The sequence below is a fragment of the Stenotrophomonas sp. GW821-FHT09E08 genome (assembly GCF_059416125.1).
This window is the reverse complement of the sequence record NZ_JBWKOO010000015.1, coordinates 1-55,037: the sequence shown is the minus strand read 5'-3', so window position 1 is coordinate 55,037 and position 55,037 is coordinate 1. Positions and strand designations below refer to the sequence as shown.

The 55,037-nt window shown below is 66.5% G+C and carries 58 protein-coding genes and 2 tRNA genes (1 of these 60 running past the window's edge); 25 read left to right on the top strand and 35 right to left on the bottom strand.

Features of this window, described 5'->3' with window-relative positions; genetic code table 11:
- Window positions 1-529, top strand: partial view of a hypothetical protein gene (locus AC07M7_RS16990; protein WP_495207894.1) — the 3' portion only. 56 nt of this gene lie to the left of the window's left edge; only the last 529 of its 585 coding nucleotides appear in the window; its start codon lies beyond the left edge, outside the window; its stop codon occupies window positions 527-529.
- Window positions 530-548: 19 nt separating this feature from the next.
- Here the strand turns inward: AC07M7_RS16990 and AC07M7_RS16985 are convergent, their stop codons facing one another.
- The 4 genes from AC07M7_RS16985 to AC07M7_RS16970 are packed head-to-tail and all read right to left on the bottom strand — an operon-like array spanning window position 549 to window position 6,164.
- A complete protein-coding gene (locus AC07M7_RS16985) occupies window positions 549-1,160 on the bottom strand; it encodes an inorganic diphosphatase (RefSeq protein WP_495207893.1) in 612 nt (203 codons plus the stop codon).
- An 11-nt stretch (window positions 1,161-1,171) separates the two neighbouring features.
- Window positions 1,172-2,521, bottom strand: a complete 1,350-nt coding sequence (locus AC07M7_RS16980) for a purple acid phosphatase family protein (protein WP_495207909.1) — start codon at window positions 2,519-2,521, stop codon at window positions 1,172-1,174.
- Window positions 2,522-2,535: 14 nt separating this feature from the next.
- A complete protein-coding gene (locus AC07M7_RS16975) occupies window positions 2,536-3,651 on the bottom strand; it encodes a phytase (protein WP_337301912.1) in 1,116 nt (371 codons plus the stop codon).
- Window positions 3,651-6,164: a TonB-dependent receptor gene (locus AC07M7_RS16970; protein WP_495207908.1), complete on the bottom strand. Its 2,514-nt coding sequence runs from the start codon at window positions 6,162-6,164 to the stop codon at window positions 3,651-3,653. The genes AC07M7_RS16975 and AC07M7_RS16970 overlap by 1 nt, the downstream gene beginning before the upstream one ends.
- A gap of 216 nt (window positions 6,165-6,380) precedes the next feature.
- Between AC07M7_RS16970 and upp the strand changes: the two genes are divergently transcribed.
- Together upp and AC07M7_RS16960 are read left to right on the top strand one after the other, a co-directional pair.
- Window positions 6,381-7,013 (top strand): uracil phosphoribosyltransferase, encoded by a 633-nt coding sequence (upp, locus tag AC07M7_RS16965; protein ID WP_004153184.1) that lies wholly within the window; start codon window positions 6,381-6,383, stop codon window positions 7,011-7,013.
- Between the two features lie 143 nt (window positions 7,014-7,156).
- Window positions 7,157-7,450 carry a PsiF family protein gene (locus tag AC07M7_RS16960; protein ID WP_004153183.1) on the top strand — a complete coding sequence of 98 codons (294 nt, stop codon included), beginning with the start codon at window positions 7,157-7,159 and terminating at the stop codon, window positions 7,448-7,450.
- A 117-nt stretch (window positions 7,451-7,567) separates the two neighbouring features.
- Here AC07M7_RS16960 and AC07M7_RS16955 read toward each other — a convergent pair whose 3' ends face one another.
- From AC07M7_RS16955 to rsmD, 6 genes are all read right to left on the bottom strand, one after another.
- Complete coding sequence (locus tag AC07M7_RS16955) at window positions 7,568-8,455, bottom strand: MBL fold metallo-hydrolase (RefSeq protein WP_004153182.1); 888 nt, start codon at window positions 8,453-8,455, stop codon at window positions 7,568-7,570.
- A gap of 119 nt (window positions 8,456-8,574) precedes the next feature.
- Window positions 8,575-10,305: a gamma-glutamyltransferase gene (ggt, locus tag AC07M7_RS16950; protein WP_428710369.1), complete on the bottom strand. Its 1,731-nt coding sequence runs from the start codon at window positions 10,303-10,305 to the stop codon at window positions 8,575-8,577.
- Window positions 10,302-10,583, bottom strand: a complete 282-nt coding sequence (locus AC07M7_RS16945) for a YfhL family 4Fe-4S dicluster ferredoxin (RefSeq protein ID WP_004153175.1) — start codon at window positions 10,581-10,583, stop codon at window positions 10,302-10,304. Before AC07M7_RS16945 ends, ggt begins: the two co-directional genes overlap by 4 nt.
- A gap of 132 nt (window positions 10,584-10,715) precedes the next feature.
- Window positions 10,716-11,207: a hypothetical protein gene (locus tag AC07M7_RS16940; RefSeq protein ID WP_005409092.1), complete on the bottom strand. Its 492-nt coding sequence runs from the start codon at window positions 11,205-11,207 to the stop codon at window positions 10,716-10,718.
- 62 nt (window positions 11,208-11,269) lie between these two features.
- On the bottom strand, window positions 11,270-11,779 hold the full coding sequence (coaD, locus tag AC07M7_RS16935) for a pantetheine-phosphate adenylyltransferase (RefSeq protein WP_008267036.1): 510 nt from the start codon (window positions 11,777-11,779) through the stop codon (window positions 11,270-11,272).
- Window positions 11,780-11,805: 26 nt separating this feature from the next.
- Complete coding sequence (gene rsmD, locus AC07M7_RS16930) at window positions 11,806-12,414, bottom strand: 16S rRNA (guanine(966)-N(2))-methyltransferase RsmD (protein WP_482998677.1); 609 nt, start codon at window positions 12,412-12,414, stop codon at window positions 11,806-11,808.
- A 639-nt stretch (window positions 12,415-13,053) separates the two neighbouring features.
- On the opposite strand from rsmD, the gene htpG reads away from it, so the two are divergent.
- Complete coding sequence (gene htpG / locus AC07M7_RS16925) at window positions 13,054-14,946, top strand: molecular chaperone HtpG (RefSeq protein ID WP_495207892.1); 1,893 nt, start codon at window positions 13,054-13,056, stop codon at window positions 14,944-14,946.
- A 202-nt stretch (window positions 14,947-15,148) separates the two neighbouring features.
- Here the strand turns inward: htpG and AC07M7_RS16920 are convergent, their stop codons facing one another.
- Window positions 15,149-15,448 (bottom strand): hypothetical protein, encoded by a 300-nt coding sequence (locus AC07M7_RS16920; protein WP_136638815.1) that lies wholly within the window; start codon window positions 15,446-15,448, stop codon window positions 15,149-15,151.
- A 129-nt stretch (window positions 15,449-15,577) separates the two neighbouring features.
- Between AC07M7_RS16920 and ftsY the strand changes: the two genes are divergently transcribed.
- From ftsY to AC07M7_RS16905, 3 genes are all read left to right on the top strand, one after another.
- The gene (gene ftsY / locus AC07M7_RS16915) at window positions 15,578-16,915 is read left to right on the top strand and encodes a signal recognition particle-docking protein FtsY (RefSeq protein ID WP_295377962.1); all 1,338 of its coding nucleotides are present in this window, start codon (window positions 15,578-15,580) and stop codon (window positions 16,913-16,915) included.
- Window positions 16,916-16,998: 83 nt separating this feature from the next.
- On the top strand, window positions 16,999-18,123 hold the full coding sequence (gene mutY / locus AC07M7_RS16910; protein ID WP_428710376.1) for an A/G-specific adenine glycosylase: 1,125 nt from the start codon (window positions 16,999-17,001) through the stop codon (window positions 18,121-18,123).
- Between the two features lie 5 nt (window positions 18,124-18,128).
- Window positions 18,129-18,398: an oxidative damage protection protein gene (locus AC07M7_RS16905; protein WP_014036808.1), complete on the top strand. Its 270-nt coding sequence runs from the start codon at window positions 18,129-18,131 to the stop codon at window positions 18,396-18,398.
- A 74-nt stretch (window positions 18,399-18,472) separates the two neighbouring features.
- On the opposite strand, the gene AC07M7_RS16900 is transcribed toward AC07M7_RS16905, so the two are convergent.
- The 10 genes from AC07M7_RS16900 to AC07M7_RS16855 all read right to left on the bottom strand — a co-directional run bounded on the left by AC07M7_RS16900 (window position 18,473) and on the right by AC07M7_RS16855 (window position 25,521).
- Complete coding sequence (locus tag AC07M7_RS16900) at window positions 18,473-18,922, bottom strand: DUF6491 family protein (RefSeq protein WP_295377967.1); 450 nt, start codon at window positions 18,920-18,922, stop codon at window positions 18,473-18,475.
- Between the two features lie 204 nt (window positions 18,923-19,126).
- Entirely contained in the window at window positions 19,127-19,840 is a 714-nt protein-coding gene (gene lolD, locus AC07M7_RS16895; RefSeq protein ID WP_004153158.1) for a lipoprotein-releasing ABC transporter ATP-binding protein LolD, read from the bottom strand.
- Complete coding sequence (locus AC07M7_RS16890; RefSeq protein WP_046987012.1) at window positions 19,833-21,074, bottom strand: lipoprotein-releasing ABC transporter permease subunit; 1,242 nt, start codon at window positions 21,072-21,074, stop codon at window positions 19,833-19,835. The genes lolD and AC07M7_RS16890 overlap by 8 nt, the downstream gene beginning before the upstream one ends.
- A 23-nt stretch (window positions 21,075-21,097) precedes the next feature.
- Window positions 21,098-21,547: a hypothetical protein gene (locus AC07M7_RS16885; RefSeq protein ID WP_337301907.1), complete on the bottom strand. Its 450-nt coding sequence runs from the start codon at window positions 21,545-21,547 to the stop codon at window positions 21,098-21,100.
- Window positions 21,498-21,746 (bottom strand): FAD assembly factor SdhE, encoded by a 249-nt coding sequence (locus tag AC07M7_RS16880; RefSeq protein ID WP_005409080.1) that lies wholly within the window; start codon window positions 21,744-21,746, stop codon window positions 21,498-21,500. The genes AC07M7_RS16885 and AC07M7_RS16880 overlap by 50 nt, the downstream gene beginning before the upstream one ends.
- Window positions 21,747-21,844: 98 nt before the next feature.
- Complete coding sequence (locus AC07M7_RS16875; protein WP_005409079.1) at window positions 21,845-22,630, bottom strand: succinate dehydrogenase iron-sulfur subunit; 786 nt, start codon at window positions 22,628-22,630, stop codon at window positions 21,845-21,847.
- Between the two features lie 66 nt (window positions 22,631-22,696).
- On the bottom strand, window positions 22,697-24,487 hold the full coding sequence (gene sdhA, locus AC07M7_RS16870) for a succinate dehydrogenase flavoprotein subunit (protein WP_004153153.1): 1,791 nt from the start codon (window positions 24,485-24,487) through the stop codon (window positions 22,697-22,699).
- Window positions 24,488-24,518: 31 nt separating this feature from the next.
- Complete coding sequence (gene sdhD / locus AC07M7_RS16865) at window positions 24,519-24,905, bottom strand: succinate dehydrogenase, hydrophobic membrane anchor protein (protein WP_004153152.1); 387 nt, start codon at window positions 24,903-24,905, stop codon at window positions 24,519-24,521.
- Entirely contained in the window at window positions 24,902-25,294 is a 393-nt protein-coding gene (sdhC, locus tag AC07M7_RS16860; protein WP_136638819.1) for a succinate dehydrogenase, cytochrome b556 subunit, read from the bottom strand. The genes sdhD and sdhC overlap by 4 nt, the downstream gene beginning before the upstream one ends.
- A gap of 56 nt (window positions 25,295-25,350) precedes the next feature.
- Window positions 25,351-25,521 carry a DUF1674 domain-containing protein gene (locus AC07M7_RS16855; protein WP_005409075.1) on the bottom strand — a complete coding sequence of 57 codons (171 nt, stop codon included), beginning with the start codon at window positions 25,519-25,521 and terminating at the stop codon, window positions 25,351-25,353.
- Between the two features lie 39 nt (window positions 25,522-25,560).
- Here AC07M7_RS16855 and ygfZ point away from each other — a divergent pair, with 39 nt between their 5' ends.
- On the top strand, window positions 25,561-26,436 hold the full coding sequence (gene ygfZ / locus AC07M7_RS16850; protein WP_480983103.1) for a CAF17-like 4Fe-4S cluster assembly/insertion protein YgfZ: 876 nt from the start codon (window positions 25,561-25,563) through the stop codon (window positions 26,434-26,436).
- A gap of 86 nt (window positions 26,437-26,522) precedes the next feature.
- Here ygfZ and AC07M7_RS16845 read toward each other — a convergent pair whose 3' ends face one another.
- Window positions 26,523-27,605: an ABC transporter ATP-binding protein gene (locus tag AC07M7_RS16845; protein ID WP_136638821.1), complete on the bottom strand. Its 1,083-nt coding sequence runs from the start codon at window positions 27,603-27,605 to the stop codon at window positions 26,523-26,525.
- A gap of 352 nt (window positions 27,606-27,957) precedes the next feature.
- On the opposite strand from AC07M7_RS16845, the gene zwf reads away from it, so the two are divergent.
- The 5 genes from zwf to eda all read left to right on the top strand — a co-directional run bounded on the left by zwf (window position 27,958) and on the right by eda (window position 33,957).
- Window positions 27,958-29,394 (top strand): glucose-6-phosphate dehydrogenase, encoded by a 1,437-nt coding sequence (zwf, locus tag AC07M7_RS16840; protein ID WP_136638822.1) that lies wholly within the window; start codon window positions 27,958-27,960, stop codon window positions 29,392-29,394.
- Window positions 29,391-30,398, top strand: a complete 1,008-nt coding sequence (gene glk / locus AC07M7_RS16835) for a glucokinase (RefSeq protein ID WP_049447609.1) — start codon at window positions 29,391-29,393, stop codon at window positions 30,396-30,398. Before zwf ends, glk begins: the two co-directional genes overlap by 4 nt.
- Window positions 30,395-31,117: a 6-phosphogluconolactonase gene (gene pgl / locus AC07M7_RS16830; protein ID WP_136638824.1), complete on the top strand. Its 723-nt coding sequence runs from the start codon at window positions 30,395-30,397 to the stop codon at window positions 31,115-31,117. The genes glk and pgl overlap by 4 nt, the downstream gene beginning before the upstream one ends.
- Before the next feature lie 58 nt (window positions 31,118-31,175).
- Entirely contained in the window at window positions 31,176-33,092 is a 1,917-nt protein-coding gene (gene edd, locus AC07M7_RS16825) for a phosphogluconate dehydratase (RefSeq protein ID WP_253078905.1), read from the top strand.
- A gap of 205 nt (window positions 33,093-33,297) precedes the next feature.
- On the top strand, window positions 33,298-33,957 hold the full coding sequence (eda, locus tag AC07M7_RS16820) for a bifunctional 4-hydroxy-2-oxoglutarate aldolase/2-dehydro-3-deoxy-phosphogluconate aldolase (protein WP_430766424.1): 660 nt from the start codon (window positions 33,298-33,300) through the stop codon (window positions 33,955-33,957).
- A 331-nt stretch (window positions 33,958-34,288) separates the two neighbouring features.
- Here eda and AC07M7_RS16815 read toward each other — a convergent pair whose 3' ends face one another.
- The 3 genes from AC07M7_RS16815 to ispG form a co-directional block, all read right to left on the bottom strand.
- Entirely contained in the window at window positions 34,289-34,936 is a 648-nt protein-coding gene (locus AC07M7_RS16815; RefSeq protein ID WP_136638826.1) for a response regulator, read from the bottom strand.
- 200 nt (window positions 34,937-35,136) lie between these two features.
- Window positions 35,137-35,886, bottom strand: coding sequence for a phosphatase PAP2 family protein (locus AC07M7_RS16810; protein ID WP_004153111.1), 750 nt, complete (start codon window positions 35,884-35,886; stop codon window positions 35,137-35,139).
- Window positions 35,867-37,132, bottom strand: coding sequence for a flavodoxin-dependent (E)-4-hydroxy-3-methylbut-2-enyl-diphosphate synthase (gene ispG, locus AC07M7_RS16805; protein WP_495207891.1), 1,266 nt, complete (start codon window positions 37,130-37,132; stop codon window positions 35,867-35,869). The genes AC07M7_RS16810 and ispG overlap by 20 nt, the downstream gene beginning before the upstream one ends.
- 114 nt (window positions 37,133-37,246) lie before the next feature.
- Here ispG and AC07M7_RS16800 point away from each other — a divergent pair, with 114 nt between their 5' ends.
- Both AC07M7_RS16800 and AC07M7_RS16795 read left to right on the top strand, forming a co-directional pair.
- Window positions 37,247-38,473 (top strand): ATP-binding protein, encoded by a 1,227-nt coding sequence (locus AC07M7_RS16800; protein ID WP_295377985.1) that lies wholly within the window; start codon window positions 37,247-37,249, stop codon window positions 38,471-38,473.
- A complete protein-coding gene (locus AC07M7_RS16795; protein ID WP_253078907.1) occupies window positions 38,470-39,039 on the top strand; it encodes a response regulator transcription factor in 570 nt (189 codons plus the stop codon). Before AC07M7_RS16800 ends, AC07M7_RS16795 begins: the two co-directional genes overlap by 4 nt.
- Before the next feature lie 49 nt (window positions 39,040-39,088).
- Here the strand turns inward: AC07M7_RS16795 and pgi are convergent, their stop codons facing one another.
- The 7 genes from pgi to pcnB all read right to left on the bottom strand — a co-directional run bounded on the left by pgi (window position 39,089) and on the right by pcnB (window position 45,197).
- On the bottom strand, window positions 39,089-40,603 hold the full coding sequence (pgi, locus tag AC07M7_RS16790) for a glucose-6-phosphate isomerase (protein WP_046986021.1): 1,515 nt from the start codon (window positions 40,601-40,603) through the stop codon (window positions 39,089-39,091).
- Entirely contained in the window at window positions 40,600-40,980 is a 381-nt protein-coding gene (gene panD, locus AC07M7_RS16785) for an aspartate 1-decarboxylase (protein ID WP_004153087.1), read from the bottom strand. The genes pgi and panD overlap by 4 nt, the downstream gene beginning before the upstream one ends.
- A gap of 87 nt (window positions 40,981-41,067) precedes the next feature.
- Complete coding sequence (locus AC07M7_RS16780; RefSeq protein ID WP_495207890.1) at window positions 41,068-41,571, bottom strand: hypothetical protein; 504 nt, start codon at window positions 41,569-41,571, stop codon at window positions 41,068-41,070.
- Between the two features lie 71 nt (window positions 41,572-41,642).
- Window positions 41,643-42,482, bottom strand: a complete 840-nt coding sequence (gene panC / locus AC07M7_RS16775) for a pantoate--beta-alanine ligase (RefSeq protein ID WP_295377992.1) — start codon at window positions 42,480-42,482, stop codon at window positions 41,643-41,645.
- Window positions 42,479-43,294, bottom strand: a complete 816-nt coding sequence (gene panB, locus AC07M7_RS16770; RefSeq protein WP_482998564.1) for a 3-methyl-2-oxobutanoate hydroxymethyltransferase — start codon at window positions 43,292-43,294, stop codon at window positions 42,479-42,481. Before panB ends, panC begins: the two co-directional genes overlap by 4 nt.
- Before the next feature lie 34 nt (window positions 43,295-43,328).
- Window positions 43,329-43,814: a 2-amino-4-hydroxy-6-hydroxymethyldihydropteridine diphosphokinase gene (folK, locus tag AC07M7_RS16765; protein WP_447781127.1), complete on the bottom strand. Its 486-nt coding sequence runs from the start codon at window positions 43,812-43,814 to the stop codon at window positions 43,329-43,331.
- A gap of 3 nt (window positions 43,815-43,817) precedes the next feature.
- Window positions 43,818-45,197 carry a polynucleotide adenylyltransferase PcnB gene (gene pcnB / locus AC07M7_RS16760; protein WP_046986017.1) on the bottom strand — a complete coding sequence of 460 codons (1,380 nt, stop codon included), beginning with the start codon at window positions 45,195-45,197 and terminating at the stop codon, window positions 43,818-43,820.
- Between the two features lie 49 nt (window positions 45,198-45,246).
- Here pcnB and AC07M7_RS16755 point away from each other — a divergent pair.
- A tRNA-Glu gene (locus AC07M7_RS16755) sits at window positions 45,247-45,321 on the top strand.
- A gap of 331 nt (window positions 45,322-45,652) precedes the next feature.
- On the opposite strand, the gene AC07M7_RS16750 is transcribed toward AC07M7_RS16755, so the two are convergent.
- Window positions 45,653-47,077 carry a sugar porter family MFS transporter gene (locus AC07M7_RS16750; RefSeq protein ID WP_253078912.1) on the bottom strand — a complete coding sequence of 475 codons (1,425 nt, stop codon included), beginning with the start codon at window positions 47,075-47,077 and terminating at the stop codon, window positions 45,653-45,655.
- 191 nt (window positions 47,078-47,268) lie between these two features.
- On the opposite strand from AC07M7_RS16750, the gene fdxA reads away from it, so the two are divergent.
- Window positions 47,269-47,592 carry a ferredoxin FdxA gene (fdxA, locus tag AC07M7_RS16745; RefSeq protein ID WP_005409054.1) on the top strand — a complete coding sequence of 108 codons (324 nt, stop codon included), beginning with the start codon at window positions 47,269-47,271 and terminating at the stop codon, window positions 47,590-47,592.
- Between the two features lie 187 nt (window positions 47,593-47,779).
- Here fdxA and AC07M7_RS16740 read toward each other — a convergent pair whose 3' ends face one another.
- On the bottom strand, window positions 47,780-48,295 hold the full coding sequence (locus AC07M7_RS16740; RefSeq protein ID WP_046986015.1) for a hypothetical protein: 516 nt from the start codon (window positions 48,293-48,295) through the stop codon (window positions 47,780-47,782).
- A 32-nt stretch (window positions 48,296-48,327) separates the two neighbouring features.
- Window positions 48,328-49,221, bottom strand: a complete 894-nt coding sequence (gene dapA, locus AC07M7_RS16735) for a 4-hydroxy-tetrahydrodipicolinate synthase (RefSeq protein ID WP_046986014.1) — start codon at window positions 49,219-49,221, stop codon at window positions 48,328-48,330.
- A gap of 164 nt (window positions 49,222-49,385) precedes the next feature.
- Between dapA and AC07M7_RS16730 the strand changes: the two genes are divergently transcribed.
- From AC07M7_RS16730 to AC07M7_RS16695, 8 genes are all read left to right on the top strand, one after another.
- On the top strand, window positions 49,386-49,946 hold the full coding sequence (locus AC07M7_RS16730) for a glycine cleavage system transcriptional repressor (protein ID WP_012510695.1): 561 nt from the start codon (window positions 49,386-49,388) through the stop codon (window positions 49,944-49,946).
- A 78-nt stretch (window positions 49,947-50,024) separates the two neighbouring features.
- A complete protein-coding gene (locus AC07M7_RS16725) occupies window positions 50,025-50,504 on the top strand; it encodes a peroxiredoxin (RefSeq protein ID WP_046986013.1) in 480 nt (159 codons plus the stop codon).
- Between the two features lie 84 nt (window positions 50,505-50,588).
- Window positions 50,589-51,989: a PhoH family protein gene (locus AC07M7_RS16720; protein ID WP_012510694.1), complete on the top strand. Its 1,401-nt coding sequence runs from the start codon at window positions 50,589-50,591 to the stop codon at window positions 51,987-51,989.
- Entirely contained in the window at window positions 51,986-52,492 is a 507-nt protein-coding gene (locus tag AC07M7_RS16715) for a hypothetical protein (RefSeq protein ID WP_253078913.1), read from the top strand. Before AC07M7_RS16720 ends, AC07M7_RS16715 begins: the two co-directional genes overlap by 4 nt.
- A 13-nt stretch (window positions 52,493-52,505) precedes the next feature.
- Window positions 52,506-53,174, top strand: coding sequence for a YoaK family protein (locus AC07M7_RS16710; protein ID WP_495207889.1), 669 nt, complete (start codon window positions 52,506-52,508; stop codon window positions 53,172-53,174).
- A gap of 64 nt (window positions 53,175-53,238) precedes the next feature.
- Window positions 53,239-54,048 carry a bifunctional hydroxymethylpyrimidine kinase/phosphomethylpyrimidine kinase gene (gene thiD / locus AC07M7_RS16705; RefSeq protein ID WP_295378007.1) on the top strand — a complete coding sequence of 270 codons (810 nt, stop codon included), beginning with the start codon at window positions 53,239-53,241 and terminating at the stop codon, window positions 54,046-54,048.
- Window positions 54,045-54,971, top strand: coding sequence for an alpha/beta hydrolase family protein (locus tag AC07M7_RS16700; RefSeq protein WP_136638833.1), 927 nt, complete (start codon window positions 54,045-54,047; stop codon window positions 54,969-54,971). Before thiD ends, AC07M7_RS16700 begins: the two co-directional genes overlap by 4 nt.
- Window positions 54,962-55,035: transfer RNA gene (locus AC07M7_RS16695), tRNA-Arg, on the top strand. The genes AC07M7_RS16700 and AC07M7_RS16695 overlap by 10 nt, the downstream gene beginning before the upstream one ends.
- The last annotated feature ends 2 nt before the right edge of the window (window positions 55,036-55,037 follow it).

The window sequence follows — 55,037 nt, the reverse complement described above, 5'->3', positions numbered from 1 at the left end:
AGGTGACTGGCAGGGCCCATTCCCGTTACCCCCAGTGCTGGCGCGCTTCTACGCGCAGGTCGGACCGCTGGGCGATGAGATCAGTGCCAAGGTGGGTGCAGCCGGCATCACCATCCCTGGCCTTGATGTCTGGATACCGCCGCTGCAGCGCCTGTGGAGCCACCAGGCCGGCTATCGCTGGCACGGCATCAGTGGCGAGCCCATCGACGATTGGCCATCGAACTGGCTGGTGATTGCCGACCGCGGCGCCGATCCCTTCATCCTCGACCTGGACGACGGCCACGTGCTGTTCAGTCATCACGGTGCCGGTCTGCTGGATGCCGGCGAGATTGTTGCCGACGTCCCCACTCTGATGGCGGCTCTGGCGGCGGCCGGCACCGTGTATCTGGAGGCCGGCGACGACCTCTACGACGATGATGACGATGGGGGCATCCGTGCCGTGCACGAGGAAGCCGCGGTGCAGGCGGTTGCGCAGGTGCTTGGCAACCGCCTGGATGCCGAGTGCCTGCTGGAGACACTGCGAGGCTGAATCCACGCATGGCGTGGATCTACCTCTCGAAACGCTGCATCGCCTCGCTGATCAGCACACGGGCCTCGGCGGCATCGCCCCAGCCGTTGAGCTGCACCGGATTGCGGCCTGCCGGCAGGTCCTTGTAGACCCGGAAGAACGCCTCGATGCGCTGCCGCTCGACTTCCGGCAGATGCTTCAGGTCGCGGATGTTGGCGTAGGTCGGGTCGACCTTGTCGGTGGGCACGCCGATGATCTTCTCGTCATGCTCGCCGCCGTCGATCATCTTCAGGTAGCCGATCGGCCGGAAGCGCACGATCACGCCCGGATGCAGTGGTTCACGGGTCAACACCAGCGCATCCAGGGGATCGTTGTCACCGGCCAGCGTGCGCGGCATCGAGCCGTAGTTGGCCGGATAGGCCACCGGCATCGACTGGAAGCGGTCCACATGCACCAGACCGTCTTCCATGATCTCGTACTTGGTGAAGCTGCCAGCGGGGATCTCCACCGCCAGGTTCACCTCCAGCGGGGCCTGCTTCGGCTGCGCGACCAGGAACGGATGCAGCACCGCGTCGGCAGCAGCAACCGCACCGGCCAGAATCAGCAGTGCACCGCCGATGGCGGCCATCGGGACGATACGACGTGTCGTCATGGCGTTTCCTCTCACTCCCAACAACGGTCTGCACGACCTTTGGCAGTCTGCGCACGGGGGCATTCACGCGAAGTGATGCGGCCCTCGCGCTGCTCCAGCCGCTGCTTGCCGCCCTTGGCATCACGACGCAGTTCAAACGCGTCGTACAGGCGACCGGTCACCGTGCGCGCCTCGTAACGCAGTTGCTGCGGATCGATGCGCAGCACCTGGAACAGCTGGGTGTCTTCAGCCACCGGATCCATCGTCCTGCGTGCTTCGCCGGAAAGGCGGTACTGCTTGGGCCCGGCCACGGTCACCACGTACTGAGGCGTGGCGCCCTGCCCTTCACCGCGACGGCCGTAGGTGTGATCGTGGCCCTGCAGCACCAGGTCCACGTTGTGGCGGCGCACCACCGGCAACAGCACATCACGCAGCGCGGCGTTCTCGCGGCCTTCGCGCGGCGAATAGAACGGCTGGTGCAGCAGCACGATGGTCCATGGCTGCGGATTGCCGGTCAGCACCTTGTCCAGCCACTGCGCCTGCGCCTTGGCCGTGCCAAGGTCGAGTGCCGAAGTACCATCAACCACGGCCACTCGCACGCCCTGTGCATCGAACCAGTAGCTGGTCTGCTGCGCGGCGGTGGCGCCATTGCCCGGCAGCGCGAACGTCACCGGCCAATGCTTGCCCAGCACGCGGCGTTCCTGCGGGGTGTCCTCGAATTCCTCGAAGTACTCGTGGTTGCCTATCGCCGGCGCCACCAGAGTTTCCTGCGCCAGCCAGCCGGCGGCAGCGAACCACTCGCCCCACTCGCTGTCATCCATGTTGTCGCCGCCGCTGACCAGGTCACCGGCGAACAGGCTCATGCGTGCCTCCGGTGCGGCCTTCTGTGCGGCACGGATCACGCGGCTGACATGGCTGACGTTCTTGTTCTGGGTATCGCCGAAGTACAGCAGCGTCAACGGCTGGTCGGCGGCGGCCAGCGTACGCAGCTGGTTCCAGGCGCTCCAGCTGCCATTGCCCTGCACGCGGTAGACGTACTGGGTATCCGGCTGCAGGCCGCTGATGTCCGCGCGATGATGATGCGACAGCCCGTTCTCGGTCTGCAGTGCGCGGGTCGTCGCACGCACCTGGCGGATCCCCTCGATGGCCGGTGAGTCACCGGCCACGGCAATCTCCAGCAGCGGCGCCTGCACGCTGCCATCAGTACGCCAGGCCACGGCAAAGCCATGGCCGGGATCGGCCGCGGGCGATGCCACGATGCGATCCGGCACCGTGGATGCTGCGTAGTAGCGGCTGCCTGCCGGCAGCTGGGTGTTCGGCTCGGCCGCCGCAGACGCCAGCGACGGCAATACCAGCAGCAGGCCAAGCACCAGCGAACGCATCACGCACTGGCCGCTCATGCGCCACACTCCAGCGGCAGCGCGAGCTGCTTGGCGATGCTCTCCCAGTCGAAGGCCACCACGCCCTGGTCGTCATGCACCGCATACAGCGCACCGTGCGGGAAGCGTGGGCTGGCCCGCTGCATCAACCAGATGCCATCGGTGTTGGCCACCGTATTGCCCTGGAACGCACCCACCGGCTTCAGCGTATGCCGGTCGAACAGATGGAACACGCTGCGCTGTTTGCCCTGTTCGGTGGTGATCCACCAGCCGTCCTTACCACAGGTGCGCAGGGTCACGCCTTCAGCCTGCGCCTTGAACACATCGCGGCCGAAGGTGGTGCCGGTGAAACGCCCGGCCAGGGTGTAGACCTTGAACTCGCTGGCGTAGCTTTCATCCTCTTCAGCGATCAACAGGCGATCGTTCTCCGGATCGCCCCAGATCGATTCCACCACACGCAGTGCGCCAGCCTCGCTGGTATCCCCGATGTCCGCCACGCGCTTCGCTTCGACCCTGGCACCGTCGCGGGTCACGTGGTACTGGCGCACGCGTTTGTCCAGCTCGGCCAGCGGCGGCAGGATGTCACGGCCCTGCGCATCCTCGCCGTTGTCCCAGGAGTCGGTGACGTAGACGCTGTAGCCATCGGCACGGCGGTCGACCCACAACCCGTACGGCTTGCGCAGATCCTCGGCAGCGAATGTTGCCAGCGGGGTGAAGTCCGGCAGGCTCAGCACCTGCACGCGATGATTGTCGCGCTCCACAATCCACAGCAGGTCGTCGGTCACTGCGATGCCGTTTGGGCGATCGAACTGTCCTGGCCCGGTGCCGCTGCTGCCAACGTCACGCAGGTGCTGGCCGGTGCTGCCATCGTAGACCACCAGCTTGTCGGTGGCCTTGGCGGTGGCAATCAGCCACAGCTTGCCATCCGGCGCACGCCACGCCGCCGGCGAATCGATGTTGTCGGCCGGGGTCAGTGGAGTGACAAATGCCTCGGCGATGGTCGCCACCGCCCGCTGTGCCGCGGGCTTCGCTGCTGGGGCGGCCACGGCCGGATCATTGCCGGTGGCAGGCGTACAGCCTGCCAGCAGAGCAGCCGCCAATGCCGCGGCAAGGACCGGGATGCGGCGCCCCATCACAGCGCCACCTTCAGGCCCAGCGCATAGGTGCGGCCGTACTCTTCCATCTGCAGGGTGCGCGAGCGCGTCCCTTGGTACAGCTCCAGCGGCTTGTCCAGCAGGTTCTGCGCCTCGAAGTACATGCTCACACGCGGGGTGAACTTGTAGTCCAGCGAGAAATCGAGCTGGGTGTTGGGTGCAACGTAGATATCGAATGCGCGGCCCTTGCCGATGCTGTCCAGGTACTCGCTGCGGTACACCGCCGCCAGCCGCGTACTGACACCATACTTTTCATAGCCGATGTGGGCGCTGTAGACATGCTTGGAGGCGCGCGGCAGGGTGAAATCCTCCCCGGCGCGGTCCTTGATGCCGGCATCGAACCTGGTATCCAGCCAGGTACCGCTGGCGCCGACCAGCAGGCCGTCCAGGCCGGCTGGCAGGAAGGCCAGCTGCTGCTGCCAGTTGAATTCCGCACCGCGCACGGTGGCCTTGCGGCCATTGATCGGCTGGGTCACGTCGAAGCCGCCATAAGCGGGATCATTCGTCCGCACCGTTTGCACGATGTAGCCATCGATCGACTTGTGGAACAGGCCAAGTGAAACGATACCGGTGCTGCCGATGTACTTCTCCACCGACAGGTCGATGTTCTTCGACTCGTACGGATCCAGTTCCGGATTACCCAGGCGCACTTCCTCGTCGCCGCGGCTGTAGCCCACGCGTGGCGAGACATCGCCGAAGGAAGGACGCGATACGGTCTTGTTGGCCGAGGCGCGCAGTACCCAGTCATCGGCCGCGTCGTAGCGCAGGTGCAGGCCCGGCAGCACGTTGGTGTAGCTGCTGTTGGCCACGCGCGGGGTAACCGTGAAGCTGCGCCCGTTGGCGGCCACGTCCACCTGGTTGCCGGTTGCCTTGAACTGGGTGTTTTCCACGCGCACACCGCCGATGATGCGCAGTGCACCCACGTCCCAGGTGCCCATGGCATAGCTGGCGAAGATGTCTTCGCTGGCCACGTAGTCCTCTTCCAGCGATGTCATCGCGTTGCCACCGACATCCTGCGGGCGAGCGCTGTACTGGCCACCATTGGCCGCCCAGAAGGCACGCATCGCGGCCGAATCCATGCCGTCACCCAGGTTGCCGTGGCGGTGTTCCGGCGAGGAGGTTGTCCAGCTCGACAGCGCCACCTTCGGGCCGACGCGCAGCTCGCGCTCGTCCACATTCACGTCGCGGTCGCGCCAGCGGCCCAGCAGGCCGAACTTGATGCTGCTGCTGTCGCCGTCGAAGCGCACGTTGACCTGCGCGCTGTGTTCCTTGTCGTTGACCTGCTTGGGCGAGAGCACGAAGCGGTCGAACGCGTAGTTGCCATTGTACAGCCACTGCGGGTTGTCGAAGCTGTAGCTGGGCAGGCGGCTGCGCTGGTCCAGGGTGCCATTGAAGGCCTTGCCATCAAGCTTGAAACGGGCCTCCATCTCGTCGTTCACCCGCTCTTCGGTGCGGGTGTAGCCGATCCGGTAATCGACCACGGCGTTGGTCAGCTTGTTCTCGCCACCGAGACTTGCCGCGAAGGTGTTCTCCTTCTTGGTGCGGTAGCGCATGCGCTTGTCGATGGAATCCTTCGGCATGCCATCCAGCCGATACTGGTCGGTGCCGGTCTTGACCATCTTCGCGTCGTCGAAGTTGAAGATCACGCGCTGGCGGGTCTCCGCATCGTCGAACTGGCTGTACAGCGTGCGCAGGTAGTATTTGCTGTATTCATTCGGGCGCCAGTCGAGGTTGAGGTTGGCACCGATGCGCTTGCGCTCGATCTCGTACTTGCGATGCTGCAGGTTGATCGCGGTGACATCGCCGGGGACGGCGTTGTCCTCGCCGTCATACTCCACTTCGGTGTTGTCCGACTCGAACTTGCGCTTCTGGTAGTTCACGCCCAGCGCCACACCGAAGGTGTCGTTGAACACTTCGCTGTAGTTGAAGGCGGCCTTGGGACTGGTCTCGCCGGACAGCTGCTGGTGGCTGCCTTCGATCTTGCCACGCAGGCTGCGACCGTCGCGGTCGAAGGCCGAGGCCGACTCCACAAGCACGGCGCCGCCGATGGCATCACCCGGCATGTCCGGGGTCGGCGACTTCACTACGCGCAGGCGCTCGGTGGAATCGGATGGAATCACATCCAGCGGTGCGGCACGACTGGAATCTTCCGGCGTACCGACGGCAATGCCGTCCACGCTGACGCTGTTGAGGTTGGCGTCCAGGCCGCGGATGACCACGAAGCGCCCTTCGCCCTGGTCGCGGGTCACGCTGATGCCCGGCAGGCGCTGCAGCGATTCGGCGACATTCTTGTCCGGGTACTGGCCCAGTGCATCGGAGGACACGGCATCTTCGATCGCATCACTGCTGCGCTTCAGGTCAACGGCGCGGATCTGTGATTCGAGCTGGGCGCGCACTTCGATGCGGTCCAGATCGACCGCCTCAGCGGCCACGGCGCCGGTGGCGGCAACCGCCTGCTGCCCGGCCGCCTGCAGCGGAGCTGCGGCCCCCATCGCCAGGGTCAGGGTGATGGCAACGGCCAACGGAGTCTTGATATGCACTGGGAATCCCCATTCCTGTTAAGAATGGGTCTGCACGGTATGTCCGCAAGGTTGCATGGCCGTGACATGCGCCTGCACATTTCATGTAAGGCTGCTCCGGGCCAGGTTTGGGTTCGGCCCGCCGATCCGGCAAAATGGCGTCCTCTCTCCTTTTCCCCCTTCCCGACCATGAAGATCGTCGAAGTGCGCCACCCGCTGGTGCAGCACAAGATCGGCCTGATGCGCAACGCCGCGCTCAGCACCAAGGATTTCCGCGAACTGGCCAACGAGCTGGGCACGCTGCTGGCCTACGAGGCCACCGCCGACCTCGAGACCGAGCCGCACACCCTCCCCGGCTGGGCCGGCCCGGTCACCGTACAGCGCATTGCCGGGGCCAAGATCACCGTGGTGCCGATCCTGCGCGCCGGCCTGGGCATGCTTAGCGGCGTGCTGTCGCTGATCCCGGCCGCCCGCGTCAGCGTGGTCGGACTGCAGCGCGATGAGGAAACCCTGCAGCCGGTGCCCTACTTCGAGCGCCTGACCGGTCGCCTGGAAGAACGCGATGCGCTGATCCTGGATCCGATGCTGGCTACCGGCGGCACCCTGATCGCCACCATCGACATGCTCAAGCGTGCCGGTGCCCGCCGCATCAAGGGCATCTTCTTGGTCGCGGCGCCGGAAGGCATCGAGGCGGTCAAGGCCGTGCACCCGGACGTGGAGATCTACACTGCGGCCATCGATGCCCAGCTCAACGACAAGGGCTACATCCTGCCCGGCCTGGGCGATGCCGGTGATCGCATCTTCGGTACCCGCGTCGGCTGAATGCCAGCGGGGTCAGAGCCCTTTCGTGCCGAAAGGGTTCTGACCTCAACAGCGCGGCGCGTCGCGGCCGCGTTGCGATTCTTCACGTGCTCTTGGCGCCGGGAAGCGAATGCTCCGCGCACCCGCCACCCTTGGAGCTCTCGATGAAAGCCTCTTTCCTGCTGGCCGCCGTCCTGCTGGTCGGCCTCCCTTTGGCTGCCAATGCCACCACTCCGCAGCAGCAACGCATGGCCGACTGCTCGGCCAAGAACAAGGGGCTCAAGGGCGACGCCTACAAGACCGCGCAGAGCTCCTGCCTCAGCGGCCACGCTACCGACAGCAAGGCCGCGACCACACCGCAGGAACGCATGCGCAAGTGCAACGCCGATGCGGGCACGAAGAAGCTGGCCGGTGATGCACGCAAGACCTTCATGAGCAGCTGCCTGAAGGCGTCGTAGCGGCTGACTCCTGCTGTAGAGCCGAAGGCAGCGGCAGGAGCCGCTGCCAACGTCGCTCGCGACGACCCGCAGGGTGTCGGTCAGGACGACCGGCATAGCTCATGCTCGGCTCTACATTTACCCCAGGGCGCGCGCCTTCAGCTCGCCCTGCTCGTGCAGGGTCACGAAACGACCCTTGTCATCGCGGCCCAGCTGCGCCAGCGCCACCTGCGGGTCGTGGGTGAAGAACAGATGCACATTGCGCGCCAGCTTGTCTTCGAGGAACTGCCGTTTCTCGTCGATCAGCAACTCGGCATTGCGGTCGTAGCCCATGGTGATCGGCACGTGCACCCACGAGCGGCCCGGGATCAGATCGGCACAGAAAACTACGCCGCCCTTCGGTGATTCATCGGCACGCGCGTGGCCGACAATTTCGGCCAGCATCAGCCCCGGCGTGTGGCCATCGCTGTAGCTGAAACGCACAGTGCGCCCCAACGCCTTCGAATATTCGCCGTCCACCACTTCCAGACGGCCACTGGCCTGCAGCAGGCCCGGCAGTTCCGGAATGAAGCTGGCACGGTCGCGCGGGTGCGGCTGCAGTGCACGCTGCCAGTGCTGCGCACCGACCACGTAGGTCGCGTTGGGGAACAGCAGCTCCGGCTCACGCCCTTCGCTCCAGGCCGCGAGCAGGCCTCCGGCGTGATCGAAGTGCAGGTGACTGAGCACCACCACGTCGATATCCTCGTGCTCGAAACCGGCTTCGCGCAGCGAATCGATCAGCACGTGCTGGCTTTCCTGCACGCCGTAGCGTTCGCGCATGCGTGGATCGAAGAAGGCACCAATACCGGTTTCAAACAGCACCGTCTTGCCTTCCAGAGGGCTGGCAAGCAGCGCACGGCAGGCCAGCTCGATGCGATTGAGCTCGTCCGGTGCCGCCCATTTTTCCCACAACGCGCGCGGCGCGTTACCAAACATCGCACCGCCATCAAGGCGCTGCGAGTTTCCACGAATCGACCAGAGTTTCATGCGCCAATTATCGGCGTCGGCTCGTTAAATAATCGCTAGATTGGAAACGGAAAACCCCGCCGGTTGGCGGGGTCTCCAGGCTCTCCGTACGCCGGGCATGGCCCGGCGCTACCGGAGCATCAATGCGCCGGTACAACCTGGGCACTGCCCACCGGGTTGCGCGGGTCGCTGCCACCGAACAGTTTGTTCGCTTTGCGGTCCCATTCCACGGTCTGCAGGTTGCCCCAGACGTGGCTGGAACCGCGGCCGCCGGCGGCGACATCGCCCGGCAGGTCGATCTTGTGGCCCATCGCCTGCAACTGCTTCACCGTGCCGGCGTCGAACGCATCGTTCTCGGCTTCGATCAGGTCCGGCAGCCACTGGTGGTGGTAGCGCGGCAGCGCGGCGACCTGCTGCGCGTCCAGGCCTGCGTCGTAGCCGAGGATGCCCAGCAGCACCATGGTGATGATGCGGCTGCCGCCCGGCGTGCCCAGTACCACCACCTTGTCGGCATTCTCCATGAAGGTCGGCGTCATCGAGCTGAGCATGCGCTTGCCCGGCTTCGGCGCATTGGCCTCATAGCCCATCACGCCGAACGCGTTGGGCGTACCCGGCTTGAGCGCGAAGTCGTCCATCTCGTTGTTCAGCAGCACGCCGGTGCCCTTCGGAATCAGGCCCGAGCCGTACAGCAGGTTGACGGTCTGGGTGGCGCCAACCCGGTTGCCGTCGCGGTCGATGATCGAGAAATGGGTGGTCTCGTCGTCCTCCAGCGGGGTCGGGTTGCCCGACAGCAGGTCGCTGGGCGTGGCCTTCTCCGGATGGATGGTGGCGCGCAGGCCCTGCGCGTAATCCTTGCTGGTCAGCACCTTCTGCGGGATCTGCACGAAGTCCGGATCGCCGAGGAAGAAGGTGCGGTCACGGTAGGCACGGCGCATCGCTTCCACCACCAGGTGGGTGCGGTGGGCCTCATCCATCGACTTCAGGTCCCAGCCTTCCAGGATCTGCAGCATCGACGCGAGCGCGATGCCGCCGGAAGACGGCGGCGACGCCGTGGTGATCTTCCAGTCGCGGTAGTTGAAGACGATCGGCTCGCGCAGCTTCACGCGGTAGCCCGACAGCTCCTCGGCGGTCCACTTGCCACCGGCTTGTTTCACGCCGGCCAGCAGCAGCTTGCCGGTCTGGCCCTTGTAGAAGCCATCGAAGCCGTCAGCGGCGAGGCGTTCCAGGGTCTGCGCCAGCTCCGGCTGCTGGAACAGGTCGCCGGTGGCGATCGGCTTGCCGTTGCGCAGGTAAACCTCGCGCGTGCCGGGGTAGCGTTCCATCACTTCACGGCGCGAGGCATAGCCCTTGGCCATGCGGTCGTACACCGGGAAGCCTTCGCGGGCGATGCGGATCGCCGGTTGCAGCGAGGCCGACAGCGGCAGCTTGCCGTGCCTGGCCGAGAGCTCGACCAGCGCCGCCGGCAGGCCTGGGATGCCAGCCGACCACGGCCCGTTGACCGAGCGGTCACGGTCGAGGTCGCCCTTCTTGTCCAGGTAGGCCTGCGGGGTCGCAGCGGCCGGCGCGGTCTCGCGCGCGTCCAGCATCACATCCTTGCCGGTGGCCGCATCATGCAGCAGGAAGAAGCCGCCGCCGCCCAGGCCCGAGCTGATCGGCTCGACCACCGCCAGCGTGGACGACACCGCCACTGCGGCGTCGAAGGCGTTGCCGCCCTGCGCCAGGATGTCGATGCCGGCCTGGGTGGCCAGTCGGTGGCCACTGGCGATGGCCGCACCATCGGGGCGCTCGGCCCGGACCGGGCTGTCGGCCCAGGCGATCGGGCTCAGCAGCAGGCCAAGCAGCAACAAGGGGCGGACGATCAGCGTCTTCATTCGGATGGGGGCTCCGCGTAGAGTTCGGGGTGATCGTGCTGCAGCTGGCGCAGCTTGGCCAGCAGCTGGTCTTCCGTTTCCACGATCTCCGGGTCCGGGTCGATGCACTCGACCGGGCAGACGACCACGCACTGTGGCTCGTCGAAATGACCCACGCATTCGGTGCAGCGCGCAGGGTCGATCACGTAGATGGTTTCACCCATCGCAATGGCCTGGTTCGGGCAGGCCGGCTCGCATACGTCGCAGTTGACGCAGAGCTCGTTGATTTTCAGCGACACGGCGATACTCCTCGCCCGCGCCCTGGGACAAAGGACCGGCCAACGCGGGCGCGCGGGCCGGTCAGGTCATCAGCGGCGCCCTTGCAGGACGCCGCCCGGGCCATGCCGGAGCATGGCCGCCATGGCTCGGTATTACTTGGCTTCGACGAAAATGTACTCGGCACCGGTCGGCTGGATGGCAGCCTGCACGCGGGCATTGTCGGCCGACTGGCCGATGAAGACGACGCGCACGCCCTTCATCGAATCCGGCGACACGTCCTTGAAGACAGCCTGGATCATGTCAGCCATCTTGCCCGAGGCCGACGAACCGAAGGCCAGCATGTTGCCCGGCTGCACGCCACGGGCCACGGCCTGGGTCGCGCTTTCGGTCTGGCGCTCGTACTTGGCCTGGAAGTCCGGATCCGATTCCGGGGAGAGGTAGTACAGGAACGGGCTGTTGGTGATGTTGCCCATGTTCTGGATCGCCACTTCCTGCAGGTACTTCTTCCAGCCTGCATCGTCATCCTTGGCCGGAGCGACCAGGGCCTGCTTGGCCTCGTCGACCGGAGCGGCCTCTTCCTTCTTGCAGGCGGTGAAGGCCAGGGCCAACGAAGCGATCAGCATCGCGCGCATGGTGGTGTTCATGGGTTTCCTCCCGGAATGGTGCGTGGTGTTGTACGTAAAGGGGGTGCGGGTACAGCGGGGCCTTACGACTGCGCCGACTTCGCTTCGCGGACCTTGCGCAGGGCTTCCAGCACCGCGGCCGGCACGAAACCGGACACGTCGCCGCCCAGGCGCGCGATCTCGCGGACCAGCGATGACGAAATGAAGCTGTGCTGCTCGGCCGGGGTCAGGAACAGGGTCTCGACCTCCGGAATCAGGTGGCGGTTCATGCTCGCCATCTGGAATTCGTACTCGAAGTCGGACACCGCGCGCAGCCCGCGCAGCAGCACACCGCCCTGCACCGAACGTACAAAATGGGCCAGCAGCGTATCGAAGCCGATGACCTCGACGTTGCTGTGGTGGCCCAGGGCGCCACGCGCCAGCTGTACGCGCTGCTCCAGCGGCAGTGCCGGTCCCTTCGAGGGGCTCTGCGCCACGCCCACCACGACCTTTTCAAACAGCGGTGCGGCCCGGCTCACCAGGTCGATATGACCATTGGTGATGGGGTCGAACGTGCCGGGATAGACGGCGATGCGGCGGTTGGCCACGGTCATGGGCGGTTGCAGATGTTCAGATGAGGTCAAAGTGTAGCAGTGGCGCGGCGGTACAGGGCAAAGCGCACCTCACGGGTACTGCCCTCGCGGTGCAGCAGCCATTCCGGCGGCAGCGCCGGCACGTGGCCGGCCGGCGACTCCAGGTACAGCCAGGCATCGGTGGTCAGGTGCCGGGGCAGCTGGGCCAGTACGTCCTGCCACAGGCCATCGGCGAACGGCGGGTCGATGAAGACCAGGTCGGCCTGCTGCGCGGGCGCGCCCTGCAGCCAGCGCACGGCGTCGGCCTGCACGACCGTGATCTGGTCGGTGGCCTGCAGCTTGGCCACAGCGGCGGTCAGATTGCGCCCCAGCTGCGCGTCGCGCTCGACCAGGGTGGCGTGCGCGGCACCGCGCGAGACCGCCTCCAGGCCCAGCGCGCCACTGCCGGCGAACAGATCGAGCACCCGCGCACCGCCCAACCTGGGCATCAACCAGTTGAAAAGGGTCTCGCGCACGCGGTCGCTGCTGGGCCGCAGCCCCGGCAGGGTCGGCACCGGCAGGCGGGTATTGCGCCAGCGACCGCCGATGATGCGGACCTGGCCGTCATTGCCACCGCGGCCGCTCACCGGCGCCCCCGGCGGGAGGTATTCGAGAATTTCAGCATGAGCAGGATTGTAGTTCGGCCGGGCTGCGCCCGGCACCCGCAGAGGCCGAAGCAACGGCCGAAGCAACAACCAGAGCAACGGCAAAAGCTGGTTTCCTGTGGGTAGGCGGGGTGGGTCAGGCTGTGGGGGACGCCGTAAACCCGTCCATGGGGGCTTGGCCGCGGCATCCATGCCGCGGCCAAGCCCCCACAACCTGACCCACCCCGCCTTCGACAGTTTTCTGCGATCTGTCGGAACGTCTCTTGGGGTCAGATCCGTTTTCCGTAGGAAAACGGATCTGACCCCATTTGATGTATCGATATCTGACAGATGTGTCGACCAAGGTCGACACCTACCAACAGCCGCGTGAACCTGTCAGAGGCAGGGCACTGTGGGTTCGCGGGGTGTGAGCCGCATGGATGCGGCGACCAAGGCTACATGGACGTACTTGCGCCGTCCCCGCGAACCCACAGTGCCGCGCCATCCCACGGAATGCCGCTCTGGCTCTGGCTTTGGCAGTTGCAGTTGCAGTTGCACTGAGCGGGTGCCGGGCGCAGCCCGGCCGACCAACCCCTTGATTTCGGGACAATCAGCCATACCCCTTGGCGAGGCCGCACGCGCTGGCGCGGCATTGCACACGGAGCCTTATCGATGACCGAGACCACCCAGACCGAAACCCTTGGCTTCCAGACCGAAGTCAAGCAGCTGCTGCAGCTGATGATCCACTCGCTGTACTCCAACAAGGAGATCTTCCTGCGCGAGCTGGTCTCCAACGCCGCCGACGCCGCCGACAAGCTGCGCTTCGAGGCCCTGACCCAGCCCGCCCTGCTGGAAGGCGACAGCGAACTGCGCGTGCGCGTCAGCTTCGACCCCGCCGCCCACACCATCACCATCGAAGACAACGGCATCGGCATGAGCCGCGCCGAAGCCATTGCCCACCTCGGCACCATCGCCAAGTCCGGCACCGGCGATTTCCTGCGCCAGCTGTCCGGCGACCAGAAGAAGGATTCGCAGCTGATCGGCCAGTTCGGCGTCGGCTTCTACAGCGCCTTCATTGTCGCCGACGAAGTCGAAGTGACCTCGCGCCGCGCCGGCCTGGCTGCAGGCGAAGGTGTGCGCTGGACCTCCCGCGGTGAAGGCGATTTCGACGTTGCCACCGTCGACAAGGCCGAGCGCGGCACCCGCATCGTGCTGCACCTGAAGGACGGCGAGCACGATTTCGCAGACGGTTGGCGCCTGCGCAGCATCCTCAAGAAGTACTCGGACCATATCGGCCTGCCAATCCAGATGCCGAAGGAAGACAGCGAAGAAGGCGCGGCCGTCGAGTGGGAGACCGTCAACCGCGCCAGCGCGCTGTGGACCCGTCCGCGTACTGAAATCAGCGACGCCGAGTACACCGAGTTCTACAAGCACGTGGCGCACGACCACAGCGACCCGCTGGCGTGGAGCCACAACAAGGTCGAAGGCAAGCTCGAGTACACCTCGCTGCTGTACGTGCCGGGCCGCGCGCCGTTCGACCTGTATCACCGCGATGCACCCAAGGGCCTGAAGCTGTATGTGCAGCGCGTGTTCGTGATGGACCAGGCCGAGCAGTTCCTGCCGCTGTACCTGCGCTTCATCAAGGGCGTGGTTGATTCCAATGATCTGTCGCTGAACGTTTCGCGCGAGATCCTGCAGTCCGGCCCGGTCATCGATTCGATGAAGGCCGCGCTGACCAAGCGCTCGCTGGACATGCTGGACAAGCTGGCCGCCGACAAGCCGGAGCAGTACGCCACGTTCTGGAAGGAATTCGGCCAGGTGCTGAAGGAAGGCCCGGCCGAGGACTACAACAACCGCGAGAAGGTGGCCGGCCTGCTGCGCTTCGCTTCCACCCGTGGCGAGGGCGATGCGCAGACCGTCTCGTTGGCCGACTACATCGGCCGAATGGCCGAAGGCCAGGACAAGATCTATTACCTGACCGGCGAGAGCTACAGTCAAGTGCGCAACAGCCCGCACCTGGAAGTGTTCCGCAAGAAGGGTGTGGAAGTGCTGCTGCTGACCGACCGCATCGACGAGTGGCTGATGGGCTACCTGACCGATTTCGACGGCAAGGGCTTCGTCGACATCGCGCGTGGCGACCTCGACCTGGGTGCGCTGGAAAGCGAAGCCGACAAGCAGGAGCAGGAAGCGGCAGCAAAGGACAAACAGGGCCTCGTCGAGCGCCTGAAGACGGTGCTGGGCGATGACGTGGCCGAAGTGCGCGTCTCGCACCGCCTGACCGATTCGCCGGCGGTGCTGGCCATCGGCGAACAGGACCTGGGCCTGCAGATGCGCCAGATCCTGGAAGCCAGCGGGCAGAAGGTGCCGGACAGCAAGCCGGTACTGGAAATCAATCCAGGTCATCCGCTGATCGCCAAGCTGGATGCGGAAGCCGATGGCGCACGCTTCGACGACCTGGGCCGGGTGCTGTTCGACCAGGCTGCGCTGGCCGCCGGCGACAGCCTGAAGGATCCGGGTGCCTACGTGGCACGCCTGAACAAGCTGCTGCTGGAGTTGTCGGCCTGATCGAGGCGGTGGTCGCCGGGCATGGCCCGGCGCTGCTCTGGTAGATGCCAACCTTGGTTGGCACTTTTGCCCGGGTAGGCGGCAACCTTGGTTGACGCTCGAAAAGCGTGCCAACCAAGGTTGGCACCTACCAGGGCGGGTCGGGCGTGCCAACCAAGGTTGGCACCCACCAGGGGCGGCGGTTGGCGCCGACCGAGGGGGTTCAGGCTTCGCGATCCAGCAGCGAGCCCAGCATCTGGTCCTGGCGGCGGATCACCGTGGCATTGGCGGCGAAGGCCACCACTTCGGCTTTCGCTGCCAGCAGATCTCCCAGCGGTGCGGCGGCATCGACGCCGGCAGGGGTCACCGAGGCCTGCACCCCGCCCTGCTCCACCGCACTACGCTTCAGCTGCAGGCGCTGGGCATCGGGAGTCGCCAGGTTGGCCACGTTGTGCGCGGCTACCTGCACGCCCTGCTGGGCCACGCGCATTCCGCTGAGGGCGATTCCCATCACATTGTTCATTGCGGCCTCCGGGCCGCCCTGCGCAGCCCTCCGGACCGGTTAACGGCCGATGGGCCGCGACCTTGAGTCCACATCGGCCCGACAGGCCCGAGTGGTAGCATATCCCTCTGATTTCAGCGCCTTTTGCCAATGCTCAGTTTTTTCCGCCGCAAGAAGCCCCAGGATGCCCCCGCAACGGAGGCACCCAAGACCCAGCACTACTCGGCTGAAGAGCTGGCCGCGGCGTTCCCGTCGACCGCGCCCGTCGAGGACAAGGAACCGGCGCCGGCAGCTGCGCCAACTGCACCTGCCCCCGTCGAGCCGCCCCCGGCAGCGGTCGCACCGGCAACCGTCGAGCCCTCCCCGGTGGCTCCAGCGCCGGTGGTCCCGGCAGTCCCGGCTCCCACCGCTCCGAGCCCGACTGCGCAGATCGACGTCGCCCCTGTTGCGACCCCGGCCATCGAGCCGGTGCCTGCGCCGCTGCCGGAGCCCACGCCTGCGCCGACCCCGGCACCAATCGCCGACGATCTGCCTGCCGCAGCCTCTGTCGACGCCGTGCCGGCCACGGCCGGCAAGCCCGGCTGGCGCGAACGCCTGCGCAACAGTGTCATCGCGCGCAGCTTCGGCGGCCTGTTCTCGCGCAATCCCAAGCTCGACGACGACCTGCTGGACGAGCTGGAAACCGCACTGATCACTGCCGACGTCGGCGTCGGCGCCACCACCGATCTGGTGGAGGGCCTGCGCAAGCGCATGAAGGCGCGTGAATTCGTCGATGCCAACGCTTTGCTGGCCGCGCTGCGTGCCGAACTGATCGCGATCCTGCAGCCGGTGGCCAAGCCGCTGGTGATCGACCGCACTGCCAAGCCCTTCGTGGTGCTGACCGTCGGCGTCAACGGCGTCGGCAAGACCACCACCATTGGCAAGCTGGCCAAGCGCTTCAAGGACGAAGGCCACAGCCTGATGCTTGCCGCCGGTGACACCTTCCGCGCGGCTGCAGTGGCCCAGCTGCAGGCCTGGGGCGAGCGCAACGGCGTGGCCGTGGTCGCGCAGGGTCAGAACGCCGACGCCGCTTCGGTGGCATTCGACGCGCTGCAGGCCGGCAAGGCCCGCGGCACTTCGGTGCTGATCGCCGACACCGCCGGCCGCCTGCATACCCAGTCCGGCCTGATGAATGAGCTGGGCAAGATCCGCCGCGTGCTCGGCAAGATTGATCCCACTGCACCGCACGAAGTGCTGATGGTGATCGACGGTACCACCGGCCAGAACGCGCTGTCGCAGCTGCGCCAGTTCAACGCCGCCGTGAACGTTACCGGCCTGGTGGTGACCAAGCTGGACGGCACCGCCAAGGGCGGTGTGGTGTTCGCGCTGGCCCGCGAGTTCGGCATTCCGATCCGTTTTGCCGGCATCGGCGAGCGCCCGGAAGACCTGCGCGTGTTCGATCCGGAAGCCTTCGTCGACGCCCTGCTGCCTGAGGCGCTGGGCGCCTGATACACCGTGCAGCCACGCATCGCGTGGCTCTACTGAAACCGGTAGAGCCACCCCATGGGTGGCTGCCCACCTCCGGAACGCCGATGCCACGCCAGCCGCACGCCAGCGCCGAGATGGTCAAAAGAGACAGCTTCGTTGCCCGCCTGCTGCACTGGTTCGACGACCACGGCCGCCACGACCTTCCCTGGCAGCACCCGCGCAGCCCCTATCGGGTCTGGCTGTCGGAAATCATGCTGCAGCAGACCCAGGTGACCACGGTCATCCCGTACTTCCACCGGTTCCTGCAACACTTCCCGTCCCTGCCTGACCTCGCCGCGGCCAGCAACGATGCGGTCATGGCGCAGTGGGCTGGGCTGGGTTACTACGCCCGCGCGCGCAACCTGCATGCCGCGGCCAAGCGCTGCGTGGAACTGCACGACGGTGATCTGCCGCGTGATTTCGACGCGCTGCACGCGCTGCCCGGCATAGGCCGCAGTACCGCCGGCGCGATCCTCAGCCAGGCCTGGAACGATCCGTTCGCGATCCTCGACGGCAACGTCAAGCGCGTGCTCTGCCGCTACCACGGCATCGACGGCTTCCCGGGCCTGCCTGCGATCGAGAAGCAGCTATGGGCCATTGCCGAGGCGCATGTGGCACAGGTGCCGGATGGGCGCATGGCCGACTACACACAGGCGCAGATGGACCTGGGTGCAACGGTCTGCAGCCGCGCCAAGCCGGCGTGCGTGATCTGCCCGCTGCAGGATGACTGCGTGGCACGCCGCGAAGGCCGCACCGCTGAACTACCCACGCCCAAGCCCAGCAAGACCCTGCCCGAGCGCGAGGCCGTTGCGCTACTGCTGCGCGACGCCCAGCAGCGCGTGCTGCTGCAGAAGCGGCCGGATACCGGCATCTGGGCGCAGCTGTGGACGCTGCCACAGGCCGAGGCCGGCAGCGTGCTCCAGGACTGGTTCGACCTGCACGTCGACGGCTCGCTGGAAGAGGCCGAAGAGCTGCCAGTGCTGCAGCACACCTTCAGTCACTACAAGCTGCATCTGCAGGTACTGTCGCGGCAGGTGCACGGCCTGCGCGTGGAAGAACCGACGCTGCGCTGGGTGGCCGCCGACGAGCTGCCCGCGCTGGGCCTGCCGGCACCGATCCGCAAACTACTCGACGGTGCCACGACCAAGGCACCGAAACGAAAATCCACGAAACCCCGCAACCACGAGTGAGTGCCATGCCCCGAACCGTCTTCTGCCAGTACGAACAACGCGATGCCGAGGGCCTGGACTTCGTGCCCTACCCCGGTGAGCTGGGCCAGCGCATCTTCAACAACATCGGCAAGCAGGCCTGGGCCGCATGGCTGGCGCACCAGACCATGCTGATCAACGAAAACCGCCTGTCGCCGCGCACGCCGGAGCATCGCGCTTTTCTCGAAGGCGAACTGGTCAAGTTCCTGTTCGAGAAAGACGCGGAAAAGCCGGCAGGCTTCACCCCGGAAGCCTGACACACAGGTAGTGCCGGGCGCTGGCCGGCAACCTGGCATCTTCGCGATGCCGGCCAGCGGCCGGCACTACCACGCTATTTCGTGCTTTCCTCGCGCTCCTGCACCTGCGCCTGGCGCAGCTCCTGCTCGGAGGCACGCAGCGCCTTTACGTCCAGCTTGCGGATGCTGTCGATGAAGCACGGCATGCGCGGGCCGCCGGTCGGGTCGCGCACCAGCACTTTGTCGAAACGCGCCGAAACACGGTTCATCTGGCTGGTCAGGCCGATGGCGGTGGCATACGGCAGGTCCTGGCAGGGACCCCTCAGTTCCAGCAGATAGGCTTCGCTGGGACGCGTCCACACTGCCAGCGCGCTGTCACCCAGTTCGGTCCAGCCATTGAGGCTGCCGAAGAACTGCATGTCGTTCTGCGGCGCGCCGGCATGGGCACGGTACAGGTCGAGCTTTTCGGCAGTGCTGAGCCGGCCGGTGGTCGCGCAGGCGGCCAGCGCCAGGCAGAGGCCGGCCATCAGGATCGGGGTCTTCATGGCGATCTCCTCGGGGAACTGTCGCCATCATGCGCCTGCGCAGACAACGCCGGCGCGAAAGCCAGTACCCCATTCAGCAGCCGGTCGGCGGTCGACCAAAGCAGGCCCAAGGCTCCGGATTCCGGCAGTCGCCAACCTTGGTTGGCGCTTGCCCTGCAGGAGCGGCCGACCAAGGTCGGCTTCTACCAAAGCGGGCCCAACGCCTCAGACGTCGGCGTGGGCCAGCGCGTGCAGGCGCCCTTCGCGCAGCTCCAGCACCCGGTCCAGGCGGCGCGCCAGGCTGCGGTCGTGGGTCACCAGCACCAGGCTGGTATGCCGCGCCCGGTTGAGCTCCAGCATCAGCTCGAACACGGTGGCGGCGGTACGGTCATCGAGATTGCCAGTCGGCTCGTCGCCGAGCACGCAGGCCGGGTGGTTGACCAGCGCTCGCGCCACCGCCGCGCGCTGGCGCTCACCGCCGGACAGTTCGCCCGGCTTGTGGTCCAGACGATGGCCAAGGCCGACCGCCTCCAGCAGGGTCGTTGCACGACTGCTCGCTTCGGCCACCGCGGTGCCGGCCAGCAGCACCGGCATCATCACGTTTTCCAACGCGGTGAATTCCGGCAGCAGGTGGTGGAACTGGTAGACGAAGCCCAGTGCCTGGTTGCGCAGCAGGCCACGCGCGGTATCAGACAGCGCCGACATGCGCTGGCCGGTCACGTACACCTCACCGGCGGTCGGAGTATCCAGCCCACCAAGCAGGTGCAGCAGCGTGCTCTTGCCGGCGCCGGAGGCACCGATGATCGCCACCGTCTCGCCAGCGGTCACGGTCAGGCCCAGGCCATCGAACACCGGGGTCTGCATGCGTCCCTCGGCATAGGTTTTGCCCAATGCCTCGGCGCGGATCACTTCATCGCCGCGGTTGAAGACCTTATTCATAACGCAGGGCCTCCGCCGGCTGGGTGCGTGCTGCCCGCCAGGCGGGATACAGGGTGGCCAGGAAGCTCATCAGCAGCGCGACCACGGTGATCGCCACCACGTCGCCGGTCTGCATGTCGGTCGGCAGGCCGGTGATGTAGTAGACATCCTCCGGCATCAGCTTGACGTTGAACACGCTCTCGATGGCGCCGAGGATGCGTTCCAGATTGAGGGTCAGGGTGATGCCGCCGATCAGGCCGGCCAGGGTGCCGAAGATGCCGATCAGCGAACCCTGAACCATGAACACCTGCATCACCCCGCCCGGGGTCAGGCCGAGCGTGCGCAGGATGGCGATGTCGGCCTGCTTGTCGGTGACCAGCATCACCTGCGAGGACACCAGGTTGAACGCGCCCATGGCGATGATCAACGACAGCAGGATGCCCATCACCACCTTCTCCATGCGCAGCGAGTGGTAGAGGTTGGCGTTCTGCTGGGTCCAGTCGCTCACGCGGTAGGCGCCGCCAAGGTTCTGTGCCAGGTCCACGCCCACTTCCAGCGAGCGGTCCATGTCGTGCAGTTTCAGCCGCACGCCGGTAGCACCATCGGAACGCAGCACGCGCTCCAGGTCCTTCATGTTGGCGAAGCCGACGCCGCGGTCGACCTCGTTGTAGCCGGCCTCGAAAATGCCGCTCACGGTAAAGCGTTTCATCCGTGGCACAGCACCGGCAGGCGTGCCCTGCACTTCGGCGAAGGTCACCAGTACCTGGTCGCCGACGTCCACGCCCAGCCAGATCGCCAGTTCCTTGCCCAGCAGCAGGTTGAAGCTACCTGGCTTGAGGCTGTCGTAGCTGCCCTTGGTGACCTTCTTGTCGATCACCGACACCTTCGGCTCCAGCGCCGGGTCGATGCCCTGGATGATCGCGCCCTGCACGCGCGGGCCGCTGATCATCGACTGGATCTCGATGTAAGGCGCGGCACCGGCCACGCGCGGGTCCTTGCGGGCCACGTCGACCACACGCATCCAGTCCGGCATCGGCTCGCCGTCGCGGCTGATGGTGGTGTGCGCGGTCATCTGCAGCAGGCGGCTGCGGATTTCCTTCTGGAAACCGCTCATCACCGCCAGGGTGGTGATCAGCACGGTGACGCCGAGCGCAATGCCCAGGATCGATGCCATCGAGATGAAGGAGATGAAGCCGTTGCGGCGCTTGGCGCGCAGGTAGCGCAGGCCGATCGCCACGGGAATGGGTTTGAACATGCAGGCACGCCAGTCAATTCAGCTTATGGTGCCATCGTACGGGGCCTACGGGAAACGGCACGTGCGGCCACGGCCAGTCGCAGTTCACGTCGCTGCCCGGGATCGAGCACATCGGGCCAGAACAACAGGCGCCGCCGGCGCCGATCCTCACGCCACAGCAACAGCAGCCAAGGCCCACGCACGACCAGCCGTGGTGCATCGACGCCCTGCCCTGCCACCTGCAGCGGGTCGGGCGGTACTGGCAGAAGCACCTGCACGCGTGGCCTGCGCTGGCGCCAGGCCAGCTCCGCCAGCCCCATCAGCCAAGCCAGCAGCACAGCCGGCATCAGCAGGCGCGGCGGCAACTCCGTCGCGCGCAGGAGCCAGGGCGCGGCCAGCAGCACCGCCAACTGGACAGCGGCCTGCAGCCGCGATGGCCGCCACTCAAGGCTTGAGGGCGAGGATCTTCTGCATGAGGGGGATCGCGTGCGCATGCGGGCAGGCCTCATAGCCCATGAACCAGCGCCACAACTTATCGTCCTCGCAGTCGAGCAGGAACAGGAAAACCTCGCGCTCTTCGGTCGGCGCAGTGCTCCACTCGTGGTCCAGGTAACGGCCGAACAGCTGGTCCAGCTCACGCATGCCGCGGCGGCAGCGCCAGCGCAGCTTCTTCAGCAGAACATCTTCTTCCATCGTGTTTCTCCAGATACAGCAAAGCCACGCATGGCGTGGCTCTACTGGGGTGGCACAGCCACGCGTGGCGTGGCTCTACCGGGTACGGCCAGGCCCGATCAGGCGCGGCGTTCCATCATCAGCTTCTTGATCTCGGCGATCGCCAGCGCCGGGTTCAGGCCCTTCGGACAGGTGCGGGCGCAGTTCATGATGGTATGGCAGCGGTACAGCTTGAACGGATCTTCCAGATCGTCCAGGCGGGCACCGGTGTCCTCATCGCGCGAGTCGATGATCCAGCGGTAGGCCTGCAGCAGGATCGCCGGGCCCAGGTAACGCTCGCCGTTCCACCAGTAACTCGGGCAGCTGGTCGAGCAGCAGGCGCACAGGATGCATTCGTACAGACCATCGAGCTTCTTGCGGTCTTCCGGCGACTGCAGGCGCTCACGGTCCGGCGGTGCCGGGGTCTGGGTGCGGATCCACGGCTTGATCGAAGCGTACTGCGCGTAGAAGTGGGTCAGGTCCGGAACCAGATCCTTGACCACGTTCATGTGCGGCAGCGGGTAGATCGGCACTTCCTTCTTGCCGCAGTCCGAGATGGCTCGGGTGCAGGCCAGGGTGTTGGTGCCGTCGATGTTCATCGCGCACGAACCACAGATACCTTCGCGGCAGGAGCGGCGGAAGGTCAGGGTCGGGTCGATCTCGTTCTTGATCTTGATCAGGGCGTCCAGGACCATCGGGCCACAGGCGTCCAGATCGACTTCATAGGTATCGGTGCGCGGGTTGCTGTCGTCGTCCGGACTCCAGCGGTAGATCTTGAAGGTGCGCACGTTCTTGCCGCCGTTCTTGACGGGGAAGTGCTTGCCCTTCGTGATCTTGGAATTCTTGGGGAGTGAAAACTCGGCCATGGCTGCTCTCGTTGGCTCAGGCGGCCCGCGCCCTTGGGCGCGGATTGCATGGTAGGCGGGGTCGGATCAGTACACGCGCGGCTTCGGCGGCACCACGGACACGTCATCAGTCAACGTGTACATGTGCACCGGACGGTAGTCGAAGCTGCACTTGCCCTTCTCGTCCACGCTGACCAGGGTGTGCTTCTGCCAATTGACGTCGTCGCGGTCCGGGAAGTCCTCGTGCGCGTGTGCGCCGCGGCTTTCCTTGCGCTGCTCGGCCGAGTTGATCGTCGCCACCGCATTCAGCAGCAGGTTGTTCAGCTCGTAGGTCTCGATCAGGTCCGAGTTCCAGACCAGCGAACGGTCGGAGACCTTCACGTCCTGGAACGAGTCGAAGATCTTGTCCATCTTCTCGCAGCCTTCCTTCAGCGTCTGGCTGGTGCGGAAGACGGCCGCGTCGGCCTGCATGGTGCGCTGCATGCGATCGCGGATGACCGAGGTCGGGGTATCGCCGTTGGCGTGGCGCAGCTTGTCCAGCAGGCCCAGTGCCTTGTCGCAGGCATCAGACGCCAGCGGCTTGTGCGACGCGCCCGGCTTGATGGTCTCGGCGCAGCGGTTGGCCACCGCACGACCGAACACCACCAGATCCAGCAGCGAGTTCGAGCCCAGGCGGTTGGCACCATGCACCGACACGCAGGCGGCTTCGCCGATCGCGTACAGGCCAGGGATCACCGCATCGGGGTTGTCGCCATCCTTGCGCACCACTTCGCCGTGGTAATTGGTCGGAATACCGCCCATGTTGTAGTGCACGGTCGGGATCACCGGGATCGGCTGCTTGTGCACGTCGACGCCGGCGAAGATGCGGGCGCTCTCGGCGATGCCCGGCAGCTTCTCGTCGATCACGCCCGGGCCGAGGTGGGTCAGGTCGAGCAGGATGTGGTCCTTGTGCTCGCCAACGCCGCGGCCTTCGCGGATCTCGATGGTCATCGAACGACTGACCACGTCGCGCGAGGCCAGATCCTTGTAGTGCGGTGCGTAACGCTCCATGAAGCGCTCGCCACTGCTGTTGCGCAGGATGCCACCTTCACCGCGGACACCCTCGGTGATCAGGCAGCCGGCGCCATAGATGCCGGTCGGGTGGAACTGCACGAACTCCATGTCCTGCATGGCGATGCCGGCACGCATGGCCAGGCCGCCACCGTCGCCGGTGCAGGTGTGCGCCGAGGTGGCGCTGAAGTAGGCACGGCCGTAACCGCCGGTGGCCAGCACCACGCCCTGGGCGCGGAACAGGTGCAGGGTGCCGTCGGACATGTCCAGGGCCAGCACGCCGCGGCAGGCACCTTCGTCATCGAAGATCAGGTCGAGCGCGAAGTACTCGATCATGAAGCGCGCGTCGTGCTTCAGCGACTGCTGGTACAGGGTGTGCAGCATCGCGTGGCCGGTACGGTCGGCCGCCGCGCAGGTACGCTGCGCCGCCGGGCCTTCGCCGTACTTGGTGGTCATGCCACCGAACGGACGCTGGTAGATCTTGCCCTCGGCGGTACGCGAGAACGGCACGCCGTAGTGTTCGAGCTCGATGATGGCCGGGATGGCCTCACGGCACATGTACTCGATGGCGTCCTGGTCGCCCAGCCAGTCCGAGCCCTTGATGGTGTCGAAGAAGTGGTAACGCCAGTCGTCCTCGCCCATGTTGGCGAGTGCGGCCGAGATACCGCCCTGGGCGGCAACAGTGTGCGAACGGGTCGGGAAGACCTTGGTCAGGCACACGGTCTGCAGGCCCTTGGCGGCCAGGCCGAACGTGGCGCGCAGGCCGGCGCCGCCGGCGCCCACCACGACCATGTCGTACTTGTGTTCGGTGATCTTGTAAGCGGACATCTAATCTGGATTCCTGTGTAGGTGCCTGGGCTCAGGCAACGCCGAGGGCGATGCGGCCCACCGCAAACACACTGACGATCATGCCGAGCACGGCGACGAACTTCACCGCGGTCTGCAGCACCAGGGCCAGCAGCGATTCGTGGATGTAGTCTTCCAGCACGACCTGCATGCCGAGCTGCGCGTGCCAGAACATGGCGATCAGCAGGCCGATCAGCGGCACTGCGTTCCACGGCTTGGCCACGGCGGCGGCGGCGGTCGCGTAGTCCGAGCCAAGCAGGCCCAGCACGAAGACCAGGAACCAGATGCCCAGCGCCACCAGGGCGGCGGCGGTCAGGCGCTGGTGCACGAAGTGCTCGGTGCCGGTCTTGGCCGAACCAAGGCCGCGCACACCCTTCAGCGGAGTACGGAACTTGCTCACGCGGCACCTCCGAACATCACATAGGCCCACACCAGCAGGGTGATCACCAGGCTGCCGGTGACCGACAGCCAGCTGCTGCGGATGAAGGCGGGGATGCTGAAGCCGATGGCGAAGTCCTGCACCACATGGCGGATGCCATTGCACAGGTGATAGGCGAACGACCATGTCCACGCGAACAGGAACACGCGGCCATACCAGGCCCCGGCATGGCCGGTGAAGCAGTTCCAGGAATCGGGCCCCATCATCAGGGCCAGCAGGCCGGCGGCGATGATGAGGGCACCAACAGACAGAAAGACGCCAGTGGCTCGATGCAGGATCGAGGTGGCCATCTGAATCTGCCAGCGATACACCTGAAGGTGCGGGGAAAGTGGGCGTTGTCTGGTCGCCATTCGCTGGGCTCGTTGTCTCGGCTGGGCGGCACACGGCCGCGTTGGCTCAATGCTGATCAGAAATCGATGCAGCGTCCGTTTTTCTCCCAATCGCCATACCGCACCGGATCAAGTCCGCCGCGGCCGCCGAATTCCTCTGCTTTTTCCTGTTCCACGGGCACGGGTGCCGCGGGGACCAGCGGGGCTTCAGATTCGTCGTCGGGAGTGGGGGTTGTTTGGCCTATCATTGTTGGTCTCGCAACGCACAAATTTTAGACCTCGTTCACGTGCCTGACAACCTGCCCCCTGCTTTCGTCGGATATCCGCGCCTGCCCGGCCACCAGTTGCTGAGCCTGCAGGGCCCGGATGCGGCCGTATTCGCCCATGCCCAGTTCAGTGGTGATGTCACTGCCCTGCCCCTGCTGCACTGGCAGTGGAGCGCCTGGCTGAGCGCCAAGGGCCGCACCCTGGCGGTGTTCCAGCTGCTTAGGCTGACCGAAGACCATGTGTTGCTGGTGTTGGCCGACGGCGACGCCGATGCGATTGCGTCGCAACTGCAGCGCTTCGTATTCCGGCGCAAGGTGAAAGTGCTGGTGCGCAGCGATCTGGCCGTGGCCGGTGCGTTCACTGCGCCCGAGGCCGCCAGCGGCGCTGCCATTGCGCAGATCACAGGTGACGGCTGGGAGCTGGACCTGGGCAGCGACGCGCTGCCGCGCACCCTGCGCATTGGCGCGACCGAGGCCTTCGACGCCGGCAGCGAGGCCGATGAGGCCGCTTTCGCTCTTGCCTGGCGCCAGGCCGACCTGCGCTATGGCCTGCCGCGGCTGGAAGAAAGCCAGCGCGAGGTGTGGACGCCGCAGCAGCTGGGGCTGGACCGCCTGAATGGTTACAGCGTGAAGAAAGGCTGCTATCCGGGCCAGGAGATCGTTGCCCGCACCCACTTCCTCGGCAAGGCCAAGCGCGCGGTACAGCTGCTGCATACCGCAGCACCGGCCCAGGCCGGTGATGGCGTGCAGCAGGACGGCGCGGCGCTGGGCACCATTGCCAGCGTGGCCGGCGAACTGGCGCTGGCGGTACTGCCGCTGGAAACCAGTGACGCTGAGCTGCAGGTGGGGGATGCCATCGCGCAGCGCGTGCCCTTGCTGGACGGATTGGCGCGCTGAACCCGGTGGATGAAGGAAGGTAGTGCCGGGCGCTGGCCGGCACCCACGCATGGTTGAGGTTGCCGGCCAGCGGCCGGCACTACTCCTTACAGGCGTTCGCCGCTTTCCGGGTTGAAGAAATGCAGGCCCTGCGGGTGGATCGCCACGCGGATGTCCTCACCCACGCGCGGCAGCGACTGCGGCGCCACGCGCATGGTCAGCGCATGCTGGCCGCTGCTCATGTTGACGAAGATCTCGTTGCCGACCGGCTCGATGCCCTCGATACGCGCGGTGAATGCATGCGCATCATCAGCACTGGCCGGCTGCAGGTGCTCCGGACGCACACCCACTGCGATCGGCTTCTGCAGCCAGGCCGGATCAATCGTGGCCTGGCCCAGCGGAGCACGCCATTCGCCATCGACCACGGTCACGCCACCAGCATCTCCCTCAAGGGTGCCACGCAGCACGTTCATCGCCGGGCTGCCGAGGAAACCGGCCACGAACAGGTTGGCCGGGCGGTCATACAGCGCCATCGGTGTATCGATCTGCTGGATGATGCCGTCCTTCAGCACCACGATGCGCTGGCCCAGGGTCATCGCTTCGACCTGGTCGTGCGTCACGTAGATCATGGTGGTGCCCAGCTTGCGGTGCAGCTGGGCGATCTCGGTGCGCACGCTGTGACGCAGCTTGGCATCGAGATTGGACAGCGGCTCGTCGAGCAGGAACACCGCCGGTTCGCGCACCAGCGCACGGCCCAGCGCGACACGCTGGCGCTGGCCACCGGACATCGCCTTGGGCAGCTTGTCCATCATCTCGGTCAGGCCCAGCGTCTGCGCCGCCTCGCTGATGCGCTTGTCGATCGTGGCTTTGTCATGGCCACGCAGCTTCAGGCCGAAGGCCAGGTTCTCGGCCACGGTCATGTGCGGATACAGCGCGTAGCTCTGGAACACCATCGCGATGTCGCGATCCTTCGGCGCCACGTCGTTGACCACGCGATCGCCGATGGTCAGCGTGCCGCCGCTGATCTCCTCCAAGCCAGCCACCATCCGCAGCAGGGTCGACTTGCCACAGCCGGACGGACCGACCAGCACCATCAGCTCGCCATCGGCGACCTCGAAGGTGGCGTCCTTCACCGCGACCTGGCCGTTGTCGTAGACCTTGCGCACACCCTGCAACTGCACTTTTGCCATATCACCTATCCGGTCCGCCCGAAGCCGGGCTGTCTTTTGGGACTGCCTCGGCCCTCCCGATGGCAGTGATGATTGCGCGCCTGCCGCATGACGGCGAGCACTGCAATCGAATACAGTTGCCCATTCTGCCATGTAAACGTTTTCACGTGGCACTATCCGATGATCGGTGCGCACCGATCTGCGTCGGCGGTTGAACGAAGGTTCTGCCGAAGCAGTGGTTTCGAATGGAACGGTCTTCCGGAGCCCCGGAGAACGCTCCGGACGAACCTCGGACAGGCAGTTGCGCGGATGTCCCCCGAACCCAGCCATGAAGCGATTGACAACGATGTCACCCGGATCTGAAACTCGAGCGATGCACGACACCCTCTTCCTGTTCGGTGCCACAGGTGATCTGGCCCAGCGCTATCTGTTCCCTTCGCTGCTTCGCCTGCTTGGCGACGGCCTGCTGCCGGAGGACTTCCGCATCCGCGCACTGGCGTTGTCCGGGCATGACACCGAAGCCTTCCATGACATCCTGCGGCCACGCCTGCAGCAGGCCATGCCGATGGCCAGCCAGGACGACATCGCCGCGCTGCTGCGCCGCATCGACTACCGTTCGGTCGACCTGCGCGACGTCGACTCGGTTGCCGCTGCGGTCTCCGATCTGGTGCATCGCAAGTGCGTGAGCTACCTGGCCATTCCGCCGGGCCTGTACATCTCCACCTGCGAAGGCCTGGCCAAGGGCGGCGCCCTCGCCGCGCCGGCACGCCTGATGCTGGAGAAGCCGATCGGCAGCGACAGCGAAAGCGCCGAGGAAATCATCAGCACCATCGGCCAGTGGATCGACGAGGACCGTGTGTTCCGCCTCGACCACTACCTGGGCAAGGCGGCGGTGCAGAACCTGATCGCGCTGCGCTTCGGCAACACGCTGCTGGAAGCGGTGTGGAACCGCAACTACATCGAGTCGGTGCACATCCTGGTGGCCGAGAGCGAAGGCGTGGACGGCCGCGATGCCTACTACGCCCGCTCCGGCGCGCTGCGCGACATGGTGCAGAGCCACATCCTGCAGCTGCTGTGCATGGTGGCGATGGAACCGCCGGCCTCGTTGGAAGCCGACCGCATCCGCGACGAGAAGGTCAAGGTGCTGCGCGCCCTGCGCCCGCTTGACGCGAAGCACGCCGCACGTGACAGCATCCGCGGCCGCTACACCGCCGGCACCATCAACGGCCAGCCGGCACAGGCCTACCAGCCGCCGGAAGGCAGCGACGTGGAGACCTTCGCCGGTGTCACCGCACATATCGACAACTGGCGCTGGAGCGGCGTGCCGTTCCACCTGGTCACCGGCAAGCGCCTGCCCGAGCGCACCACCCGCGTGGTGGTCACGCTGAAGCCGGTCACCCACTGGCTGTTCGAGCGCCCGCAGCGCGCGCAGGCCGCACCGAACCGGCTGGTGTTCCAGCTGCAGCCGCAGGAGAACATCGAGCTGGGCCTGATGAGCAGCCTGGCCGGCCCGGAATGGGGTGCGCTGGAACTGCACCCGCTGGAACTGGAACTGTCGGTGCCGACCGGCCTGCATCGCCGCATCGCCTACGAGCGCCTGTTCCTGGACGCCTTCAACGGCAACCACACGCTGTTCGTGCGCGACGACGAAGTGCGTGCGGCCTGGGCCTGGATCGACAGCGTGGCCGATGCCTGGAAGGAAGCGAAGCTGCCGCTGGAACCCTACCCCGCCGGCCAGTGGGGCCCGGACAACGCGACCGGCTTCCTGCCGCAGGGCGTGGATGCGCCGGACAGCGAGGCATCGGCATGAGCGCCAGCTCACAGCCGGTGCTGGTCGCCGACATCGGTGGCACCAACGCCCGCTTCGCCCTGGCCGACACCTCGCTGGATGCGCCGCTGCAAAAAGACAGCATCCGTGAGTACGCCGTGGCGGAATTCCCATCGCTGGGTGATGCCGCCCGCCACCATCTCGAACAGATCGGCGCTACCGCCAGCCGGGGCGTGTTCGCGGTGGCCGGTCGGGTTGATGGTGATGAAGCACGGATCACCAACCATCCGTGGGTGATCTCGCGCAGCCGTACCGCGGCCATGCTCGGTTTCGACGAACTGCACCTGATCAACGACTTCGCCGCACAGGCGATGGCGATTTCACTGCTGCAGCCCGATGACGTGGTCCAGGTCGGTGGTGCCGCCTGGGTCCCCGGCAAGCCCGGCCAGCCGCGCAACTACGCGGTGATCGGTCCGGGTACGGGCCTGGGTGTCGGTGGCCTGATCCTGCGCCACGGCCGCTGCTACCCGCTGGAAACCGAAGGCGGCCATGTCAGCTTCCCGCCGGGAACTCCGGAGGAGATCCGCATCCTGGAGATCCTGTCCGAACAGTTCGGCCGCGTCTCCAACGAGCGCCTGATCTGTGGCCCCGGGCTGGTCAACATCCACCGCGCCGTGTGCGAGATGGCCGGCATCGACCCGGGCCAGCTGCAGCCGGTGGACGTGACCGCCCGTGCCCTGCATGGTGATCCGCAGGCGATGCGCACCGTGGACGTGTTCTGCGCCGTGTTCGGCGCCATCGCCGGTGACCTGGTGCTGACCCAGGGCGCCTGGGACGGCGTGTTCCTGACCGGCGGCCTGACCCCGAAGATGCTCGATTCGCTGCAGCACTCCGGCTTCCGCCAGCGCTTCGAGCACAAGGGCCGCTTCTCCTCGATCATGGCGCGGGTTCCCTCGTTGGCCGTGATGCACCCCCACGCCGGATTGCTGGGCGCCGCCGCCTATGCCGCCGACGCCGAACGTGACGCACCTGGAGTTGCCGCATGAGCCCCACTTTCCACGACGACCGCATCGAGTTCATCAACCACGGCGATGCCGATGGCTGGATCGAGGCGGTAGCCGCCGAGATGGCGCAGACCCTCAACCGTGACATCAACGAAGTGGGCCGCGCGCGCATCCTGTTGTCTGGCGGCACCACACCGGCCCCGGTGTACCAGGCACTGGCCGAGCTGGACGTGCACTGGGACCGGGTGGAAGTGAGCCTGGCCGATGAGCGCTGGTTGTCGCCGCAGGATCGCGACAGCAATGCCTGGCTGGTGCGCGAGAATCTGCTCAAGCGCGCCGAGGGTGCGCATTTCGATCCGCTGGTGCGGATCGGCAAGCCGCTTCCGGAATGCGTGTACACCGCCAACCTGCAGGCGCAGCACAGCCAGCCGCCGAGCCTGGTGGCGCTGGGCATGGGCAACGACGGCCACACCGCCTCACTGTTCCCCGGCTCGAAGGACCTGGCCCGTGCACTGGAAAGCACCCTGCCCTATGCCGCGCTGGACGCCACCGGCTGTCCGGGTGCCAACCAGTGGCCGCTGCGCATCACCCTGACCCCGCATGGCCTGCGCCAGTGCCGCCAGCGCCTCTTGCTGCTGCGCGGCAAGCAGAAGCTGCAGGTGCTGCGCCAGGCGCTGGACAGCAACGACGCCCAGCAGTACCCGATCCTCAATGCGATCAACCTGGAAGGCGCGCGCCTGCGCGTCCACTGGGCTGATTGATGTTGGCGGCGGCGCTCTGCCGCCGCTTGCCTCTCGCCACCACGAACGCCGGTAGCCAATGAGCCTCCATCCGCAACTGCAAGCCATCACCGAACGTGTCATCCGCCGCAGCGCCGCCTCGCGCGCCGCCTATCTGGCCGCGATCGACGCCGCACTGCGCGATGGCCCGTTCCGCAGCCGCCTGAGCTGCGGCAACCTCGCCCACGGTTTCGCCGCCTGCGGTGGCACTGACAAGAGCCGCCTGCGCGGTGGCGTGACGCCGAACCTCGGCATCATCACCGCCTACAACGACATGCTGTCGGCGCATCAGCCATTCGAGACCTATCCCGATCAGATCCGCGCGATGGCCCGTGAGCTGGGCGCAACGGCACAGGTGGCCGGCGCGGTACCGGCGATGTGTGACGGCGTCACCCAGGGCCGCGGCGGCATGGAGCTGTCGCTGTTCTCGCGCGATGTAATCGCCCAGGCGACCGCGATCGGGCTCAGCCACGACATGTTCGACACCACCATCCATCTCGGCGTGTGCGACAAGATCGTGCCCGGCCTGCTGATCGGTGCGCTGGCCTTCGGCCACCTGCCGGCGGTGTTCGTGCCGGCCGGCCCGATGACGCCGGGCATTCCGAACAAGCAGAAGGCCGAAGTGCGCGAGCGCTACGCCGCCGGCGAGGCCACCCGCGAGGAACTGCTGGAAGCCGAATCGGCGTCCTACCACGGTGCGGGCACCTGCACCTTCTACGGCACCGCCAACTCCAACCAGGTGCTGCTGGAAGCGATGGGCGTGCAGCTGCCGGGCGCATCGTTCGTCAATCCGGACACGGCGCTGCGCGATGCTTTGACCCGCGAAGCCACCGAACGTGCGCTGGACATCACCGCACTGGGCGATGATTTCCGTCCGCTCGGCCGGATCATCGATGAGCGCGCGATCATCAATGCGGTCATTGCGTTGATGGCAACCGGTGGTTCGACCAACCACACCATCCACTGGATCGCGGTGGCACGCGCAGCTGGCATCGTGCTGACCTGGGACGACTTCGACGAGCTGTCGCAGCTGATTCCGCTTCTGGCCCGCGTTTACCCGAACGGCGAAGCCGATGTAAACCGCTTCGCCGCAGCAGGCGGCCCGGCCTTCGTGTTCGGCGAACTGATCAAGGCCGGCTTGATGCACGGCGACCTGGTCAGCGTGGCGCGCGGCGGCATGGCCGACTATGCGCGCGAACCGCAGTTGCGCGACGGCAAGCTGGTCTACCTGCCGGGCCTGGAACGCAGCGCCGACGAAGAGGTGGTGCGTGGTGTCGACAATCCGTTCGAACATCAGGGAGGCCTGCGCCTGTTGCGCGGCAACCTCGGCAAGTCACTGATCAAGCTGTCGGCAGTGAAGCCGCAGTACCGCACGATTGAAGCACCGGCGGTAGTGGTCGATGCGCCGCAGGTGCTGAACAAGCTGCACGCCGCTGGCATGCTGCCGGAGCATTTCGTGGCGGTGGTGCGCTACCAGGGCCCGCGCGCCAACGGCATGCCGGAACTGCATTCGCTGGCGCCGCTGCTGGGCCTGCTGCAGAACCAGGGCCGGCGCGTGGCGCTGGTCACCGACGGCCGCCTGTCCGGTGCCTCGGGCAAGATTCCGGCGGCGATCCATGTGACGCCGGAAGCCGCACGTGGTGGTCCGCTGGGCAAGGTACGCGAAGGCGACATGATCCGCCTTGATGGCGAGGCCGGCACGCTGGAAGTGCTGGTGGATGCGGCCGAATGGGCCGCACGTCCGCTGGCGCCGAACACGGCACCGGCAGCGCACGACCTGGGTCGCAACCTGTTCGCGATCAACCGTCGCGTGGTGGGGCCGGCCGACCAGGGTGCGATTTCAATTTCGTGCGGGCCGGCGGCGGCCGATGGTGGGCCGTGGGACTACGATGCGGAGTACGAGCTGGGGCACGATGCCGCGGCGGCGGCGGCGCCGCATGAGGCGAAAGACGCCTGAAGCGAAAAGCCGCGGCAGGCTTCCCGGCTTGGGCAGTAGAGCGCCCTGGCCGGGACACGCCGTAAACCCATCCATGGGGGCTCGATCGCGGCATCCATGCCGCTCACGGTCCCGGCCAGGGCGCTCTACTGCCCTTGGACAACTCCCGGCGCGTCATTTGCGCTGCGGCCACTGAATCAAGAAGAGCAAAGGCAAGGGCAAAAGCATGGGTATCGAACAACATCAGGTGAAGGCAGCGGAGCTGTTGCGTGCGGCGGGCATCCTGCCGGTGGTGACGATTCATACGCTGGACCAGGCGCGTGCGGTCAGTGCGGCGTTGCTGGAAGGTGGCCTGCCGGCGATCGAGTTGACGCTGCGTACGCCGGTGGCGATGGAAGCGCTGGCGATGCTCAAGCGTGAGCTGCCGGATGTGGTGGTGGGTGCCGGTACGGTGCTGACCGTGGAGCAGATGCAGCAGTCGATCGATGCGGGTGCGGACTTCCTGGTGACGCCGGGTACGCCACCGGCACTGGCCGATGCACTGGCCGCTGCACCGCTGCCGGTAGTGCCGGGTGCGGCGACGCCCACCGAGCTGCTGTCGCTGTATGCGCGCGGCTTCCGCGTGTGCAAGCTGTTCCCGGCCACTGCCGTGGGTGGGCTGGCGATGATCAAGGGCCTGGCCGGCCCGGTCGCCGACCTCAAGCTGTGCCCGACCGGTGGCATCACCGAGAACACCGCCGCCGAATACCTGGAGCAGAAGAACGTGGTCTGCATCGGCGGTTCGTGGATGGTGCCGGGCAACTGGATCGCCGACGGCGAATGGGACAAGGTGCGCGCCAGCGCCGCCGACGCCGCGAAGATCATCCAGCGCGTGCGCGGCCACTGAGGCCGGCGCAGCTGTAGAGCCGAGCCCACGCTCGGCTCCGGCATCATCAGGGGTCAGAGCCCTTTCCCACCGGGAAAGGGATCCGACCCCGGGCAACGAGCGCGCAAAGCGCGCGACCCGCTCCTGCTCTTCCTTCTTCATTCCGCGGTGGCGGCGCACGGAAACTGTCCGTGGCCCTGCGGAGGGATTGCGCAGGGGCGTAAGCGCCATGGATGGCGCGCCCGAGCCTCCAGGGATGGATTCACGGCGTCCCCTGCGCAATCCCTCCGCAGGGCCAACCCCACGAATCCTGCCGCACACCGCGAGGGGCTGCGCCGTTGGCCGAAAACCCTTACAGCGGCCGCGCCGGATCCACCAGCCCATACTGGCTGGCCATCCGCGCCAACGCGATGTTGTCGCTGATCCCCATCTTCTCGAACAACCGCGCCTTATGCGTGTTCACCGTCTTCGCACTCAGGCTCAAGCGCCGCGCGATGTCTTCCTGGCGCAGGCCCTGGGTCAGCAGCAGCGCCACTTCCAGCTCGCGCGGTGACAGGCTGTCGAACGGCGAACCGTTGCCCTCCACCGTCGACAACGCCAGGTTCTGCGCGATGCTGGTGCCCAGGTAGCGGCGGCCACCGGCCACGTCGCGCACCGCACGCAGCAGCTCCTGCGCATCGCAGCCCTTGCCGATGTACCCGGCAGCGCCGGCTTCCAGCAGGCGCTTCGGCAGCGGGCCGTCCTCCAGCACCGATACGATCACCACGCGGGTGTTGCGGTGGCTGCGGACGATGCGCTCGGTCACTTCCATGCCGCTTACGCCCGGCAGGTGCAGATCGCACAACACCACGTCCGGCAGCAGCTGGCGGACTTCACGCAGCGCGTCTTCACCGGTCTCGGCTTCGCCCACCACCTCGATGTCGGTTTCCCCCGACAGAATCATCTTCATCCCGGTGCGGACCAGCGCGTGGTCATCCACCAGGTAGACTCGAATCGTCATTCACGTACCTCTTCGAATGCGGCCATTGCAGGTCAAGCTAGGCAGGGTGCCGATACCCTGCAAGCGCGTCCGGAATGCGGCGCCGGCGATCTGCCTTGCGCATCACATTACCGCGCGTTGTGCTTGCCCCCTGTCTTGCAGAACCTGCTGCAACGAAACAACTGATCTATTACGTAGACGCCCCGTAGGGGCCATCCACGTCAATCCCCCTGTGATGATGCTTCGCTGGCCTTCGCTGGCGGCGAGCCGTGACGTCGCCATGGGTGCCGGCGACTGAACATGACCAGATAGCACCCTACCACCCAAACCAGCGCGGCACACCATCCGGCCAGGATGTCGGAGGGGTAATGCACCCCCAGGTAGACCCGCGACACGCTGACCAGCAGGCTGAACGCCGGTGCCAGCAGCAGCACCGGCCAGCGCCAGCGGGTGTTCCAGGCCAGCAGCACCAGGGTTACCGCGAGGGTCATCGAGCCCATCGCATGGCCGCTGGGGAAGCTGAACGTCGATTCCGGCGCGATCGATTCCCACAGGCTGGGCCGCTGGCGCTGGAAGAAGTGCTTGCTGCCCATGTTCAACAGTGCCGAGCCAACGAAGCTGACCGCCACGAAGGTGGCCTCGCGCCAGCGCCGGTAACCCAGCAGCACGCCGATGATCAGCACGTCGGCCGGAATCAGGAACCACTCGTAGCCCAGCTTGGAGATGAGCACGAAGAAGCGGTCCAGCAGCGGCGAATGCAGGCCATGCATCTGCCACAGCAGGGGCGCGTCGAAATGGAACGATTCAAACTCGTGCACCTCGTCGGCCAGGGCGACAAAGCCTGCCAACGGCAGCAGCACCCCACCGAACAGCAGGAGCAGGCGCCAGGCATTGCTCGCCATCCAGTGGCGGAAACCGGAGGCAGACTCCGGTGCAGCGAGGATCGCAGGCTTATCCGGCGTTTCGGACATAGGTGCGTTCGACGTAGTCGTCGATCAGGGCGACGAAGTCCTGGGCGATGTTCTCGCCGCGCAGGGTCACCTTCTTTTCGCCATCGACGAATACGGGCGCAGCCGGGGTTTCACCGGTGCCCGGCAACGAAATACCGATGTTGGCGTGCCGCGACTCGCCCGGCCCGTTGACGATGCAGCCCATCACCGCCAGGGTCATGTTCTCCGCACCCGGGTGCTGGATCTTCCACATCGGCATCTTTTCGCGCACATGGCTCTGCACCACCTTGGCCAGCTCCTGGAAGAACTCGGAGGTGGTACGGCCACAGCCCGGGCAGGCCGTGACCAATGGCGTGAAGGCGCGCTGGCCGGTGGTCTGCAGCAGTTCCTGGGCGACGATCACTTCCTGCGTACGCGACTGGCCCGGCTCCGGGGTCAGCGAAATGCGGATGGTGTCGCCGATGCCTTCCTGCAGCAGCACGCTCAGCGCGGCCGACGAGGCGACGATGCCCTTGCTGCCGATGCCGGCCTCGGTCAGGCCCAGATGCAGGGCGAAATCCGAACGCTGGGCCAGGTCGCGGTACACCGCAATCAGTTCCTGCACGCCACTGACCTTGGCCGACAGCAAGATGCGGTCGCGCGGCAGACCGATCTCCACCGCCTGCTCGGCCGAGTCCAGCGCCGAACGGATCAGCGCCTCGCGCAGCACGCGGCCGGCGTCCCAGGGCTGTTCGCGGTGGTTGTTCTCGTCCATCAGCTTCGCCGCCAGGGCCTGGTCCAGCGAGCCCCAGTTGGCACCGATGCGCACCGGCTTGTTGTAGCGGATCGCGAACTCGATCAGCTGGGCGAACTGCAGGTCCTTCTTCTTGCCGAAGCCGACGTTGCCCGGGTTGATGCGGTACTTGGCCAGCGCTTCGGCACAGGCCGGTTCGGCGGTGAGCAGCTGGTGGCCGTTGTAATGGAAGTCGCCGATCAGCGGCACGTCGATCCCCATCATCGCCAGCTTGTCGACAATGCGCGGGATCGCGGCGGCCGCTTCAACGGTGTTGACGGTCAACCGCACCATCTCCGAGCCAGCCCGCCACAGCTCGGCCACCTGCTTCACGCTGGAGGCCACATCGCTGGTGTCGGTATTGGTCATCGACTGCACCACCACCGGCTTGCCACCGCCTACGGTAACCCCGCCGATCTGGACGGCATGGGTCTGGCGGCGCGGCCAGGAGGTGGCATCGGAGGGCGGAGTCGGGCGGGTGACGGCGTCGTGCATGGGCGCATTCTACCGCCCGCCCCCGCATTCGGGGTGACTCGCATTCAGCCGCCGGCACGGCTGCGGCCGATTGTCGCAGGCACGTCCACGCGTGAACGCATACGATGAGCGTGAATGACCGGTCCCGACGCCCCGTTTCTCCGAACCCTGTGCAGCCTGCGCTGGCTTGCCGTAGGTGGCCAGGCCGCCACGATCCTGGTCGCCACCTGGGTGCTGGGCCTGCCGTTGCCGCAGCTGCCGCTGTGGGCCGGCGTGGCCGTACTGACCCTGTTCAATATCTATACCCAGCTGCGCCCGGAAGCGGCCGACACAGCGCCGCTGACCGCATTCGGTCACATCCTGGTGGACGTGATCATCCTGACCTGGATGGTGGGCTGGAGCGGCGGCATGGCCAACCCGTTCAGCTCGCTGTTCCTGATCCTGATCGCGCTGGCCGCGTTCGCCCTGCCCCTGCGCTGGGCGCTGGCGGTGGCACTGGCCTGCCTGCTCGGCTATGCCGCCAGCGGCATTTTCGGGCAGCCGTTGCCGGACGGTTATTTCCGCGGGCAGGACCTCAACCGCTGGGGCGTGGTCGCCAATTTCCTGATTTCCGCTGCGGTCGTGCTGACCTTCTCCACCCGCCTGGCGTTGGCGCTGCGCCAGCGTGAGCTTGAACTGTCGGCACTGCGCGAGCGCTTCGCCCGCAACGAGGGCATCGTCGCCCTGGCCACCCATGCAGCCTCGGTGGCGCATGAACTGAACACGCCGCTGGCGACCATGACCCTGCTCGCCGATGACGTCGCCGAGCGCAGCGAAGAGCCGGAAGTACGCGAAGACATGGAAACCCTGCGCGAGCTGCTGGTGCAGTGCCGTGAACGGGTGCTGGCGCTGGCCGCGCCGGCCTCGGCCGATGCACCGGGACGCAGCCATTCCAGCGCCCAGCAGGTGCTGGAGCAGTGGCGTTTGGTGCGCCCGACCATCGACCTGCATCGCAACGACGATGCGCCGTTGCGGCTGCCGCTGGATCCGGGCGTGGGCCATCTGCTGATGGTCCTGCTCAACAATGCCGCCGATGCCGGCGAACAGGCCGGCCGGCCGCGCGTGGACCTGGACCTGCGCATCGAAGGCGACGACCTGATCGGCGAAGTCCGCGACTACGGCCATGGCTTCGACGCCCGTGCCGCCGTCCTGCCGGGCAAGCTGTTCGGCAGCAGCAAGAGCGAGGGCATGGGCGTCGGCCTGGCCCTGTCCCATGCCACCATCGAACGCCTCGACGGCGAGATGTGGATGCGCCCGGCCCAGGGGGCCGGCAGCCGCGTCGGCTTCCGCCTGCCGCTGGCCCCACGCGAGGACACCCCATGAGCCTTCACCATTCCACCCTGGGCCTGCTGGTCGACGACGACGAGCTGTACCTTCGTACGCTGCAGCGCAGCCTGGCCCGCAAGGGGCTGGAAACGCAGACCGCGCAGGACGCCGCCAGTGCACTGGCGCTGGCCCGCCAGCATCCGCCGGCGTTCGCGCTGATCGACCTGAAACTGGGCAGCGATTCCGGCCTGGCCCTGATCCAGCCATTGCGCACCCTGCGCGCGGACATGCGGATCCTGCTGGTGACCGGCTACGCCAGCATCGCCACCGCGGTGGAGGCGATCAAGCTCGGTGCGGACGACTACCTGCCGAAGCCGGCCACGGTGCCAATGATCCTGCGCGCACTCGGCGAGGAAGACGATGGTCCGGCCGACGATGGCGAAATGGAAGTGCCCGATGCGATGACGCCGATCAGCCGCCTGCAGTGGGAACACATCCAGCAGGCGATGCACGAGACCGGCGGCAATGTGTCGGCGGCCGCGCGCCTGCTGGGCATGCACCGGCGTTCGTTGCAGCGCAAGCTGGCCAAGCGGCCGAGCCCGGAACGCGACCCGAGCCGGTGATGCGTCGTCGTATTCGCCGGGCATGGCCCGGCGGCATTCCCCGCCCGCGTCAGCCCTTCAGCTGCGCCAGGATCTCGCGGGTCATTGGATCGGCAACCGTCACGTCCTCGCCCTGCAGCGCCGGCAGCAGGCCACTGGCCAGCTGTTTGCCCAGCTCGACACCGAACTGGTCGAAGGCATTGATGTTCCAGATCACCGACTGCACGTACACCGCGTGTTCGTACATCGCGATCAGCGCACCCAGCGCCTGCGGGGTCAGCGCGTCGAGCAGGATCAGCGTGCTTGGGCGGCCGCCCGGGTAATCGCGATGCGGATCGTCGCTGCCCTGGCCATTGGCCAGCGCCTCGGTCTGCGCCAGCAGGTTGGCCAGCAGTGCCTGGTGATTGATCGTGTACGGATCATCGTTGTGCACGCAGCCGATGAAGTCGGCCGGAACGATGCTGGTGCCCTGGTGCAGCGCCTGGAAGAAGCTGTGCTGCACGTCGGTGCCTGCCCCGCCCCACCACACCGGCACGGTATCGGTGGTGACCGGCTGGCCGTCACGCTGCACGCGCTTGCCCAGGCTTTCCATCACCAGCTGCTGCAGGTAGGCCGGCAGCAGCGCCAGGCGCTGGTCGTAGGTCATCACCGCATGCGTGGCATGGCCCAGCAGGTTGCGGTTCCAGATGTCGGTCAGGGCGTGCAGCACCGGCAGGTTGCGCTCCAGCGGTGCATCCAGTGCGTGCGCATCCATCTGCGCCGCGCCTTCCAGCAGCTGTTCGAATCGCTCGAAACCGATCGCCAGCGCGATCGGGAAACCAACTGCCGACCACAGCGAATAGCGGCCACCGACCCAGTCCCACATCGGCAGCACGCGATCGGCGGCGATGGCAAAGGCTTTGGCCGCACGTTCCGGATTGGCGCTGACTGCGTACAGGCGCTCGCTGCCACCCAGCCAGTCGTGCAGGATCTGGCCGTTGAGCAGGGTTTCCTGCGTGCCGAAGGTCTTTGAGATGAGGATGCCGGCGGTCTTCGCCGGATCCAACGTGGCCAGTGTGCGCTGCATGGCGGCGCCGTCCACGTTCGACACGAAATGCACGCGCAGGCGCGCACCGGTGACCGGACGCAGCGCATCAGCGACCAGCCGCGGACCGAGATCGGAACCGCCGATACCAACGCTGACCACATCGGTGACGCCGCTGTCTTCCAGCGCACGTACCAGCACGCCCATGCGCTGGCGGATGTCGCGCGCGGTGGCATAGGCCTCGGCCGCCACCGGCGCATCGACCACATCGCCACGCAGCGCGGTATGCAGTGCGGCGCGGCCTTCGGTCAGGTTGACCTGTTCGCCACGGAACAGGCGGGTGATGGCAGCGCCGACATCACGCTCGGCAGCCAGCGCCAGCAACGCCTGCAACGCCGCGGCATCGTACTTCTGCCGGGCGAAATTGACATACAACGGACCAACCCGCAGCGCCAGCTCCTGTACACGGCCGGGTTCGGCGGCGAGCAGGCCGGGAATGCTTGCGCCCTTCAGGCGCTGGGCGTGGGAATGCAGCGAGTCGAATCCGTTGTTCGTTGTCATGCGGCCTGTGTCGGGATCGTGTCGTTGGTGTGGGAGATCTGGTTGTTGCCATCAACGTACACCAGCTTCGGCTTGAAGCTGTCAGCTTCCTGCTCGGTCATGCTGGCAAACGCGGCGATGATGATGATGTCACCGACCTGCACGTGGCGCGCGGCACCACCGTTGAGCGAGACAACGCCACTGCCGGCTTCGGCGCGGATGGCATAGGTCGAGAAGCGCGCACCGTTGGTCACGTCCCAGATGTGCACCTGCTCGAACTCGCGGATGCCGGTGGCAGCCAGCAGGTTGTCATCGATGGCGATCGAGCCTTCGTAGTTCAGCTCGGAATGGGTGACGGTGGCGCGGTGGATCTTGGTCTTGAGCAGGGACAGGTGCATGGGGGCGCTGCAACGGCAAAGGAAAGAGCGGATTCTAGCACCCGCTTGGCTGTCGTCAGGGGCCTGCGGCAGGACGCTGAAGGCCGTTCAGGCGCGCTCGTCCGGCGGGACTGCCGGGACAGCGCCGGAAGTGCCGTGCAGCGACAGGCGGAACACCGTGTGGAAGGCCAGCCCGGCGACCACGCCGAAGCCCCCTGCGGCCAGCACCGTCAGGCCGTAGCTGATCACGTCGAAGGTGTCGACATAGCGCAGGCGCTGCAGCAGCGGGCCGCTATCCGCGCCCGGCCAGGCGCACGTGGCCATGGCCAACGCCCCCAGCCCAAACCCGACCAGAACGAACCCGATCCGGCGCAGGCGCAGGCGCTGCTGAGACTGCAGGATCAGCGCCATCGGCAGCAGCACGGCGATGGCGTTGCAGGCGGCCAGCACGAACATCAACCCACCGCCGGTGAGCGCGGGCACCGGTGTGCGCCGGAATTCGAGCGCAAACAACAGGCCGCCAAACAGCTGGGCCGGCAGCATGCCGGCCGCCAGCACCGCCAGGATCGAGGCCTGGGCAAGGCGGCCGGTATCAGTGGTTGGGGTGTTCATTTCCGGTCTCCCGTCCGTGGGAAGGTGAAAGGCGCCCATTGCGGGCGCCCTTCCATGCTGCGCTTAGCGGCTCAGAATTCCAGGTTGTCGATCAACCGGGTCGTACCCAGGCGCGCGGCGATCAGCGCGACACGGCCGCCGCCATCGAAGGTCGGCTCGGCCAGTTCCGGCGTGCGCAACACGGCGTAGTCGACCTGGAAACCATCCGCCTGCAGCGCGGCGGCTGCCTCGGCCTCGATCTGCGCGCGCGACTGGCCAGCCACGTAGCCCTCGCGCATGCCCAGCAGGGTGCGATGGATGCGGGTCGCGACCGGGCGCTGTTCGGCGCTCAGATACTGGTTGCGCGAACTCTTGGCCAGGCCATCGTCGTCACGCACGATGTCCGCGCCGACGATCTGGATCGGGAACGACAGCTCGGCCACCATCTGCTTGATGACGGCCAGCTGCTGGTAGTCCTTGCGACCAAACACGGCCACGTCCGGCTGCACCTGCAGGAACAGGCGCGCGACCACCGTACAGACGCCATCGAAGTGACCCGGGCGGCTGGCGCCCTCCAGCACTTCACTGACACCCGGCGCGTGCATGCGCGTGGTCTTGTCCACGCCCAGCGGGTACATCGCCTCGACACTGGGCAGCCACACCGCATCGCAGCCAGCCTGCTCCAGCCCGGCCACGTCAGCCTCGGGCGTGCGCGGGTAACGGCTGAAATCTTCGTTGGGGCCGAACTGGGTCGGGTTGACGAAGATGCTTGCCACCACCTTGTCGGCGTACTGGCGGGCCAGGGTCACCAGCGAGTGGTGGCCCCCATGCAGGTTGCCCATGGTCGGAACCAGCGCAACGCGCAGGCCTTCGCGCTTCCACTCGGCGATCTGCCCGCGCAGTGCGCCGAGCTCGTTGAAGGTCTGGATCATTGGGCGTAGGCGTGCTGTTCGTCGGGGAAGCTGCCGTCGCGCACGGCGTCGGCATAAGCGCGGGTGGCACCGGCCACCGAACCGCCTTCGGCGAGGAAGTCCTTGACGAACTTCGGACGGCGATGGCCGCTGTCCAGGCCGAGGAAATCGTGCAGCACCAGCACCTGGCCATCGCACTGCGGGCCGGCACCGATGCCGATGGTCGGCACGTCCACCGCAGCGGTGACTTCAGCAGCGACCGGAGTCGGCACGCATTCGAGCACCATGATGCTGGCGCCTGCAGCGGCCACGGCCCTGGCATCTTCCACCAGTTGGCGCGCGGCATCGCCACGGCCCTGGATCTTGAAGCCGCCCAGGCGCAGCACCGACTGCGGGGTCAGGCCCAGATGCGCGCAGACCGGAATCTCGCGTTCGACCAGGTAGCGGATGATGTCGACCTTGAAGCCGGCACCTTCGATCTTGACCATCTCCGCGCCGGCCTGCAGCAGCTGCAGCGAGGCATCCAGCGCGCGCTCCGGGGTGGCATCGGCGCCGAACGGCAGGTCGGCCACCAGCAGCGCACGCCGCAGCACGCGGGCCACGGCGCGGGTGTGGTAGACCATGTCGGCCACGGTCACCGGCAAGGTGGAGTCATGACCCTGCACGACCATGCCCAGCGAATCGCCGATCAGGATCAGGTCGACGCCGTTGGCATCGAAGGTGCGGGCGAAGCCGGCGTCGTAGGCGGTCAACATGACCAGCTTCTGGCCATTGCGCTTGGCCTCGGCCAGGGCGGGAACGGTCCAGGGCTTGCTGTCTGCGTGGGTGCTCATGTGCTGATAACCGGGGGAGATAACCCGGCCATTATCACCCTATCGGCGCGATCCCGCAGGCATCCACCCGCATCACTGCATCCTGCACGCGGCCGTGGCCGGGGATGGCCAGATCCGGCGCGATTTCGGCCAGCGGTACCAATACGAAGGCGCGCTCGTGCATGTAGGGATGCGGCACCTGCAGGCCAGGCTGATCGATCACCTGCGCGCCATGCAGCAGCAGGTCCAGATCCAGCGCGCGCGGCCCCCAGTGCACCTGCGGATCGCGCACGCGGCCGAAATGCCGCTCCAGCAACAGCATCGCCTGCAGCAGTTCGTTGGCCGGCAGATCGGTTTCGACCGCAGCCACCGCATTGACGAACGGCGGCTGATCTTCATTGCCCCAGGCGGGCGTGGCGTACAGGCGCGACGCCCTGTCCACGCGGGTGCCAGGCAGGCCGTCCAGCGCAGCAATCGCTGCGCGGACGGTCGCAGCCGCGTCGCCAAGGTTGGCGCCGAGGCCGATCCAGGCAAGGGTCATCGCTTACTCGCCCGCAGCACCGGCGGGGGCGCCCGGACGGCGACGGCGACGGCGGCGCTTGCGCGGTGCCCCACCCTCTTCGTCAACGCCCTCGTGGTGCAGCGAATCCAGCGACGATTCCAGCTCATGCCCGGATTGCGCCTGCGCTTCACGCCAGAACGCCACATCAGCCTCGTGCTCGGCCGAGGCCACCTGGCGCAGGGCCAGGAAATCGAACGCGGCGCGGAAGCGCGGGTGGGTCAGGGTACGGAACACGCGCTTGCGCTGGCGCGAACCGAAGCGCGACTGCAGCAGCCAGATCTCCTGCATCGGCAGCGAGAAGCGTCGCGGCAATGCGATGGTGCTCAGCTGCTGCACGGTGACGCGGTCGGCGGCACGGCGCTGCGCTTCTTCTGGCGCCACGCCCTGCTTGAGCAGGGTCGCCTGTGCACGGCAGTACGCCGGCCAAAGCAGCAGCGCGAACAGGAACGCCGGCGAGACCGGCTCGTCATTGGCCACGCGCGCATCGGTATTGGCCAGGCCTTCCACCAGCATGCGGCGCAGCGCGCCGGTGCGGTTGGACTTGAGGGCCTTGGCACTTTCCGGGAACAGCACGTCCAGCAGGCCGTAACGCTCCAGGCCTTCGAAGCTGGCCACGCCGTGCCCGGACAGGAACAGCTTGAGCACTTCCTCGAACAGGCGCGCCGGCGCTGCCTCGTTGAGCAGGCTGGCCAGCTGCGGGATCGGCGTGGCGGTGCCCTCTTCGATCTGGAAGCCGAGCTTGGCCGCCAGGCGCACTGCACGCAGCATGCGCACCGGATCTTCCTGGTAGCGCTGCACCGGATCGCCAATGAGCTTCATCAGGCGCGCCTGCACGTCTTCGAAGCCGCCGGTGTAGTCACGCACCGAGAAGTCCTCGATGGCGTAATACAGGGCGTTGCAGGTGAAGTCGCGGCGGATGGCGTCGTCTTCGATGGTGCCGTACACGTTGTCGCGCACGAGCATGCCGTTTTCCATCTCGCGGTCGCCGCTGCCGTCATCGCTGTTGGCACGGAACGTGGCCACTTCGATGATCTCGCGGCCGAACACAACATGGGCCAGGCGGAATCGGCGGCCGATCAGGCGGCAGTTGCGGAACAACTGCTTGACCTGCTCGGGCGTGGCATCGGTGGCCACGTCGAAATCCTTGGGTTGGCCATTGACCAGCAGGTCGCGCACCGCGCCACCCACAAGGTAGGCGCCGAAGCCGGCATCGCGCAGGCGATAAAGCACGCGCAGGGCGTTCGGGCTGATGTCCTTGCGGGAGATCGTGTGCTGGTCGCGCGGGATGACGCGCAGGCTGAACGGTGATGGAGCAGAGGAAATGATGTTGGCGCTTCCGGTTGAAGTTTCGGGATTGCCCAATGGCATCGAGGTGCATATACTAGCGCTCCTGCATCGGCAGCGACACACTGCTCCCTTCGTCTAGTGGTTAGGACGTGGCCCTCTCAAGGCTAAAACAGGGGTTCGAGTCCCCTAGGGAGCACCAGTCGCCGCAGCAGGAACCGAAAAAGCCCGCCCTTGTGCGGGCTTTTCTGTTTTCCTGGGTTTGTGGCGTCGGGTGCTTGGTCGCTGTGGCGCCTGCCTGCTTCTGCGTTTGAGGGGGCGGGCCACCCTGGCCTGGACACGCAAAAGCCCATCCATGGTGCTCGATGGCGCCATCCATGGCGCCAACGGTCCAGGCCAGGGTGGCCCGCCCCCTCCTGACAGTTTCCCGCGACGGCGGCACGAACAGCCTCGCTCCGCCGCAGCCAACTCAATCCCGACCCGCAGACCTGCGTCCGCCACACGAAATGTGTCGAGAGGCGGCAGGCCAGCCGTCAGCCTTCCATCTGCTCCAGTTCCTTGCCCTTGGTCTCGCGCACGTAGCGGACGACGAAGAAGATCGAAAGGATCGCCACGACCATATAGATGCCGTAGGCACCGGCCAGGCCAATGCCAGCCAGCAGCATCGGGAAGGTCACGGTGATGGCGAAGTTCGAGGTCCATTGCGCCGCACCCGCCACCGCCAGCGCCGGGCCGCGGATCTGGTTGGGGAACATTTCGCCCAGCATCACCCACATCACTGGGCCCCAGGACATGTTGAAGAACACCACGTAGGCATTGGCCGCAACCAGGGCCAGCCTGCCCATGCCATCGGACAGCTGCAGGCGACCGTCGACCAGGCTGCCGCTGGCGAAGGCGACCACCATCAACACCAGTGCCACCGACATCCCGACCGAGCCGATCCACAGCAGCGGCTTGCGCCCGATGCGGTCGATCAGCAGCACGGTCAGCAGGCAGGCGCCGATGCTCAGTCCACCGGACAGCACATTGATCAGCAGCGCGTCGCTTTCCGAGAAGCCCACCGCCTGCCACAGCACTGCGCCGTAGTAGAACACCACGTTGATGCCGACCAGCTGCTGGAACATCGCCAGGCCGATGCCCACCCAGAGGATCGGGCGCAGTTTGCCGGTGGCCTTGTCGAGCAGATCGCCGAAGCGCGGCTTGTGCTGGTCCTGGGCCAGGCTGGCTTCGATCTCGGCCTGCTTGGCCGCCGCCGCACCATCGCCATACAACCGTGCCAGCACCACCCCTGCCTGCGCCTGCCGGCCCTTCAGCACCAGGAAACGCGGGCTCTCCGGGATCACCAGCAACAGCAGCAGGAACAGACCCGACGGCAGCGCCTGCATCCAGAACATCCAGCGCCAGGCCTCATGCCCCAGCCACAATGGCTCGGTGGAGGCCCCGGCGGCACGGGCCAGCAGGTAATTGCTGAGGAAGGCGGCAAACAGGCCGCAGATGATCGCCATCTGCTGCACCGTGGCCAGGCGACCGCGATAGCGTGCCGACGCCACCTCGGCGATGTAGGCCGGCGACATCACACTGGCCGCGCCCACTGCGAACCCGCCGAGTACGCGAGCGGCGATGAACAGCCAGGAGGCATGGGCAGCACCGGCACCCAGCGCCGATATCAGGAACAACAGCGCGGACACGATCAGTACGCCGCGACGGCCCAGGCGGTCGCCCAGCCAACCCGCCAGGAATGCACCGATCGCGCAGCCCAGCAGCATCGAGGCGACTTCGAAGCCCAGCGCCGCCTCACTGGAATTGAAGGCTTGGCGCAGGCCGTCGACCGTGCCGTTGATGACACCACTGTCGAAGCCGAACAGGAATCCACCAAGGGTGGCCACGCAGCTGATCAGGACGATGAACGCGGTGTTCTCACCGCGGTGCAAGGCGGATCCGGTCTGGATCTGGGACATGGACGTACCTGCTGGGAAGGGGTACCGGCCATCACGAATGACCGGCTGCGCCACAGCGTCGCATGGGCGTTGCCCTGCCGCCAACCGGCCACGCCCGGGCCTGCCAGACGCCCGTTTTCCGCCCTGCGCCGACACCGGGGGCCAACCTGTTCTAGAATTGTCGGGTTCAGGAATCGATCCACCCCCAGCCCATGCCCTTTGTCGTCACCGAAAACTGCATCAAGTGCAAACACACCGATTGCGTGGAAGTGTGCCCCGTGGATTGTTTCCACGAAGGCCCGAACTTCCTGGTGATCGACCCGGATGAGTGCATCGACTGCACCCTCTGCGAACCGGAGTGCCCGGTCAATGCGATCTTCCCGGAGGATGATGTCCCCGCCGGCCAGGAAGGCTTCGTCGCCCTCAATGCCGAGCTGGCCAAAGAATGGCCGGTGCTGACCGTGCGCAAGGACCCGCCTGCCGACGCCGGCGAATGGGACGGCAAGCCGGACAAGCTGAAGCTGCTGGAGCGCTGAGAAGCGCTTGTTGCGGCAAGGAAAAGGGCGCCATCGGCGCCCTTTTCCGTTCCTGGTCCTGGCGGACGTCGCCGACCAAGGCAGGTAATGCGGTAGCCGCCAACCTTGGTTGGCACAGGAGCGCCGACCAAGGTCGGCCTCTACCCGGGCAGGTGCGGACCTGGGCCCGCCCCCACCCGACCCGCGCTTACTGCGCCAGCTTCGCCTTCAGCGCGGCGATCAGCTTCACCGGGGCCTCGGCGGTGGCCGGCAGGCCACGCGGGTCGACCGCGGAGATGTACGCGCCGGCGTCGACGGCAACCACACGCACCAGGAAGTTGCTGCCTTCATAGGCCACATCGTACGAGCCCAGCAGCTGCGCGCGGCTGGCGATGGTCACGCCTTCCACGCCTTCCAGCGCGGTACCGACCTTGGCGAAGGCTTCATCCTTGCCACCGGCAATGGTGAAACCGGTGTTGCCCACAGCCGGAGCCGCCGCAACCGGCGCAGCCGGCTTGGTCGCCGACGCCAGCGTCGGCACCTTGTTATCACCGGTGGTCGCCGGCAGGTTCAGGTCCGGCGGCACTTCCAGCGGACGCATTTCCGGGGCCAGGGCATAGTCGCCCTTGACGCCACGCTTGAAGCAACCAGTGGTGCCGGCGGCGACGGCCACAGCAAGCAGGGCGTAGGACAGCACGCGGACAGTGGAAACGGATTGACGCATGTGAATCTCCTGGGTCAGACCAAGACGGAAGGTCAGTGGCTGGAAAGGGCTTCGAGGGCGGCGATGTCGCCGGCAAGGTGATCGGCAGCCCGATGATGCGCTGCCGACAACGGCAGCAGCGGCAGGCGCAGGTCGTGGCCGATGCCGATGCGGCGCAGCAGCGCCTTGACCGGGATCGGATTCGGCTCGACGCCACAGAACTCATGGAACGGCTGCAGGCGCGCATCCCATGATTCGGTAGCTTCGTGGTCGTGGGCGGCCGCCAGCTCGCACATCCGGCGGTAGGCGCCCGGCAGCACATTGGAACCGACCGAGATCAGGCCATCGATGCCAGCCCGGATCGAACGCGCGGCAGTACCGTCATCGCCACTGAGCACGGCGAACTGCGCGCTGCGCAGCGCCAGCAGCGCCTGCACCCGGCCGGTGTCACCCACGGCCTCCTTGATGCCGACGATGTTGGGATGGCTGGCCAGCTCGGCCACGGTCTCCGGCTGCATGTCGCAACCGGTACGGCCAGGCACGTTGTACAGCACGACCGGCAACCCGCCCTGGTCGGCAACGGCACGGTAGTGCGCGATCAATCCGGCCTGGGTCGGCCGCACATACGGCGGGGTGACCACCAGCGCGTGGCTGGCACCGAGCGCGGCGGCGCGGCGGGTCTGTTCGATGGTTTTGGCGGTGCCCGACAGGCCGGTACCGGCCATGACCGGAATGCGGCCGCCGATACGCTCGACCGCGCTGGCCAGCAGCTGGTCGTACTCGGCATCGGTGAGGGTTGCCGCTTCGCCGGTCGAGCCAGCTACGACAACGCCATGGACGCCACCTTCCAGTTGCAGGTGCAGCAGGCGCTGCCAACCGTCGGGATCGAGGGCGCCGTCGGCCCGGAACGGGGTCGCCAGCGCGGTGATGAGGCCGGAAAGGGACAAGGACGTGCTGCTCTTGGCTGGAAAGGGAAAACGCCCGCCACGAAAGGCCGGGGGCGACTTGAATGTTACTTGCGGCGCGAAACCACGGGCAAGTATGCTGGACACCGGTGGATCCCCGCCTCTGGCGGGCATTCAGACTAACGCATGCATTACCCGGAATCGCCTTGACCGACACCACCCCGCGCCCCGCGCCGAGCGAAAACCACCTCCTGATCAACGCCTATACGACGCATCCGGAGTCCCCCCTGCTGTCCGTCACCCGCCGCATTGCCGACAGCGGCTGCAATCTGGTGGACGCGCGCCTGGCCACGGTCGGTCGCGATGTGTCCGTCACCGCCCTGGCCACCGGCTCCTGGGATTCGGTGGCCAAGCTGGAAGCGATGCTGACCCGGCTGGAGCGCGAAGAAGGCCTGAAGCTGGTCTGGTACCGCACCGCTGCCAAGCAGGCGCAGTCCAACCTGCTGCCGTACATCGTGGAGGTGATCGCCGCCGACAAGCCGGGCATCCTGTTCCAGCTGGCCGACTTCTTCGACCGCCAGGGCATCACCATCGAGAGCCTGCAGAGCACGCGTTACCGCGCCATGCAGACCGGTGCGGAAATGTTCAGCGCGCAGGTCACCATCGGCGTGCCGGCCAACATGCACATCGCCGCGCTGCGCGACGATTTCCTCGAGTTCTGCGACCACTTGAACCTGGACGCGATCATGGACCCGATGAAGTTCTGAATTTCGCGCGTCTCTCACAGGCGCGTGGCGTTTCATGCAATTGTCTTGGAAAGAACCCAGGCTCGACAGAAGGACCTCATGAACAACGGCGACACCCTGGACAGCACCACTCTTTCCCTGCCGCTGGCACTGTCCGGCGGCGAACAGGCCACCCTCGGCGACTACGCCGGCCAATGGCTGGTGCTGTACTTCTACCCGAAAGACAGCACCCCCGGCTGCACCACCGAAGGCATCGACTTCAACGCGCTGCTGCCGAAGTTCAGGAAGGCAGGCGCAGTCGTGCTCGGCGTCTCGCGCGATTCGGTGAAGTCGCACGACAATTTCTGTGCCAAGCAGGGCTTTGCGTTCCCGCTGGTCAGCGATGGCGACGAAGCGCTGTGCAGCGCCTTCGACGTGATCAAGATGAAGAACATGTACGGCAAGCAGGTACGTGGCATCGAGCGCAGCACCTTCCTGATTTCCCCCGACAGCCGCATCGTGCAGTCCTGGCGCAAGGTCAAGGTCGCCGGCCATGCCGATGCCGTTCTCGCCGAACTGAAGGCCTCCCAGTCCAAGTGAGTCCCACTGCCTACTGTGTCTGCCATCACCCTGCCCCGCAGCAGGCCGTGATGGTTTTCCCCTGTCCGTAACCAGGAATCGACGATGACCCGAGGCAAGCGCATCTACGTGCTGGATACCAACGTGCTGATGCACGATCCCACCGCGCTGTTCAAATTCGAGGAGCACGACGTCTACCTGCCCATGCAGGTGATCGAGGAGTTGGACAACGGCAAGAAGGGCACCACCGAGGCGAGCCGCAATGCGCGCCAGGTCAGCCGCTTCCTCAACGAGCTGGTGCAGGCCTCGGGCCTGGACAACCTGGCCGACGGCATTCCGCTGCAGCGGCCGCAGGGCCTGCAGCTGCGCGGCAAGCAGAGCGTGGGCCTGCTGCGCTTCCAGACCAGCCATTTCGACGCCGGCAAGAGCTTCGGCAAGGTGATCCCGGACAACGCCATCCTCGGCGCGATCCTGGCCCTGAAGGAAGAGACACCTGAGATCCCGGTGGTGTTCGTTTCCAAGGACATCAACCTGCGGATCAAGGCAGCGATCGCCGGCATCGTGTCCGAGGACTACGAGAACGACCGCGCGCTGGATGATTTCAGCCTGCTCTACACCGGCGCCACCGAGCTGCCGGAAGACTTCTGGAAGCGCCACGGCGATGACCTGCGCAGCTGGAGCGACAAGGGCCGTACCCATTACGAAATCCAGGCGCAGGACGGCGAAGAGTGGTACCCGAACCAGTACGTCTACCTGCCCGGCGAAGACGAAGTCGAGCTGCGCGTCAGCCGCGTGGTCGGCGATGGCAAGGTGGTGCTGTCGCTGGTCGATGATTTCCGCCACGGCAGTCACGCCGTATGGGGCATCAGCGCGCGCAACCGCGAACAGAACTTCGCGCTCAATGCGCTGATGGACCCGGAAATCGACTTCGTCACCCTGCTCGGCACCGCCGGTACCGGCAAGACCCTGCTGGCCCTCGCCGCCGGCCTGGCACAGACGATGGACCAGCAGCGCTATCGCGAGATCATCATGACCCGCGCCACCGTCAGCGTCGGCGAAGACATCGGCTTCCTGCCCGGCACCGAGGAAGAGAAAATGACGCCATGGATGGGCGCGTTGACCGACAACCTGGAAGTGCTCACGCACAACCAGGAAGGCGGCACCTGGGGCCGCCAGGCCACCAACGACCTGCTCGCCAGCCGCATCAAGATCCGCTCGATGAACTTCATGCGCGGCCGCACCTTCCTGTCGCGCTACCTGATCCTGGACGAGGCGCAGAACCTCACCCCGAAGCAGATGAAGACGCTGATCACCCGTGCCGGCCCCGGCACCAAGATCGTCTGCCTGGGCAACGTCGAGCAGATCGACACCCCGTACCTGACCGAGACCACCTCGGGCCTGACCTACGCGGTGGACCGTTTCAAGAACTGGCCGCACAGCGCGCACATCACACTACGTCGTGGCGAGCGCTCGCGCCTGGCCGACTACGCCTCGGAGGTGTTGTGAACCGCTGCACCCGCCTGCTGCTGCCCACGGCTGCGATCACCCTCGCAGCCGTGCTCGGCGCCTGCACCACCACGCGCGGCCCGGCCAGCGTGCCGACCGCCGAGCGTACCGGCCAGTCCTGGGTGGTCACCCGCCCGATCATCGCCGCGCAGGTGCTCGACACCTGCTCGCGCGCCAGCCCCGGCCGCGAGGCCGGGCGGGTCAGCGGCTACTGGGCACCCAGCCGGCAGCAGATCGACCAGCTGGAAGCGAAGCTGCCTTCGCTGGAAGCACAGGTTCCCAAGGTGCTGGACTTCGATCGCCAGTACGTCGGCATCGAAAGCGCAGGCAAGCGGCTGATCTACATCAACGCCTTCCACCTGCCTGACGATGGCAGCATCAATCCGGCCCGTGAGGCGATCCGCGTCTGCGATGGCGGCACGCAGTTCTGGGGCGCCGTGTTCGATCCCGCCAGCAACACCTTCAGCGAGCTGCAGTTCAACGGCGGCTTCGGCGGGCCCTGAGGGGGCCCCGCCGATGGGAATACGCCTGCCCACCTGGGTCTGGATCGGCGCGGTCGCGCTTTCATGCGTGGCCGGCATGGTCAATGTGGTTGGCTTCCTGGGGTTCGAACACCAGGCCGTCAGCCACATGACCGGCAGCACCAGCCAGCTGGGCATGGCGCTGGCACAGGGCGACTGGCGTGCGGCCGGCCACCTGTGGGGGCTGCTGATCGCGTTCGCGCTGGGCGCGATGCTCAGCGGACTGCTGATCCAGGACAGTGCCCTGCAGCTTGGCCGCCGCTATGGCGTGGCACTGGCACTGGAATCGGCACTGCTGCTGGTCGCCATCCCGCTGTTCGAACAGCATCAGATCTGGGGTGCGCTGGCCGCCGCCATGGCCTGCGGCCTGCAGAACGCGATGGCTACCACCTTCAGTGGCGCGGTGGTGCGCACCACCCACCTCAGCGGCATGTTCACCGACCTCGGCATCGGCCTCGGCCACCTGCTGCGCGGGTTGCCTTTGCAGGTGCGCCGACTGACCCTCAGCGGCCTGATCATCAGCGGCTTCCTCGCCGGCGGCGTCATCGGCGCCTGGCTGTTCATGCGCTGGCAGTACGACGCCCTGCTCGCCCCCGCCCTGCTGACCGGGCTGACAGGGCTGGGCTATGTGGTGTACCAGCAGTGGGCGCGCTGGCGGCATTGAATCAAAGGCATCCACGCATGGCGTGGATCTACCTTCCCCTGCTGGACCACGGCACAATCACCTGATGAGCCCGACCACTCCCGTTTCCGCCCTGACCATCGCCGGCTCCGATTCCGGCGGCGGCGCCGGCATCCAGGCTGACCTCAAAGCCTTCGCCGCGCACCGCGTGCACGGCCTCTCGGCGATCGCTGCGCTGACAGCGCAGAACACCCGCGGCGTCATTGCCGTGCACGTGCCACCGATCGACTTCCTGCGTGCACAGCTGGACGCCTGCTTCGACGACTTCGACATCCACGCCGTGAAACTCGGCATGCTGGCCAATGCCGAAGTGATCAACGCCGTCGCCGACGCACTGGAGCGCCACCGGCCGCCGCATGTGGTGCTGGACCCGGTGATGGTCGCCACCAGCGGTGCTCGCCTGCTTGAAGACAGCGCGCTGCAGGCGATGCGTGAGCGCCTGATTCCGCTTGCCACGCTGATCACCCCGAATACCCCCGAAGCAGAACTGCTGGTGGGCCGGAAGATCAGCAACGGCGATGACGCCGAACAGGCCGCTGCCGCACTGCTCGGCCTCGGCGCCGGCGCAGTGCTGATCAAGGGCGGGCACCTGCATGAAGGCAACCGGGTGATCGACCGTTACTTCGACGGCGTAAGCAGCGAAGAATTCATCCACGCTCGCCTGCCGCTGGACGCACACGGCACCGGCTGCACGCTGGCCTCAGCCATCGCCGCGCAGCTGTGCAACGGCCTGAGCCTGGCCAACGCCTGCGAAGCCGGCATCGACTACGTCGCACGCGGGCTGCAGCAGGGCTACGCGCCTGGCCGCAGCGAGGTGCTGGTGCTCGACCACTTCGGCGCGGCGCCTCACGCATGAGCCTCGCACCGGACGTCCTTGCCGTGCAGTGCACTGATGGCCATCGCTACGAAGTGATCGCCTGCGTGCCCGCACAGCCCATCGCGCGCCTGCTGTGGCTGCCAGCACTGGGTGTGGCCGCACGCCATTACCTGCCGCTGGCACAGGCGCTGGCGGCGAAGGGCGTGGCGGTATACCTGCACGAGTGGCGCGGCAACGGCAGCAGCTCGCTACGTCCGTCACGCACGCAGGACTGGGGCTATCGCGAAGTACTCGATCAGGATCTGCCGAGCAGTCAGGGCGTACTGGCCGCAGCGGATGACGAAGCAGGCGCCCTGCCCTGGATCATCGGTGGCCACAGCCTGGGTGGGCAGCTGGCCTGCGTGCACGCCGGTCGCCATCCGCAGCACTTCAATCGGCTGTGGCTGGCCGCCAGTGGCTCACCGTTCTGGCGCAGCTTCCCGCCGCCACGCGGCTGGCTGCTGCCGCTGGTCTATCGCTTCCTGCCGTGGATCGCACAGCGTCAAGGCGTGCTGCATGGCCGTCGCCTGGGCTTTGGTGGCACCGAAGCACGCGGGCTGATCGCCGACTGGGCGCGCGTGGGCCTGAACAATCACTACGCCGCCGCGGGCATGGCCGAAGATCTCGACGCACAGATGGCACGCGTGCATGGCAGCGCACAGGCGGTGCTGATGGAACACGACTGGTTGGCACCGACCGGATCGATGCAGACGTTGCTGGCCAAGCTGCCGAATGTGGCCGCGCAGCTGCACGTGCTTTCCGCGCAGGAGCTGGGCACGCGTGCCGATCACTTCGCCTGGCTGAAGGCACCGGACGCCGTGGCTGACAGCTTTTTCATTCAGTTGGGTGAAAATTTTCACAAAACTGTTGACGGTCCGCGCCGGGATCCGCATAATTCCGCTCCTGTCGCAGGGCGCCCGTAGCTCAGTTGGATAGAGTACCTGGCTACGAACCAGGCGGTCGGGAGTTCGAATCTCTCCGGGCGCACC

Bases quoted from the DNA above. Each gene is read 5' to 3' on its own strand.
- AC07M7_RS16920 (WP_136638815.1), bottom strand. From the start codon at position 15,448: ATGAACAATGTGATGGGAATCGCCCTCAGCGGAATGCGCGTGGCCCAG.
- AC07M7_RS16800 (WP_295377985.1), top strand. From the start codon at position 37,247: ATGACCGGTCCCGACGCCCCGTTTCTCCGAACCCTGTGCAGCCTGCGC.
- glk (WP_049447609.1), top strand. From the start codon at position 29,391: ATGAGCGCCAGCTCACAGCCGGTGCTGGTCGCCGACATCGGTGGCACC.
- AC07M7_RS16720 (WP_012510694.1), top strand. From the start codon at position 50,589: ATGACCCGAGGCAAGCGCATCTACGTGCTGGATACCAACGTGCTGATG.
- AC07M7_RS16955 (WP_004153182.1), bottom strand. From the start codon at position 8,455: ATGAAACTCTGGTCGATTCGTGGAAACTCGCAGCGCCTTGATGGCGGT.
- upp (WP_004153184.1), top strand. From the start codon at position 6,381: ATGAAGATCGTCGAAGTGCGCCACCCGCTGGTGCAGCACAAGATCGGC.
- AC07M7_RS16795 (WP_253078907.1), top strand. From the start codon at position 38,470: ATGAGCCTTCACCATTCCACCCTGGGCCTGCTGGTCGACGACGACGAG.
- AC07M7_RS16750 (WP_253078912.1), bottom strand. From the start codon at position 47,077: ATGTCCCAGATCCAGACCGGATCCGCCTTGCACCGCGGTGAGAACACC.
- AC07M7_RS16740 (WP_046986015.1), bottom strand. From the start codon at position 48,295: ATGCGTCAATCCGTTTCCACTGTCCGCGTGCTGTCCTACGCCCTGCTT.
- AC07M7_RS16985 (WP_495207893.1), bottom strand. From the start codon at position 1,160: ATGACGACACGTCGTATCGTCCCGATGGCCGCCATCGGCGGTGCACTG.
- AC07M7_RS16710 (WP_495207889.1), top strand. From the start codon at position 52,506: ATGGGAATACGCCTGCCCACCTGGGTCTGGATCGGCGCGGTCGCGCTT.
- panC (WP_295377992.1), bottom strand. From the start codon at position 42,482: ATGATCCAGACCTTCAACGAGCTCGGCGCACTGCGCGGGCAGATCGCC.
- AC07M7_RS16960 (WP_004153183.1), top strand. From the start codon at position 7,157: ATGAAAGCCTCTTTCCTGCTGGCCGCCGTCCTGCTGGTCGGCCTCCCT.
- thiD (WP_295378007.1), top strand. From the start codon at position 53,239: ATGAGCCCGACCACTCCCGTTTCCGCCCTGACCATCGCCGGCTCCGAT.
- pgi (WP_046986021.1), bottom strand. From the start codon at position 40,603: ATGACAACGAACAACGGATTCGACTCGCTGCATTCCCACGCCCAGCGC.
- AC07M7_RS16905 (WP_014036808.1), top strand. From the start codon at position 18,129: ATGCCCCGAACCGTCTTCTGCCAGTACGAACAACGCGATGCCGAGGGC.
- AC07M7_RS16900 (WP_295377967.1), bottom strand. From the start codon at position 18,922: ATGAAGACCCCGATCCTGATGGCCGGCCTCTGCCTGGCGCTGGCCGCC.
- edd (WP_253078905.1), top strand. From the start codon at position 31,176: ATGAGCCTCCATCCGCAACTGCAAGCCATCACCGAACGTGTCATCCGC.
- fdxA (WP_005409054.1), top strand. From the start codon at position 47,269: ATGCCCTTTGTCGTCACCGAAAACTGCATCAAGTGCAAACACACCGAT.
- AC07M7_RS16845 (WP_136638821.1), bottom strand. From the start codon at position 27,605: ATGGCAAAAGTGCAGTTGCAGGGTGTGCGCAAGGTCTACGACAACGGC.
- htpG (WP_495207892.1), top strand. From the start codon at position 13,054: ATGACCGAGACCACCCAGACCGAAACCCTTGGCTTCCAGACCGAAGTC.
- AC07M7_RS16980 (WP_495207909.1), bottom strand. From the start codon at position 2,521: ATGCGTTCGCTGGTGCTTGGCCTGCTGCTGGTATTGCCGTCGCTGGCG.
- AC07M7_RS16890 (WP_046987012.1), bottom strand. From the start codon at position 21,074: ATGTTCAAACCCATTCCCGTGGCGATCGGCCTGCGCTACCTGCGCGCC.
- pgl (WP_136638824.1), top strand. From the start codon at position 30,395: ATGAGCCCCACTTTCCACGACGACCGCATCGAGTTCATCAACCACGGC.
- AC07M7_RS16780 (WP_495207890.1), bottom strand. From the start codon at position 41,571: ATGAACACCCCAACCACTGATACCGGCCGCCTTGCCCAGGCCTCGATC.
- AC07M7_RS16970 (WP_495207908.1), bottom strand. From the start codon at position 6,164: ATGGGGGCCGCAGCTCCGCTGCAGGCGGCCGGGCAGCAGGCGGTTGCC.
- AC07M7_RS16815 (WP_136638826.1), bottom strand. From the start codon at position 34,936: ATGACGATTCGAGTCTACCTGGTGGATGACCACGCGCTGGTCCGCACC.
- ispG (WP_495207891.1), bottom strand. From the start codon at position 37,132: ATGCACGACGCCGTCACCCGCCCGACTCCGCCCTCCGATGCCACCTCC.
- mutY (WP_428710376.1), top strand. From the start codon at position 16,999: ATGCCACGCCAGCCGCACGCCAGCGCCGAGATGGTCAAAAGAGACAGC.
- AC07M7_RS16885 (WP_337301907.1), bottom strand. From the start codon at position 21,547: ATGCGCACGCGATCCCCCTCATGCAGAAGATCCTCGCCCTCAAGCCTT.
- eda (WP_430766424.1), top strand. From the start codon at position 33,298: ATGGGTATCGAACAACATCAGGTGAAGGCAGCGGAGCTGTTGCGTGCG.
- ftsY (WP_295377962.1), top strand. From the start codon at position 15,578: ATGCTCAGTTTTTTCCGCCGCAAGAAGCCCCAGGATGCCCCCGCAACG.
- folK (WP_447781127.1), bottom strand. From the start codon at position 43,814: ATGACCCTTGCCTGGATCGGCCTCGGCGCCAACCTTGGCGACGCGGCT.
- AC07M7_RS16725 (WP_046986013.1), top strand. From the start codon at position 50,025: ATGAACAACGGCGACACCCTGGACAGCACCACTCTTTCCCTGCCGCTG.
- panD (WP_004153087.1), bottom strand. From the start codon at position 40,980: ATGCACCTGTCCCTGCTCAAGACCAAGATCCACCGCGCCACCGTCACC.
- zwf (WP_136638822.1), top strand. From the start codon at position 27,958: ATGCACGACACCCTCTTCCTGTTCGGTGCCACAGGTGATCTGGCCCAG.
- AC07M7_RS16880 (WP_005409080.1), bottom strand. From the start codon at position 21,746: ATGGAAGAAGATGTTCTGCTGAAGAAGCTGCGCTGGCGCTGCCGCCGC.
- coaD (WP_008267036.1), bottom strand. From the start codon at position 11,779: ATGACCGTGGCCAACCGCCGCATCGCCGTCTATCCCGGCACGTTCGAC.
- AC07M7_RS16810 (WP_004153111.1), bottom strand. From the start codon at position 35,886: ATGTCCGAAACGCCGGATAAGCCTGCGATCCTCGCTGCACCGGAGTCT.
- panB (WP_482998564.1), bottom strand. From the start codon at position 43,294: ATGAGCACCCACGCAGACAGCAAGCCCTGGACCGTTCCCGCCCTGGCC.
- ggt (WP_428710369.1), bottom strand. From the start codon at position 10,305: ATGAAGACGCTGATCGTCCGCCCCTTGTTGCTGCTTGGCCTGCTGCTG.
- sdhC (WP_136638819.1), bottom strand. From the start codon at position 25,294: ATGGCGACCAGACAACGCCCACTTTCCCCGCACCTTCAGGTGTATCGC.
- AC07M7_RS16875 (WP_005409079.1), bottom strand. From the start codon at position 22,630: ATGGCCGAGTTTTCACTCCCCAAGAATTCCAAGATCACGAAGGGCAAG.
- AC07M7_RS16975 (WP_337301912.1), bottom strand. From the start codon at position 3,651: ATGGGGCGCCGCATCCCGGTCCTTGCCGCGGCATTGGCGGCTGCTCTG.
- sdhA (WP_004153153.1), bottom strand. From the start codon at position 24,487: ATGTCCGCTTACAAGATCACCGAACACAAGTACGACATGGTCGTGGTG.
- AC07M7_RS16700 (WP_136638833.1), top strand. From the start codon at position 54,045: ATGAGCCTCGCACCGGACGTCCTTGCCGTGCAGTGCACTGATGGCCAT.
- lolD (WP_004153158.1), bottom strand. From the start codon at position 19,840: ATGAATAAGGTCTTCAACCGCGGCGATGAAGTGATCCGCGCCGAGGCA.
- AC07M7_RS16855 (WP_005409075.1), bottom strand. From the start codon at position 25,521: ATGATAGGCCAAACAACCCCCACTCCCGACGACGAATCTGAAGCCCCG.
- AC07M7_RS16940 (WP_005409092.1), bottom strand. From the start codon at position 11,207: ATGAACACCACCATGCGCGCGATGCTGATCGCTTCGTTGGCCCTGGCC.